The 57,041-nt window shown below is 61.7% G+C and carries 48 protein-coding genes and 2 tRNA genes (1 of these 50 running past the window's edge); 17 read left to right on the forward strand and 33 right to left on the reverse strand.

Translation table 11 applies throughout. The annotated features are described in order from the left end of the window. Nucleotides 1-226: 226 nt before the first annotated feature. Together ACXYL9_RS00005 and ACXYL9_RS00010 are read right to left on the reverse strand one after the other, a co-directional pair. Nucleotides 227-1,312: a molybdopterin-dependent oxidoreductase gene (locus ACXYL9_RS00005; RefSeq protein ID WP_459037538.1), complete on the reverse strand. Its 1,086-nt coding sequence runs from the start codon at nt 1,310-1,312 to the stop codon at nt 227-229. Nucleotides 1,313-2,078: 766 nt separating this feature from the next. After that, complete coding sequence (locus ACXYL9_RS00010) at nt 2,079-4,058, reverse strand: TonB-dependent receptor plug domain-containing protein (protein WP_459037539.1); 1,980 nt, start codon at nt 4,056-4,058, stop codon at nt 2,079-2,081. A 158-nt stretch (nt 4,059-4,216) separates the two neighbouring features. Here ACXYL9_RS00010 and ACXYL9_RS00015 point away from each other — a divergent pair, with 158 nt between their 5' ends. The 4 genes from ACXYL9_RS00015 to ACXYL9_RS00030 all read left to right on the forward strand — a co-directional run bounded on the left by ACXYL9_RS00015 (nt 4,217) and on the right by ACXYL9_RS00030 (nt 10,569). Then, nucleotides 4,217-5,725 (forward strand): flavin-containing monooxygenase, encoded by a 1,509-nt coding sequence (locus ACXYL9_RS00015; RefSeq protein ID WP_459037540.1) that lies wholly within the window; start codon nt 4,217-4,219, stop codon nt 5,723-5,725. A gap of 32 nt (nt 5,726-5,757) precedes the next feature. Continuing rightward, a complete protein-coding gene (locus ACXYL9_RS00020; protein ID WP_459037541.1) occupies nt 5,758-6,525 on the forward strand; it encodes a competence/damage-inducible protein A in 768 nt (255 codons plus the stop codon). A 354-nt stretch (nt 6,526-6,879) separates the two neighbouring features. Continuing rightward, nucleotides 6,880-9,480 carry a DUF2339 domain-containing protein gene (locus ACXYL9_RS00025; protein WP_459037542.1) on the forward strand — a complete coding sequence of 867 codons (2,601 nt, stop codon included), beginning with the start codon at nt 6,880-6,882 and terminating at the stop codon, nt 9,478-9,480. Between the two features lie 105 nt (nt 9,481-9,585). Continuing rightward, entirely contained in the window at nt 9,586-10,569 is a 984-nt protein-coding gene (locus tag ACXYL9_RS00030) for a polysaccharide deacetylase family protein (protein WP_459037543.1), read from the forward strand. Nucleotides 10,570-10,664: 95 nt separating this feature from the next. Here ACXYL9_RS00030 and rplA read toward each other — a convergent pair whose 3' ends face one another. Further along, nucleotides 10,665-11,360, reverse strand: a complete 696-nt coding sequence (gene rplA, locus ACXYL9_RS00035; RefSeq protein ID WP_459037544.1) for a 50S ribosomal protein L1 — start codon at nt 11,358-11,360, stop codon at nt 10,665-10,667. A 4-nt stretch (nt 11,361-11,364) separates the two neighbouring features. Beyond that, nucleotides 11,365-11,796, reverse strand: a complete 432-nt coding sequence (gene rplK, locus ACXYL9_RS00040; protein WP_459037545.1) for a 50S ribosomal protein L11 — start codon at nt 11,794-11,796, stop codon at nt 11,365-11,367. 266 nt (nt 11,797-12,062) lie between these two features. Between rplK and ACXYL9_RS00045 the strand changes: the two genes are divergently transcribed. Continuing rightward, on the forward strand, nt 12,063-12,788 hold the full coding sequence (locus ACXYL9_RS00045; protein ID WP_459037546.1) for a CPBP family intramembrane glutamic endopeptidase: 726 nt from the start codon (nt 12,063-12,065) through the stop codon (nt 12,786-12,788). 18 nt (nt 12,789-12,806) lie between these two features. On the opposite strand, the gene ACXYL9_RS00050 is transcribed toward ACXYL9_RS00045, so the two are convergent. From ACXYL9_RS00050 to secE, 3 genes are all read right to left on the reverse strand, one after another. Further along, nucleotides 12,807-14,609: a methyl-accepting chemotaxis protein gene (locus tag ACXYL9_RS00050; RefSeq protein ID WP_459037547.1), complete on the reverse strand. Its 1,803-nt coding sequence runs from the start codon at nt 14,607-14,609 to the stop codon at nt 12,807-12,809. A gap of 201 nt (nt 14,610-14,810) precedes the next feature. Next, on the reverse strand, nt 14,811-15,347 hold the full coding sequence (gene nusG / locus ACXYL9_RS00055; protein ID WP_459037548.1) for a transcription termination/antitermination protein NusG: 537 nt from the start codon (nt 15,345-15,347) through the stop codon (nt 14,811-14,813). Nucleotides 15,348-15,372: 25 nt separating this feature from the next. Next, nucleotides 15,373-15,582, reverse strand: a complete 210-nt coding sequence (gene secE / locus ACXYL9_RS00060; protein ID WP_459037549.1) for a preprotein translocase subunit SecE — start codon at nt 15,580-15,582, stop codon at nt 15,373-15,375. Between the two features lie 234 nt (nt 15,583-15,816). Between secE and ACXYL9_RS00065 the strand changes: the two genes are divergently transcribed. After that, nucleotides 15,817-17,355 (forward strand): alanine/glycine:cation symporter family protein, encoded by a 1,539-nt coding sequence (locus ACXYL9_RS00065; protein WP_459037550.1) that lies wholly within the window; start codon nt 15,817-15,819, stop codon nt 17,353-17,355. A gap of 426 nt (nt 17,356-17,781) precedes the next feature. On the opposite strand, the gene ACXYL9_RS00070 is transcribed toward ACXYL9_RS00065, so the two are convergent. Beyond that, nucleotides 17,782-17,857, reverse strand: a tRNA-Trp gene (locus tag ACXYL9_RS00070). Between the two features lie 119 nt (nt 17,858-17,976). On the opposite strand from ACXYL9_RS00070, the gene aat reads away from it, so the two are divergent. Next, on the forward strand, nt 17,977-18,687 hold the full coding sequence (gene aat, locus ACXYL9_RS00075; protein ID WP_459037551.1) for a leucyl/phenylalanyl-tRNA--protein transferase: 711 nt from the start codon (nt 17,977-17,979) through the stop codon (nt 18,685-18,687). Here aat and ACXYL9_RS00080 read toward each other — a convergent pair. The 4 genes from ACXYL9_RS00080 to ACXYL9_RS00095 form a co-directional block, all read right to left on the reverse strand. Beyond that, nucleotides 18,591-19,160: a DUF2155 domain-containing protein gene (locus ACXYL9_RS00080; protein ID WP_459037552.1), complete on the reverse strand. Its 570-nt coding sequence runs from the start codon at nt 19,158-19,160 to the stop codon at nt 18,591-18,593. The two genes, aat and ACXYL9_RS00080, sit on opposite strands and share 97 nt — an antisense overlap. Next, on the reverse strand, nt 19,142-19,537 hold the full coding sequence (locus ACXYL9_RS00085) for an NADH:ubiquinone oxidoreductase subunit NDUFA12 (RefSeq protein WP_459037553.1): 396 nt from the start codon (nt 19,535-19,537) through the stop codon (nt 19,142-19,144). Before ACXYL9_RS00085 ends, ACXYL9_RS00080 begins: the two co-directional genes overlap by 19 nt. Nucleotides 19,538-19,601: 64 nt before the next feature. Continuing rightward, nucleotides 19,602-20,099: a DUF192 domain-containing protein gene (locus tag ACXYL9_RS00090; RefSeq protein ID WP_459039825.1), complete on the reverse strand. Its 498-nt coding sequence runs from the start codon at nt 20,097-20,099 to the stop codon at nt 19,602-19,604. Beyond that, nucleotides 20,090-20,650: a regulatory protein RecX gene (locus ACXYL9_RS00095; protein ID WP_459037554.1), complete on the reverse strand. Its 561-nt coding sequence runs from the start codon at nt 20,648-20,650 to the stop codon at nt 20,090-20,092. The genes ACXYL9_RS00090 and ACXYL9_RS00095 overlap by 10 nt, the downstream gene beginning before the upstream one ends. Nucleotides 20,651-20,781: 131 nt before the next feature. Between ACXYL9_RS00095 and ACXYL9_RS00100 the strand changes: the two genes are divergently transcribed. The 4 genes from ACXYL9_RS00100 to ACXYL9_RS00115 all read left to right on the forward strand — a co-directional run bounded on the left by ACXYL9_RS00100 (nt 20,782) and on the right by ACXYL9_RS00115 (nt 24,994). Beyond that, nucleotides 20,782-22,515, forward strand: coding sequence for a fatty acyl-AMP ligase (locus ACXYL9_RS00100; protein WP_459037555.1), 1,734 nt, complete (start codon nt 20,782-20,784; stop codon nt 22,513-22,515). A 159-nt stretch (nt 22,516-22,674) separates the two neighbouring features. Next, nucleotides 22,675-23,889 carry a toxic anion resistance protein gene (locus tag ACXYL9_RS00105; protein WP_459037556.1) on the forward strand — a complete coding sequence of 405 codons (1,215 nt, stop codon included), beginning with the start codon at nt 22,675-22,677 and terminating at the stop codon, nt 23,887-23,889. Then, on the forward strand, nt 23,889-24,692 hold the full coding sequence (locus ACXYL9_RS00110) for a hypothetical protein (protein WP_459037557.1): 804 nt from the start codon (nt 23,889-23,891) through the stop codon (nt 24,690-24,692). The genes ACXYL9_RS00105 and ACXYL9_RS00110 overlap by 1 nt, the downstream gene beginning before the upstream one ends. After that, entirely contained in the window at nt 24,692-24,994 is a 303-nt protein-coding gene (locus ACXYL9_RS00115; protein WP_459037558.1) for a polyhydroxyalkanoic acid system family protein, read from the forward strand. The genes ACXYL9_RS00110 and ACXYL9_RS00115 overlap by 1 nt, the downstream gene beginning before the upstream one ends. 26 nt (nt 24,995-25,020) lie before the next feature. Here ACXYL9_RS00115 and ACXYL9_RS00120 read toward each other — a convergent pair whose 3' ends face one another. The 4 genes from ACXYL9_RS00120 to ACXYL9_RS00135 form a co-directional block, all read right to left on the reverse strand. Continuing rightward, complete coding sequence (locus ACXYL9_RS00120; protein WP_459037559.1) at nt 25,021-25,743, reverse strand: energy transducer TonB family protein; 723 nt, start codon at nt 25,741-25,743, stop codon at nt 25,021-25,023. 185 nt (nt 25,744-25,928) lie between these two features. Continuing rightward, complete coding sequence (locus ACXYL9_RS00125) at nt 25,929-29,417, reverse strand: TonB-dependent receptor (RefSeq protein WP_459037560.1); 3,489 nt, start codon at nt 29,415-29,417, stop codon at nt 25,929-25,931. Between the two features lie 246 nt (nt 29,418-29,663). Then, nucleotides 29,664-30,593: an isopenicillin N synthase family dioxygenase gene (locus tag ACXYL9_RS00130; protein ID WP_459037561.1), complete on the reverse strand. Its 930-nt coding sequence runs from the start codon at nt 30,591-30,593 to the stop codon at nt 29,664-29,666. Between the two features lie 9 nt (nt 30,594-30,602). Further along, complete coding sequence (locus ACXYL9_RS00135) at nt 30,603-31,949, reverse strand: NupC/NupG family nucleoside CNT transporter (protein WP_459037562.1); 1,347 nt, start codon at nt 31,947-31,949, stop codon at nt 30,603-30,605. 138 nt (nt 31,950-32,087) lie between these two features. On the opposite strand from ACXYL9_RS00135, the gene ACXYL9_RS00140 reads away from it, so the two are divergent. The 3 genes from ACXYL9_RS00140 to ACXYL9_RS00150 all read left to right on the forward strand — a co-directional run bounded on the left by ACXYL9_RS00140 (nt 32,088) and on the right by ACXYL9_RS00150 (nt 34,635). Then, nucleotides 32,088-32,801 carry a queuosine precursor transporter gene (locus ACXYL9_RS00140; protein ID WP_459037563.1) on the forward strand — a complete coding sequence of 238 codons (714 nt, stop codon included), beginning with the start codon at nt 32,088-32,090 and terminating at the stop codon, nt 32,799-32,801. A 66-nt stretch (nt 32,802-32,867) separates the two neighbouring features. After that, nucleotides 32,868-33,530 (forward strand): helix-turn-helix domain-containing protein, encoded by a 663-nt coding sequence (locus ACXYL9_RS00145; RefSeq protein WP_459037564.1) that lies wholly within the window; start codon nt 32,868-32,870, stop codon nt 33,528-33,530. A gap of 148 nt (nt 33,531-33,678) precedes the next feature. Then, a complete protein-coding gene (locus ACXYL9_RS00150; RefSeq protein WP_459037565.1) occupies nt 33,679-34,635 on the forward strand; it encodes a GGDEF domain-containing protein in 957 nt (318 codons plus the stop codon). A 6-nt stretch (nt 34,636-34,641) separates the two neighbouring features. Here the strand turns inward: ACXYL9_RS00150 and ACXYL9_RS00155 are convergent, their stop codons facing one another. The 12 genes from ACXYL9_RS00155 to ACXYL9_RS00210 all read right to left on the reverse strand — a co-directional run bounded on the left by ACXYL9_RS00155 (nt 34,642) and on the right by ACXYL9_RS00210 (nt 48,406). Next, nucleotides 34,642-37,869 carry an amidohydrolase family protein gene (locus tag ACXYL9_RS00155; RefSeq protein ID WP_459037566.1) on the reverse strand — a complete coding sequence of 1,076 codons (3,228 nt, stop codon included), beginning with the start codon at nt 37,867-37,869 and terminating at the stop codon, nt 34,642-34,644. A gap of 119 nt (nt 37,870-37,988) precedes the next feature. Then, complete coding sequence (locus ACXYL9_RS00160) at nt 37,989-39,401, reverse strand: methyl-accepting chemotaxis protein (RefSeq protein WP_459037567.1); 1,413 nt, start codon at nt 39,399-39,401, stop codon at nt 37,989-37,991. Continuing rightward, a complete protein-coding gene (locus ACXYL9_RS00165) occupies nt 39,398-40,936 on the reverse strand; it encodes a putative bifunctional diguanylate cyclase/phosphodiesterase (RefSeq protein WP_459037568.1) in 1,539 nt (512 codons plus the stop codon). The genes ACXYL9_RS00160 and ACXYL9_RS00165 overlap by 4 nt, the downstream gene beginning before the upstream one ends. A gap of 63 nt (nt 40,937-40,999) precedes the next feature. Next, on the reverse strand, nt 41,000-41,881 hold the full coding sequence (locus ACXYL9_RS00170) for a CheR family methyltransferase (protein WP_459037569.1): 882 nt from the start codon (nt 41,879-41,881) through the stop codon (nt 41,000-41,002). Beyond that, on the reverse strand, nt 41,878-42,957 hold the full coding sequence (cheB, locus tag ACXYL9_RS00175) for a chemotaxis-specific protein-glutamate methyltransferase CheB (RefSeq protein ID WP_459037570.1): 1,080 nt from the start codon (nt 42,955-42,957) through the stop codon (nt 41,878-41,880). Before cheB ends, ACXYL9_RS00170 begins: the two co-directional genes overlap by 4 nt. A gap of 11 nt (nt 42,958-42,968) precedes the next feature. Beyond that, on the reverse strand, nt 42,969-43,334 hold the full coding sequence (locus ACXYL9_RS00180; RefSeq protein ID WP_459037571.1) for a response regulator: 366 nt from the start codon (nt 43,332-43,334) through the stop codon (nt 42,969-42,971). Between the two features lie 54 nt (nt 43,335-43,388). Next, nucleotides 43,389-43,838, reverse strand: a complete 450-nt coding sequence (locus ACXYL9_RS00185) for a chemotaxis protein CheW (protein WP_459037572.1) — start codon at nt 43,836-43,838, stop codon at nt 43,389-43,391. Then, a complete protein-coding gene (locus ACXYL9_RS00190; RefSeq protein WP_459037573.1) occupies nt 43,838-45,928 on the reverse strand; it encodes a chemotaxis protein CheA in 2,091 nt (696 codons plus the stop codon). The genes ACXYL9_RS00185 and ACXYL9_RS00190 overlap by 1 nt, the downstream gene beginning before the upstream one ends. A gap of 124 nt (nt 45,929-46,052) precedes the next feature. Next, a tRNA-Lys gene (locus tag ACXYL9_RS00195) sits at nt 46,053-46,128 on the reverse strand. Between the two features lie 43 nt (nt 46,129-46,171). After that, nucleotides 46,172-46,672 carry a 2-amino-4-hydroxy-6-hydroxymethyldihydropteridine diphosphokinase gene (gene folK, locus ACXYL9_RS00200; protein ID WP_459039826.1) on the reverse strand — a complete coding sequence of 167 codons (501 nt, stop codon included), beginning with the start codon at nt 46,670-46,672 and terminating at the stop codon, nt 46,172-46,174. Continuing rightward, nucleotides 46,657-47,520: an N-carbamoylputrescine amidase gene (gene aguB, locus ACXYL9_RS00205; RefSeq protein ID WP_459037574.1), complete on the reverse strand. Its 864-nt coding sequence runs from the start codon at nt 47,518-47,520 to the stop codon at nt 46,657-46,659. The genes folK and aguB overlap by 16 nt, the downstream gene beginning before the upstream one ends. A gap of 28 nt (nt 47,521-47,548) precedes the next feature. Continuing rightward, entirely contained in the window at nt 47,549-48,406 is an 858-nt protein-coding gene (locus ACXYL9_RS00210; protein WP_459037575.1) for a class I SAM-dependent methyltransferase, read from the reverse strand. A 99-nt stretch (nt 48,407-48,505) separates the two neighbouring features. Between ACXYL9_RS00210 and msrA the strand changes: the two genes are divergently transcribed. Continuing rightward, entirely contained in the window at nt 48,506-49,048 is a 543-nt protein-coding gene (gene msrA / locus ACXYL9_RS00215; protein ID WP_459037576.1) for a peptide-methionine (S)-S-oxide reductase MsrA, read from the forward strand. Here msrA and ACXYL9_RS00220 read toward each other — a convergent pair. Then, nucleotides 49,045-50,283: an RsmB/NOP family class I SAM-dependent RNA methyltransferase gene (locus ACXYL9_RS00220; RefSeq protein WP_459037577.1), complete on the reverse strand. Its 1,239-nt coding sequence runs from the start codon at nt 50,281-50,283 to the stop codon at nt 49,045-49,047. The genes msrA and ACXYL9_RS00220 overlap by 4 nt on opposite strands. A gap of 55 nt (nt 50,284-50,338) precedes the next feature. Here ACXYL9_RS00220 and ACXYL9_RS00225 point away from each other — a divergent pair, with 55 nt between their 5' ends. Continuing rightward, nucleotides 50,339-50,509: a DUF1674 domain-containing protein gene (locus tag ACXYL9_RS00225; RefSeq protein WP_459037578.1), complete on the forward strand. Its 171-nt coding sequence runs from the start codon at nt 50,339-50,341 to the stop codon at nt 50,507-50,509. Here ACXYL9_RS00225 and ACXYL9_RS00230 read toward each other — a convergent pair whose 3' ends face one another. From ACXYL9_RS00230 to ACXYL9_RS00245, 4 genes are read right to left on the reverse strand one after another with little or no spacing between them, the layout of a single operon-like run. Then, entirely contained in the window at nt 50,510-51,898 is a 1,389-nt protein-coding gene (locus ACXYL9_RS00230; RefSeq protein ID WP_459037579.1) for a cytochrome P450, read from the reverse strand. A 55-nt stretch (nt 51,899-51,953) separates the two neighbouring features. Beyond that, complete coding sequence (gene hemH, locus ACXYL9_RS00235) at nt 51,954-52,982, reverse strand: ferrochelatase (RefSeq protein ID WP_459037580.1); 1,029 nt, start codon at nt 52,980-52,982, stop codon at nt 51,954-51,956. Between the two features lie 41 nt (nt 52,983-53,023). Beyond that, nucleotides 53,024-55,318: a molybdopterin cofactor-binding domain-containing protein gene (locus ACXYL9_RS00240; RefSeq protein ID WP_459037581.1), complete on the reverse strand. Its 2,295-nt coding sequence runs from the start codon at nt 55,316-55,318 to the stop codon at nt 53,024-53,026. Beyond that, nucleotides 55,318-56,304 carry an Mrp/NBP35 family ATP-binding protein gene (locus ACXYL9_RS00245; RefSeq protein ID WP_459037582.1) on the reverse strand — a complete coding sequence of 329 codons (987 nt, stop codon included), beginning with the start codon at nt 56,302-56,304 and terminating at the stop codon, nt 55,318-55,320. The genes ACXYL9_RS00240 and ACXYL9_RS00245 overlap by 1 nt, the downstream gene beginning before the upstream one ends. A gap of 118 nt (nt 56,305-56,422) precedes the next feature. On the opposite strand from ACXYL9_RS00245, the gene hflK reads away from it, so the two are divergent. Further along, on the forward strand, nt 56,423-57,041 hold the 5' portion of the coding sequence (gene hflK / locus ACXYL9_RS00250) for a protease modulator HflK (protein WP_459037583.1). The gene runs 497 nt beyond the window's last position; the window shows 619 of its 1,116 coding nt (coding positions 1-619); it begins with the start codon at nt 56,423-56,425; its stop codon lies beyond the right edge, outside the window.

Here is a 57,041-nt window from a genome sequence, read left to right on the forward strand (position 1 = left end):
CGAGCCACCAGGCCCGCGATTGCAGTCAGCCAACGCTTGGGAAGCGCATATTGCAGGAGGACTTTCACGCTATCCAATTTGCTATCCTCGAATGATGCTTCAGCCGTTGAGATTTACTGAGATAGGAGATCTTCGGTGATGGCCCAACGCTGGGCGCGAAAGCGCCGTTCATCCAAGGAGCGGCAACTGACATAAACGGTTGTGGACGCTTGTCGTGACAGACGGACTAGCCCACCTCGACCGTGACTCGGTGCCAAGCGGTAGCCAGATACCCCGCAAAATTCCACACGTCAGCCACATGCTCTGGCTGCGCTTGTCCTGCGCCGTCGACGGCTTTCACGACGAGTTCGTGCCTACCGCTGGGCAATTCGGCATCGAGTGACCATAACGTCCATGCGGCGTGCGCCTCGGGATCCGATCGAAGCGTGGCTTGGCGCCAAGTACTCCCGCCGTCGGTTGAAACATCGACCCGTGCCACCGACCGACCGTAAGCCACAGCATAGCCCTCGATCCTAAGCAGGCCCTCTTTTACGCTCTCTCCTTGTTCCGGAATGCAGATCGCCGAGGTGATTGGCATCGCCTCGATCGTCACCCCCTTTGCCCAATCGGCGTCGTCTCGGGCCACTGATGCTGGGAAGAGCTTGTAGTCTCTTGCCTGAATCGGCGCATTTGACGGAGTGTCGCGCACTTCGATCTTTTCGATCCATTTGGCGCTGCGGACGCCAGCTTGATCCGGGACGATGATACGCATTGGTGCGCCGTGTTCGGGCGTCAAAGGCTCACCGTTCAGAGCCCAGGCGATCAGCACGTCGCCCGCAAGTGCTCTCTCGATCGTGATAGAGACACCGTAGGCTGCAACCTCTCCGTCCACCTCGACCTGGTCTGCACAGGTGAAGGCGACGAAGCGCGCGCGAGACCTGTCGACTTTTGCTTCATTCAGAACGTCCGAAAGAGCGACCCCTGTCCATTCGGCATTGCCGATCGCGCCGACAGACCAGGGATCTCCTGAAGTCTCCTTTTCCGATTGCATATCAGCCCGCCGATTGCCGGCGCATTGCAACACGGCCTTCACCTTCCGCTCAGGAAAATCACGACGCAGGTCGGCAATGCAAAACGATAGTGAGGTATCGACAAGGCCCGCTAGCTCGACCCTGTGATCTACGTCGAGGTCAGGTATGTCGCCGTGATTACGAATGTAGAAAATATCCTGCGGCGTTCGAGACTGAGCGACTAGCGCCGAGGATCTTGGCTCTGCGTTTATGGGGTCTTGTCCGTGGACGATGAAGTCGCCACTCGGCTGCCAGTTCGACACAAGATCTCTCCTGTTCCTTACTCAAAGCGCGCCAGTTATTTGCGCCTCCATAATCCGCTCAACGGAAGGTTATGAACATCGTTCCGGCACCCCGTCGGGGCCACCCAGCCGCAACAGCCACTGCTCGGCCCACCAAGGCTCATCTTCTCTAACCCCGTGTGCCGGGTATCTGGCTCATGGCACTCTCCGGCCCCCAGATAAGGAGGCGTCACAGCGCATTGAACTGACCGTCATGCGCGGTCGCCGGAAAACTTACTAGTCTGCCGATGAAGTCCCTGAGCCAACGCGCGAGATTCTGAAAAACAGCCTTCCTGCATGCCGCCATCGCACTTCCATGCGATCAGCTGCGCTACACCGTAAGTTCTTCCGCTCTCGATAGCTAGATCAGCAGCTGGCCCGACGAGGTGTCTTCAAAGAATGGTCTGCGCGCCTCACGCACCATCACAACAGTCCCCGCCTTGAGCTCCGGAGATTATATGCCCGCACCCATTACATCAGGCGCGTAGACCGGTTCGCCTACAGTGCAAACGACGTTGAATATCGAGCAGTCTCTGTAAAGATTGTTCTTGCTGACTGTATCGAGCGCATAACAATCAGTCCTGCGCCGCCTCGATGCTCGCTTCAGAATTAGTTCTGAACCAGTCCGCCCGGGTCAGATTGCCAAACTCGAAGAACGAGTTCTGCAAGTACTGGCTTGCAAATAAAAATGAAGAACGGTTCGTAGCTCACTGCTCCGTCTCCGCCACGCTGCCCGCAGCGAACTCAATCAGAAACCGAAGCGAACCCCGCCCCAGAATGTGCGCGGAGCGCCGAGGTCGAGGACGCTGTCGGCGTTGCGGGTGACGATCGTTTCGTCGAGCAGGTTCTCACCGCGCAGGACCAGGCTGAATTGATCGAAGATCGGGAACTGCGCAAAAGCCCCGATCGTCGTTGCGGGCGGCAGCGCCTCGCTTTCCTGGTCACTTTCGAATTGCACTCCGACATGGCGCAAGGAAAGCGAGAGCAACCCGCCCTCGGCAAATTCCCAAGCCAAGGTGGCAGCAGCGGCCCATCGCGGTGTCTGGGGCGGACGATTTCCATCGAGCGCGGCAGATGGTCCGCTGCCATCAACACTTGCGTCGATATAAGCCAGTGTCCCGTCGATTCGCAGCGCTCCCCGCTCCACTCGTGCGCCTAATTCAACGCCTCGCGCATCAGTGGCGGGCAAGTTTTGCCGTTGGCGCAAATTCGGTGTCAGGGTGACATTAGCGATGGCGTTTTCGACCCGGTTGTCGAACGCCGTAAGCGAAAATGCCATGCCTTCTGCCGGCGTCCAGTCCAATCCCGCCTCGAACCCCTCGAGCCGCTCGACTTCCAGCCCGGGATTGGCTTCGGTGACCACGGGGAATACGACGAAGGGACGATAAAGCTCGTTGAGCGTGGGCAGGCGCAGCCCGCTATAGGCCGCTGCGCGCAGGGCCAATGTATCGCTGGCGCGAAGCAATCCGCCGGCGCGCCAGGTGACGGTCCAGTCCTTCTGGCCGGCATAGGTTTCGTCCAGCAGGATCGCGCCAGCCGGGTCCACTTCTTTGTAGAACCCTGCGGTGATCGTGGTGCGATCGGCTCGTAATCCACCGGTCAGCACCAGCGGGCCGAGAACCCAATCATTCTCGACGAAAAAGCCGAGATCACTGGTCACCCCGCCGGCGCGGCGACGCGAGCGTAGTTCACCGGTAAACGCGCTGTAGGGTTGTTCCTGCAGTTCTCCTTCCGACCGGCGATAGTCGATGCCGATCCGTAACAGGCGGTCATCGCCGACAGGTGGGCGCAGTTCGAGCTTGCCGCCCATGCCCGTGGATGGCGTGTTGCTCTGATCGAGAACCTTGACGAAACGGGTCGAACTGATGACGACATTGGTGAAGTTGCGTGCCTGTACGTATCCGAGCGCGTCGAACTCCCAGTCGCCACGCCCGACCAGCCGCAAACTGGCATCCTGACCACTGGCAGAACTGTCGGCTCCGTCGAAACGCAGCGTGCGTCGATCATCAAAGGCCAGCAGGCGCGCCTGCAATTCGAGGGTTTCATTGACCGGTGCAACCGCACGGAAGTGGCCGGATACGCTTTCGAAACCTGCCCGCGCGGTGGCGGGTACGCGCTCAGCCTCGGGCGTCGTGAAAAATCCTCGCGAGCGGTCCCAGCGGCCAGCAGCGACGACATGGCCCTGGCCCAGTTTGATCGCTGTGCCAGCGGCCATTTCCGTGCCGCCGCGGTGATCGACCAAGGCCGAGGCGGTGAGCGGTCCGAGATCGTCGAGACCCGCACTTGTCAGAGCGATTGTGCCAGCTAGCGCCCCCGCACCGAACGGGCCCGAACCACCACCGCGAGTCACGCGAATGCGGCCGACATATTCCGGAACCAGCGTGGCAAAGGGAACATAGCCGAAGAACGGGTCCTGCATCGGCACCCCGTCGAGCGTCACCAGCGCGCGACTGGTGGCGTTCCCGCCCAAACCACGCAGCGTTACCCCTTGCGCCGAGGGATTGCTCGACCGGCTGTCGGAGCGGCGAAACTGCTGAAAGCCCGCGATACTCGCCAGCGCGTCCTCGATCCGCCCCGACGGCGTGGTGACAATCTGCTGCCGCCTGATCTCTCGTTCGGAATATGCCGGAGCTGCTGGAGTGTCGGGCAAACCAGTCCCGATCACGACGATCTCCTCGCCACTGGGCTCCTCGGGTTGATCCTGCCCGATGGCGGGTACTGCAAGCATCAGGGCAACAAGCGGGAGCGATCGGATAGTGGACATCCTTCGCGCCCTAACGGCTTCATCGCGCCGCGTCAGCACGTTCCTTGGTCTTGGCCCGCACGGACTCGCCAAACCCCTGCATCTGTGCTTATCTGCAATCGGTTGCAGGAGAGGACCCAATTATGAGCAATGCTGACACCGATCTCGACGTGCTAATCGTCGGCGCGGGTATTTCGGGCATCGGCATGGCGGCGCATATGGAATTGCACTGCCCGGATCACCGCTACGGTATCGTCGAAATGCGCGACAATCTGGGTGGGACCTGGGACCTGTTCCGCTATCCCGGCATTCGCTCGGACAGTGATATGCACACGCTGGGGTTCAATTTCGAACCGTGGACCCATGAAAAGTCGATTGCCGACGCGCCGGCTATTCTCGATTATCTCCAGAAGATCGTCGACGAGCGCAGCATCCGTCAACACATCCGCTTTGGCCATCGCGTTCTCTCGGCCGACTTCGACCGATCCACCGCACGCTGGACGGTGACAGTCGAGCTGAAGGACGGAGAAAAGAAGCGGCTGACTGCTAACTTCCTTTATCTCGGCTCCGGCTATTACGACTACGACCAGCCCTATGATCCCGGCTTTGCCTTCGATGAGTTCAAAGGGCAGGTGGTTCATCCGCAATTTTGGCCCGAAGACCTCGCCTATGCCGGCAAAAAGGTGGTGGTGATCGGCTCGGGCGCGACTGCGGTCACCATTGTGCCCGCGATGGCCGAGAGGGCCGAGCACGTTACCATGCTGCAGCGCACCCCGACCTGGATGTTCTCCCGCCCCGCCAAGGACGGGATCGCAAATTTCCTGCGCAAGATCCTGCCCGAGAAGCTGGCCTACCGGATCACCCGCTGGAAGAATATCAAGATGCAGGACATTGGCTTTAAGCGCGCCCGCACCAAGCCGGAGAAGGTCAAGAAATACCTTCATGGCCGGATTGAAAAGATCATGGGCGAAGACTTCGACCGGAAGGATTTCACGCCGCCCTACAACCCCTGGGACCAGCGGCTTTGCCTGGTCCCCGATGACGATTTGTTCGAGGCCATCAAATCGGGTCAGGCCAGCGTCAAGACTGCCAAGATATCGCGCTTTGTCGGCCAGGGCGTCGAACTCGATACTGGAGAGGTTCTCGAAGCCGACATCATTATCACCGCTACCGGGCTCAAGCTGGCAGTCGCGGGCAAGATCGACGTTTCGGTTGAGGGTCAGCCTGTCGAGTTCGCCGAGCGGTATTATTACAAGGGCTGCATGTTCTCGAACCTGCCCAACCTCGCAGTGGTGTTCGGCTATCTCAACGCCAGTTGGACTCTGCGAGCGGACATCAATTCCGATTTCGTGTGCCGCGTGTTGAACGAGATGAAAGCCAAGGGCGCGCAGATTGCCGAGCCGGTTTTGACCAAAGCTGACGAAGCGGCGCTGGAAGAAGACGATATTTTCGACTTCTCCAGCGGCTACATCCAGCGCGCAAAGCACATCATGCCGAAGAACGCGATCGCCTATCCCTGGCGGCTCAACCAGGAATATGTGCTTGACCGCAAGCGAATGGCACGAGACCCGGTTGACGACGGTCTGCTGGTCTTCCGTCGCGCAGGCACCAATGTCCGCGATGCCGACGAGGTTCTCGAAGCGGCGGAGTAGCAACCGCGCCGGCTTTGGCTTAGTCAGCCATCATGAGCTCAACGAATCCTGACCGCGTCTACACCGCCGGACTGGTAGTAATCGGCGACGAGATCCTGTCCGGCCGCACGCATGACAAGAATATCGCGCAAGTCGCCAGCTGGCTGCAGGTGCAGGGCATCCGCCTGGCCGAAGTTCGGGTGGTCCCCGATGTAGCCGACAAGATCGTGGATGCCGTCAGTACGCTCAGGGCCGAGAACGACTATCTCTTCACCACTGGCGGGATCGGCCCGACACATGACGACATCACGGTCGATGCCGTCGCGCAAGCCCTGGGCGTCGACGTGGTCGTGCATCCCGCTGCCCGGGCGATCCTGGAAAAATACTATACCGACAAGGGCGGCCTGACCGATGCCCGGCTGCGCATGGCGCGCGTGCCCGAAGGCGCCGAACTGATCCCGAACCGGATGTCGGGCGCGCCAGGCATCAGGATCGGCAACGTCCATTTGATGGCCGGTGTCCCGCACATCACTGCCGGGATGCTCGACGCGCTGACCGGCACGCTCGAAGGCGGCATGCCGCTCAAGAGCGAGACGATCGGTTGCTGGACTGCCGAAAGCGAAGTTGCCGAAATCCTGCGCAAGGCAGAGCAAGCGCACGAGAAATGCCAGATTGGCAGCTATCCGTTTTTCCGCGAGGGCAAAGTCGGTGCGAATTTTGTAGTCCGCTCGACCGATGCGGAAGAGCTTGCAAATTGCGTCCACACTCTGTGCGACGCTTTGGCAGAAGATGGCCACGGCTTCACGCCGGGCGGGATCTGAGCATCAGTGCCCGGGCGGAGCAATCTGGCCTCGCACCAGGTGACTTGAAGGGAATCGCCCGGGTTGGAATGGCTTTTCATCTTTGCACTTGTCGGCGTCGCCTTCCATTTCAGGTCGCGGCTGAAAGAAACTGAAGCGCGCCTCGCCGCCCTCGAAAATGCGCAAGAATACAACACAGATGGGTTGCCTTCGGAGGTTGGTGATGCGGAAGCATATCCCGAGCCTCCTCGTTTAGACGATCCGGTTTCGGCCGACGCCCCAGCGCCGAAAGTTGCCGACTCGCCGTGGTCGACCGCATATCGTCGTCTGTCCGAGTTTGGCTCGCAAACCGACGAGGCAGAATCCGGCCAAGCGATGCAATCGAAACGCCCGCGACTCTCGTTCGCCAAGATCGATTTCGAGGACATATTCGGTCGGCGGCTGGCGATCTGGGCCGGGGGAATAGCATTGGCGATATCGGGCGTGCTGGCAGTGCGCTATTCGATCGAGAGCGGCCTGATGACACCGGTCGTGCGTGTAGCTTTCGCGTTCCTGGGCGGTGCAACCCTGCTTGCCGCAGCGGAGATCGCCCATCGCAACCAGGCGCGTATTGCCGATGCGCGCGTGCCGCAGACGCTCGCCGGAGCCGGCCTCGCCACGCTTTACGCCGCATTCTATCTCGCCGGCACCCAATACGGCTTGATCGGTCAGACCTTCGCCTTTCTCGGGCTTGCTGCAATTACAGGCGCTGCGATCGCCTTGTCATACCGGTTCGGCGTGCCCAGCGCGATCCTCGGCCTAGTCGGCGGTTTCGCGGCTCCGGTCCTGGTTGGCGGGGATGAAGCGAACATTCCCCTGCTGGCATTGTATCTCGGCCTGGTAACCGGAGGGCTGTGCCTGACCGGGCGGACGCAAAAACGCGCATGGATGGGTGTCGCTGCACTGGTTGGCGGGCTCGGTTGGGGCGCCGTGCTACTCCTGGGCGACGGGTTCTCGACACTCGATGTTCTCGTTCTGGGCGCCTACTTCATCGCCCTTTCCAGCGTCCTGCCGAGATTGATCGAACACGACCGCCTAGCGCGTCCCTTGCGCGCTATTGCTGCCGGCATCGCCAGCCTGCAACTCGCAGTACTGGTTGCGCAAGCCGGCTACACGCCACTGGCCTGGGCCCTTTACCTGCTGATGGGAGCGACTCTGGCGTGGTTCGCGTGGCGGCGCGACGACATACGAATGGCATTGCCGGTGGCCGCTTCTATTGGGCTGTTCCTGCTGATGCTGTGGCCCAATCCGGTCCCGGTTCGCTTCGCCCTCGTCGCGGCCGGGATGGTGGCGATCTTCACTGGTGTGCCGTTGGCTCTGATGGCGAAAGAGCGCGACGGCCTGGCCGAACAAGCCATGACCGTGTCGGTGCCACCGGTACTTGCGGTTCTGGCCTATGCTGCGTTTGGCGACTTATGGCTCGACCGGGTCGAATGGCTGCTCGCCGTCGCGACACTCTCGCTCTGCGGACCGCCGATCCTTGGAGCCTGGCTCGTCGCGCGGCGCGAAGGGGGGGAACGGCTTTTTGCAGCCCTTATCGGCGTAGCGGGTGCACTGGTCTTTGCCGCCGGGCTGATGGTCACCCCTGGATGGTTCGCGCCCGTTAATGCCGCGCTGGTCATTGGTCTTTGGCTCGCATCCCGCCGCGACGATACGCCAATGGTTGTGCTGCTGTGGACAGGCGCAGGGGTGGCGCTGGTATCCCTGATTGTAACCCCCAATTTCTTCGATGAGGCGCAGCGGCTCGTGACCGGCAACGACGGTGTGCCATTGGCCAAGTCCCTTTTAAGGTGGGCTGCGGCCGGTGTCCCGCTGCTGGTACTTTGTTTTCGCGAAGGCGCGGTTCGACGGCGGCAGAGTGCCGAGGCCGCCGCGGCGTTGCTCGCTTACGGGCTGGCGGCGCAGCTGCTACCCACAGATGCGCTAGCTTGGGCGAGTGGGCTTGCCGCGATCGCCCTCTTCCAGCTCCGGCGCGAAAGGGTCGGCGCGATTGCTGCCTGGACGGCGATAGCGCTGGCTTGGGCTGCGGCTCCACTCGCCCTCTGGCTCGGCGCAGCTTTCGAAGCGCTGGTGGGGAATCCGATCCTGCTGTTCGAATTGCCTTCTCCCGTCGAAGCAACGCTTCACCTTTTGCCCGCAGTTGCGACTCTCGCCTTCGTCAGCTTCGAGCGTTTCGGCCAAGGTTGGCGATCACATGCATCACATTGGCTTGCGTTGCCCCTGGGGCTGGTCGTCCTGCACATCTTCTACCGGCAGATATTTGCCATAGATACCATGACGCAATTCATTGATCGGGGCATGGCCGAACGCACTGTTTGGCAAGCGCTCCTGCTTGGCGCGGCCTCGATCGTCGCCAGGGGGTCGGGGCGGTTTGCCGCCAATCCCCATGCTGCAGCCGCGCTCGCCTGTGCCAGCCTTGCCCATTTCGCGGTTTATTCTCTTTGGTGGCACAATCCGATGACCGCTGCGCAAGCCGTCGGATCGACGCCTGTCGCCAATCTGTTCTTCGCCGCCTTTTCTATCGCGCTCGCGGCCAGCCTGCTGTTGCGTGACTGCTTGTCTGAGCGCCTGCGTCCGCTTTGCGACGGCCTCGTCATGTTACTCGCCACGCTGGGCGCGCTCGCCCTGTTGCGGCAGGCCTTCGGCGGCAGCACGCCGCACGACGTGCCACTGGGCCAGACCGAAGACCTCTTGCGCTCGCTGATCGGCATCGTGATGGCACTGGCATTCCTCTGGATCGGCAGCAGGCTAGGGCAGCGCAGCTGGCGGGTCGGGTCATTGGTGGTGATGCTGATCGCCCTCATAAAGGTGTTCGCCTTCGATGCCGCTGGGCTATCCGGCCTTTTGCGAATTGCCTCCTTCGCGGCGCTGGGCGCGAGTCTGATTGGACTGGGCTGGTTCTATACCCGCCAACTCAAGGCCGCCGCGCCGGATTGAGCGCCCTCACTTGGCCTTAACCACTTGTCGGCTAAAGATTATGCGATATCTCGCTTTGAGGGGAGAGCAACACGTGCTGCGCGTTGTCGCGCAGATGGCGCCATCATGACCACCGTCTATCTCACTATAGATACAGAGTATTCGTCGGGGCTGGTGAACGACCTCAGCGTTGTGGACCGGGCAGAGAACTACGCTCGCTCGATCGCCGCCATTACTCCTGACGGTCCAGCCGGCATCAGCCACCAGCTCAAGATGTTCGAGGAACACGGGATCAAGGCGGTTTTTTTCGTCGATCCCATGCCGGCAATGGTGTGGGGTGTAGCCGCCATCGAAGACGTCGTCGGCCCGATCATGGAAGCCGGGCAGGACGTTCAGTTACATTGCCATACGGAATGGCTTGAGCTTGCCGGGCCCAACGCGGTCATCACCGATCATACCGGATCCAACCTCAAGGATTTTGCTTTCGAGGAGCAATGCACGATCCTCGAGTATGCGCGCGATACACTGGTCGCGGCTGGCGCGCCTGATCCTGTTGCCTTCAGGGCCGGAAATTACGGGGCGGATAATACTACCCTTCGCGCTTTGGCGGAAATCGGAATCAGATATGACAGCAGCCATTGTCCCGCCATGGAAGACGACGGCGCCTGCGGGATTGATCTGGGACCGGAGGACCGTTCTCCCGTATTGGTCGATGGCGTAGTGGAGGTTCCCGTCGGATCGATCGGCGCGATGGGTGGTGGCCTGCGACATGTGCAAATCACGGCCCTGTCCTTGCGGGAAATGTGCGCGGCGCTGCGCCATGCGCGCGATACCAAGGATCCTTATTTCACCCTGGTGAGCCACAGTTTCGAGCTGATCAATCGCCGCACGCTGGCGGCCAACAAGGTCGTGCGCAGGCGCTTTGCCGGCCTGTGCCGCGAACTTGCTTCGATGCGGGGCATCCGGACCGGCAATTATCGCGACGACCCACCTTCAATTGACGCTCCGGCCCAGTACGTCCTGCAGGAGCCATTGCCAGCCAGCCCGATCCGCACCGGACTGCGGGTGGCCGAACAGGTAGTATCCAACACGCTCTACGGCGCGCTGTAACAGCCTCAGCCGGACTGACAGCAAAGGGGCCGGTGGATCACTCCACCGGCCCCTTTCAATCTTAATGCGCCAGCTGCCTGGCAGCCGGCCGAGGCTTACGCGCCTTCGATGTCGCTGAAGTCGATCTTGAGGCCCGGACCCATCGAGGATGTCAGCGAGACCTTCTTGACGTATTTGCCCTTGGCGCCCGAGGGCCTGGCCTTCACGATCGCGTCGGTGAAAGCCTTGAAGTTGGCTTTCAGGTCTTCATCCTTGAACGACAGCTTGCCGATGCCGGAGTGGATGATGCCCATCTTCTCGACGCGGAATTCGACCTGGCCGCCCTTGGCGTCCTTTACGGCCTGCTCCACGTTCGGGGTGACGGTGCCCAGCTTCGGGTTCGGCATCAGGCCCTTGGGGCCCAGCACCTTACCGAGACGACCGACAACACCCATCATGTCCGGCGTGGCGATCACGCGGTCATAATCGAGATTGCCGTTCTGCATGTCTTCCATCAGGTCTTCGGCACCAACCTTGTCGGCGCCGGCGGCAAGTGCCTTGTCGGCATTGTCGCCCTTTGCGAAGACAGCGACCTTGACGTCCTTGCCAGTGCCGCTCGGAAGCGAAACCATGCCGCGGACCATCTGGTCGGCGTGGCGCGGATCGACGCCCAGGTTCATTGCCAATTCGACAGTCTCGTCGAACTTGGAAGCGAATTCGCGCAGCACTGCGAGGGCTTCGTCAAAGCTGTAGAACTTCGCGCTATCGACCTTCTCGGCGACGGCTTTCTGCTTTTTGGTCAGCGTTGCCATGTTCTTAGCCCTCCACCACGTCGAGGCCCATCGAACGGCACGAGCCTTCGATGATCTTCATGGCCTGGTCGATATCGTTTGCATTCAGGTCGGCCATCTTGGTCTCGGCAATTTCCTTGACCTGGCTCTGCTTGATGGTCCCGGCGGAAATCTTGCCAGGCTCGCTCGAACCCGACTTCATCTTGGCGGCCTTCTTGATCAGGTAGGTCGCGGTCGGCTGCTTGGTGATGAAGCTGAACGAGCGATCCGCGTAGACGGTGATAACCGTCGGGATCGGCGCGGTCTTCTCCATGCCGTCGGTTGCGGCATTGAACGCCTTGCAGAATTCCATGATGTTGACGCCGCGCTGACCCAATGCCGGGCCCAACGGGGGCGACGGGTTGGCAGTGCCAGCAGGCACCATCAACTTGATATAGCCGTCGATCTTCTTGGCCATGAGGCCACTCCTTTCACACTATCGGACAAGCTGCGGCGATTCCGCTGCACTGTCGTCATGTTAAGCGGTACATGCGGCCGGGCTTGCCGACCTCCCGCGCGAGGTTCCATGAGCTTTGAGCCCAAGGAGCGGCGCACATAGCGGTTCCCAGGCCAAATGCAAGCCGATTGCGGTTCACGCAGGTGCCGCCGACAGTTGCATTGAAGCTGTCGGTATCGACGGCGCGATGCTTGCAAGGTTGCATCCAGCGCCCCTAGCAAAGCACCATGAACGAAACACATTCTGTTCGGCCGCTGGGCTGGGGTCGTTTCCTGCTCCAGTTCGTGACCGTCCTGGTCGCCTATTTTGTTGCTTCCGTGCCTGCAGTGTTGCTGCTGGGCGCGACCGCATGGGGCTACCTCCTTTCGGTTATGGGCAGCATGGCGGCGGCACTGCTGGTGGCGTGGCTCTGGCTGCGGCGCGATCGCGCGGTCGCCCAGGCCTGGAATCTGGCAAGACCGGAGAGCTGGGCCCGCACGCTGGCAATCGCATCGGGCGCAACTCTCGTGATCGTGCTCATTTTTACTGCAAGCGGACCGATCATAGATGCGCTGGGTCTCGACCAGGTCGATGTCGAACTGATCATGCAGTTCATCACAGAGAGCCCGCTAATGCTGGTGCTGTGGATCGCGGGCGTGGCTTGGCTGGCCGCTGGACTGGGTGAGGAGTTGCTGTGGCGAGGCTTCCTGCTCGACCGGTTAATGCGCCTGCCCGGCATTGAGGGCCGGATCTGGATTGCCATCGTCTTGCAAGCGGTCCTGTTCGGCCTTCCGCACCTGTACCAGGGTTGGGGCGGGGTCCTCGTCACCGGCCTGATCGGCCTGCTGTTCGGCTGGCTTAGGATTGCCGCGAAATGGAACCTGTGGCCTTTGGTCATCGCCCATGCAGCGGTCGATACGATCATGATGGGGCTCGGCTATGCCGCCGCCCAAGACTGGATCACGATTGGCTGAGCTCCGCCTATCGAGCGGCTAGCTCGAACGGACCTTGGCGAGGAAGGCATTCACCTGGGCCCGCAATGTATCGGCCTGATTTTCCAGTTCGGTCGAAGATGCGAGAACCTGACTGGCGGCGGACCCTGTCGACAACGACAATTCGCGCACGTCCTCGATATTGCCCGTGACATTATTGGTCGCGCGCGCGGCCATATCGATGCTGCGGGCGAGATCCTGCCCGGCGATCGCCTGCTGATCGACCGCCGCCGCGATAGAGGTCGCAGTGGTTTCGAGCTCACTGACCTGGCTCGATATGCGTCGCAACGCATCGACGCTGGCACCCGTTGAATCCTGGATTGCGGCGATCTTCCCGGCGACCTTTTCTGTAGCCTGGCTCGTCTGCGCGGCAAGTTCCTTGACCTCGGAAGCAACGACCGCGAACCCGCGCCCCGCTTCGCCGCCGCGAGCAGCTTCGATCGAGGCATTGAGAGCCAGCAGGTTGGTTCGCTTGGCGATCGATTGGATCATGTCGACGATCTGACCGATCTCGGTGGCCGATTCGGACAGGTTCGAAATCGTCGTGTCCGCTTCACAGGCGGCCGAGTTTGCTTCGCGCGCCAGTTCGGCAGACGATGCTGCCTGGCGGCTGATCTCGCCAATCGACATCGCGAATTCGTCGCTTGCCGCAGCGGCGGCATTGGCGCCGGCATTGGCCTCGGTCATCGAACGCATGGCTTCGCCGGTCTGGCGAGTCGTATCCTCGGCCGCAGAGGCCATGTTTCCGGCGGTGGATTTGAGTTGGCTGGACGCCGCCGCGACGCTGCCAACCACATCGCCGACAGTCCGCTCGAAATCATTTGCGACCTGGTTGAGGACACGGACCTGCTCTTCTCGCACGCGTTCCTGCTGCTCGAGCTCGGCCGTAGCCCTTTCGGCGCGCTCGGCGGCCCATTCCTCGAGCTTGGCGAGGCCCTGCTTGAAGTAGGCGAGTGAACGCAACATCTTGCCGATTTCGTCCTTGCGTTCGATACCTGAAATCTCGAACTCGCGGTCGCCTTTGGCCAGCCGGCTCATGCCGCCCGTGATCTCGGTTACCTTGCGCGCAAAATCATGGGTGAAATACCGCATGCCCCAATTGAGCACCGCGAGCGCGACAATCGCTGCCACGGCAAAGATCGTCAGCAGGTTTGTGAAAAGAGCATAATTCGACTGCTTGAGCGTGTCGGCGGCGGTGCCTAACTCGCTTTCCAGTGCATGGGAGCGTGTATAAAGTGCATCGCCAAGGGCCGAGAGTTCGAAGGCAATGGCAGAAGACCGCTCACCACGTCCATTCTCGACCAAGCTGTTGCGCATTTCATCAAATTTGGAATCATATGCATCCAATTGCGCGGCGATAGCGTTCACACCGCCTATCTGCTGCGGCAGGTGTTCGCCCACGAGTTGGCGGATGCGTGCCAACTGTTCGGCTGCCTTGGCGCGACTCTGTTGCTGGCGCTCGAGCGTACTTTCCTCACCTGCGAAGATGTACCGCACCGCGTTGTAGCGGAACTCACCGGCACTGGCGCGAAGACTTGCTGAAGCCTTGAGCGCTTCGCGGACCTCATCGTGGGTCCGGTCCTGTTCATACACAAGCGCCAATCCGAAACCGAGCATCGCCAGAAGGGCAATCGCAATTGCGCCGAAGGTAGCGAATACCGTTCGCACCTTGGCAGCCAACGGCAAGTCCTGGAACCAGTGCAGCAATCGGTTCCGACGGCCCTGCGCCATGCCCGTTGCATCGTCCTCCACCTGGCGGACTTCAGCCTGCAACTGCTGGGCAAGTTCATCGATTGCACTCATGCGAGACCCCCGGGTTCAGCGACGCTCAAAGCAAGGCCCGTCCGGTCTTGCTGCGCTCGCTCTTCCTCTTGGGTACCGCTTTATTTCCAATCTCTAAATTTTACCTAAACGGCAAATTTACCAATTTTTTCGCAGCCCATTAAAAAGGCCCGCCGGTGTTGCCGGCGGGCCTTGGAAATGCAATGAAATGAAGGGGGTCGCCTATTTGACCAGTTCAACCTGCTCGAAATCGAGTTCGACCGGTGTCGCGCGCCCAAAGATCGAAACGCTGACCTTGACCTTGGCCTTGTCGAAATCGAGTTCCTCGACCACGCCGTTGAAACTGGCGAAGGGCCCGTCGAGCACCTTGACTTGGTCGCCGATCTCGTAATCGACGTGAATGTCCTTCTTGGGCGCTGCCTTGGCTTCTTCGACGCCGCCGAAATAGCGCGCGGCCTCTTTCTCGCTGATCGGCTGCGGCTTGTTGTTGTTGCCGAGAAACCCGGTCACCTTGGGCGTGTTCTTGACCAGGTGATAGATGTCGTCGGTCATCTGCAGCTTGGCGAGCACGTAGCCGGGCATGAACTTGCGTTCGGTCTGCACTTTCTTGCCGCGCTTGATCTCGGTCACAGTCTCGGTCGGAACCTCGACTTCCTCGACGCCGTCGGACAGGCCGAGGCGCTCGGCCTCTGCAATTATTGCGTCACGAACCTTGTTCTCGAAGCCCGAATAAGCGTGGATGATGTACCAGCGTGCCATCAGAAATCCCGTTTTCTGGAGAAGATCAAGCGAGCGTCAACAGCCAGTTGACGATGCCGCCGAATGCCGAATCGATCCCGAAGAAGAACAGCGACAGGATCAAGACCATGATGCCGACGAAAATCGCCGTGCGAATCGTTTCCTGCCGGGTCGGCCAGACCACCTTGGAGGTCTCGCTGCGCACCTGGCGCACGAATTCGCCGGGCGATGTTTTCTTCTTGGTTTCTTCGGCCATTGCCGCTCTCGTCTGCCATGGATCACTCGCGCCTTTCGGGTAGGGCTCATCGCCGTCCCGAGCGAGGCAGGGGAAGGGCAAATGAGGCTCCGATGTCGGAAGGCCCGACCGCATCTAGAGACGCCTCCGCCCAAAAGCAAGACGGTTGCGCGGCAAACCCAGAAAGCCGTTGCAGCGGGCAGGGTGTGGCCCTAGCTTGCGCCGCTTCTGTGGGACGCAAGAGGGGAGCCATAAGTGGCCGCACCAGCAACGGGGTCGACCAGTCTGATCGACCAGGTAACCAATATTTCCGATTTCATCTGGGGCGGGACATGGAACGGCGAACCGCTGTCATGGCTGTCGATTGGCGGCCAGCCGATTCCGCCCATGACCCTAATCCTGCTGGGCATCGGCATGTGGATCATGATCGGTCTGCGCTTTTACCCCATCATCAAGCTGGGCAGCGCGTTCAAGGGACTGTTTGCCGGTCGCAAGAGTGAGGGCGCGGGCGAGATTTCGCCCTTTGCCGCGCTTTCGACCGCCCTTTCCGGACAGGTCGGCACAGGCAATCTTGCCGGTGTCGCCACCGCGATCGCATTGGGCGGACCTGGGGCGATCTTCTGGATGTGGATCACCGCACTGGTCGGCATGGCGCTCGCCTTTGCCGAAGGCTCACTGGCGATCCGTTACCGGGAAAAAACCTCCGACGGTGTCTATCGCGGCGGCCCGATGACCTACATCATGATGGGCCTCGGCAAGAAATGGACCTGGCTGGCGATCCTGTTCTGCCTCGGCACGCTGTTCTCGGCGCTCGTCACCGGCAACTCGATCCAAGCCAACGCCATCGCTGATGGCATGAACGAACTTTTCGGCATCGAAGAATGGGTCGGCGGCCTCGTGACCGCGATCCTTGTTTTCATTGTCATCATCGGCGGGATCAAGTCGATCGGCAGCGTGGCGGAAAAAATCATTCCGTTCATGGCTGCCGCCTATATCGTCATGGCGGTACTGGCGCTGATTCTGAACTTCTCGGACCTGCCGGCAACTTTCGTGCTGATCTTCGACGGGGCGTTCAATCCTCAGGCGGCAACCGGCGGCTTTGCCGGGGCGGCGATCATGCTGGCAATCCGCGCCGGTGTGGCGCGTGGCCTGTTTTCCAACGAAGCAGGCCAGGGTTCGACCCCGATCGCACACGCGGTGGCGCAGACCAACGACCCCGAACAGCAGGGCCGGATGGCAATGCTGGGCACCTTCATCGACACGATCGTTATCTGCACCATGACGGCGTTGGTAATGTTGACTGTAAAGGGCGATTTCACGGCCGGCGGCGAAGTGGTCCGCCATGCGTGGAATTCGGACCTGCAAGGATTTGCCATGACCAGCGGCGCCTTTGCCGCAGCATTTCCGTTCGAAATCTTCAGCGTCCCGCTCGGCACGTTGATCGCGTCAATCGCGCTGATCCTGTTCGTGTTCACCACCTTGCTCACCTGGAGCTATTACGGCGAGCGCGCGATCACCTTCATTTACGACCGCGTACCGGGTTCGACCCGCGCCGGCGAAAAGGTGCTGCACATGATCTGGCGCGTGCTGTGGTGTGTGGTGATCTATCTCGGATCGACGCTCGACCTGACGCTGGTATGGCGTCTCGGCGACATCTCCAACGCGGCGATGGCGTTGCCCAACCTGCTGGCGCTGGCCCTGCTTTCGGGCGTGGTGTTCAAACTGGCCCATGGTCAACGGGATGCAGGACCAACGCATACCGAAGATACGCCCGAGGAACCGAACGAATATTGATGACGGTTTCTCAATAATTGCGCCTTAATGCGCAGTTTCCATCAACCGGATGGCACCAAGAATGAAGGGGCGGGATGTCGATATGACACCCCGCCCCTTTTTCCTATCGAGACACCTTCTTGGTGGCTTAGGCGTGCCCGAACAGACGCGATAAAAAGTTTGGCTGGGTCAACGGCTGAATCGGCCCATGCTTCATCATACGCACCGATGCATCAGCATAGGGGCGCGGCTGGACCCAGGCGTCAGGCCGACTGCTGCGAAAAGTCGAAGTAGCCATGGCGTTTCTCCGTGCTTGCGGTTTCAATCAGTTCACCGCTGATAATGCACGGGTCATGGACTGGTTCCCGGTCATGACATTTGCAGCGGCCGATAGTTGCACCTTGGCAACCATCGGGCAGGCTATGCCATCATCCAAGTTGAAGAAAATGGCAGGGGTGACAGGATTCGAACCCGTGGCCCTCGGTTTTGGAGACCGATGCTCTACCAACTGAGCTACACCCCTGCAGCGCAGCGGGCCTCTAGGACAAAGCGGGGCATCGGGGCAAGCCTAAACAAGCATCGGCTGCGGCAACGCGTTTCGAGATGGCTCTCCGTTGGGGGCACTGGCATAAGGGGCGAGCCATGCATGCGCCCCGCCCCGCCAATATCCCGGTAGACCTGTTGTTGTTGGCCTATCGCAACGGCATCTTCCCGATGGCCGACAGCCGGGACGACCAGGAAGTGTTCTGGGTCGAGCCGCGCGAGCGGGCGATCATACCGATCGGCGGGTTCGCCTGCTCGCGCTCGCTGGCGCGGACAATCAGGCGCGATGTCTTTACCGTGACCTGCAACGCCGATTTCCGCGGCGTGGTGCAAAGCTGTGCGGCTCCTCGCGAGGACCATCCCGACAGCTGGATCAGCCGCCGGATCGAGGCCAGCTACAGCGCATTGCACGATGCTGGCCACGCGCACTCGATCGAATGCTGGCAGGATGGCGCGCTCGTTGGCGGGGTCTACGGCGTTGCGTTCGACAAGGTGTTCTGCGGCGAAAGCATGTTCAGCCGCCGGCGTGATGCTTCCAAAGTCGCGCTCGCCTGGCTCATGGCGCTGCTCGAACGCGCGGGCTGTGTCCTATTTGATTGCCAGTTCATGACACCGCACCTCGCCTCGCTAGGCGCAATTGAACTCCCGCAGGCCGATTACCTTGAGAAGCTCGCAGAGGCTGCCGGCCCGCAGCCCCTAACATTACCAGAAGCCTACGCCTCGTTGTCGTCGGAGGCTGTCGAAGACGAAACGGGCGGCGCATTTTCGCCGGGGTATGTCATCGCGCAATCCTTGACCCAAACATCATAGACTGGGTGCTCAACCACGTTGAGGCTGGGCGAACGCTTGAACAGCCACCCGGAAAAGATGCGGGCCCACTCGCCCTCATTGTCGCCCTTCCCTGCAACCAGTACCTGGACGAAGGCGCCGGTTTCAGGCGCCATTTCCCATGGCGGACGGCGCTCGCAGGCTGATAGGCGGACGATGATATCGCCAACACGGCGCGATTCGCCCGGCTTCAGTTCGAGATCCTGGGAGATGTTGTTGCGTTTGTTGAGCAGGCCAAGGGTGGCAACGCGCGCCGCCATCGGAGTCGCGCCTTCGATCTCGGCAGTCGATGGGGTTTCAGAAGGCGCGTCTTTCAGCTCTTCGGGCACCTCGGTCTCGACCGCTTGCGGCTCGGGCGCTCCGCCGTCACAAGCCGACAGCCCGGCAAGGGCGCCCAGTACCAGCGCGGCGCGAAGGGTGCTCGCCCTGCGCATCGTCAGTCGCCAGGGGTCCATGCTTCGTAGTCGCCCACCGCGCGGGCACGCTTTCCGCCCCGTTCGAGCGCGCCCTGCGGGCGATATGCCTGCGCTGTGCCGGTGGCGTTGGGGGTATAGTCGACCTCCCAAATACGGGGCGGCGGCAGGAAGCTCTCGGGCACGTCTTCGAATGAACCGTGCAACCAGCCATGCCATTCGGCAGGCACGCGACTGGCGTCATTGGGGCCGTCGTAGATGACCCAGCGCCGCTCGCGTTCGGCGTCTTTGCGCTTCGAACGGTAATACTTGTTGCCCTGCGCGTCGGTGCCGACGTGTTCCCCGCGGCGAGCGGTGAACAGGTGGGTGCCGATGGTTGCGCCATCCCACCAGGTGAAGATCTTGCCTAGAATGCTCATTGCGCTGCGCGGACTAGCGGATTGAACGGTGCTGGCCAAGCGTCAACTTGATGCCTCGCAGCACTCACCATTCGACCCTCGCGCCCGGCTCGATGCCCAGTTCGGCGGCGCGACCGCCGGCGATTTCGAGCACGCCGATGACATTGCCTTGGGAGCGCACGCTATCGAGTGAATAGGGCACGGTCTGCGCCGCGATATTGGTTATCCGTCCGTCGGGGCCGATGAATATGATATCCAGAGGCAGTGGCGTGTTCTTCATCCAGAAACTGGCGGGCGACGGCCTCTCGCTACGCGGAAATATCATCGCCTCGTCCGGACCCAGCTCGGTACGGAACATCAGCCCGCGGGCTTGCGATTCCGGCGTATCCGCCAATTCGGCGCGGAAGCGGTGGGCCGTCCCGTTGGCCGTCACCGTGACAGGGATGATCTGAAGTCCCGAAACCGGATGCGTCGTAGCCTCGGCAACCTGCTCGGGCGGGACGAGCGTTTCGGCGCCCGATTGCGGGGAACAGGCGAGCAGGCCGCCTGCCATTGCCGCCACCAGGAAATCTCTCAATCGCATATATCGCGTACCCACTCTTCGGCCTCGTCCTCGCTGGCAGCATCGAGCACCGCCCGTGCAATATCGAAGCCATGCCCCGCCCGAACCATCGCCGCAAGATGCTTCTCGCGCAGCGCCGGGTCGACCGGCTGGTCAGCGAATGGGCCGAAGCGCCGCTTGCGCGCGAGATGCAATGCGGCCTGACGCAACTCGCTTTGATCAGCGGCCACCTGGCTGCGGGTTTCCTCGTTTATGCCGGCCTGGCCGAGCGCTTGCGCAATTCGCCGCGGACCATAACCGCGCCGAAGCAGATCGCCGCTCCGAGCGCGGGCATACGCTGTGTCATCGATATAGCCGAGCTCGGTGTAGCGCGCGACGAGAACGGCGAGGTCTGGTTCATCCTCGCCCTCCCATCCACGCTCGCGCAGTTTCCGCTTGAGATACTGTTCCAGCTTGCCGGCGCTCGTTGCAAACCGGGCTACATAGGATAATGCCAGATCCCGCAAACCGGTCTCGTCGAGCGGTTTTGGCACACGCTTGCGCCGCTTATTGGCTGGGGAAGGCTCGCGCATCGGTCATATTCGTGCCACAGTCTCAATCAAATGGGAAAACTTTGTGACGGTGCAGCGACAGTTCATGACATCGCATACAAGTATGGGGGCACGCCTAAACGCGTGAATAATAACGGGTTTCGCCAAACATTATGACAGAAACACAATTGACTCCCACGCCTAATGATTGCCCTTTGCCGCGCCGGCGATCCGACTTTGCGACCTTTTGCGAAGCGATCGACTATGCCGCGCGCAGCCAGAAGGGAATGAATTTTCACGATATGCGTGGGCAGCTCGAGCTGGTCTATCCCTATTCCCAGATGCGCGACGATGCGCTGGTCATGGCGCGCCGCCTGATTGGCGCTGGCGTTGCCAAGGGCGACCGCATTGCCCTGGTCGCAGAAACCGTGCCCGAGTTTACCGCCCTGTTCTGCGCCTGCGTCTACGTCGGTGCATGGCCTGTGCCCCTGCCCCTGCCGACCACCTTCGGTGGCAAGGACGGCTATATCGAACAACTGGGCGTGCAACTGGCGAGCAGCGATCCCAAGATGCTGCTCTACCCGCCCGAGATTTCCGAAATGGCGCAGGCTGCGGTTCAGAAGCAAGGTTGCGAAGGCTATGACTGGGCCAGCTTCGCCACCCGCGATGCTCCCGAGTGCGAATTCCCCGAAGTCGGACCGGACGATATCTGTTACCTGCAGTATTCGAGCGGCTCGACCCGTTTCCCGACCGGGGTAGCCGTTACCCACAGCGCGCTGCTCCACAACCTGTCGGGCCACGCGATCACCATGAATATCGGAGAAGGAGATCGCGGCGTGAGCTGGCTGCCGTGGTATCATGACATGGGGCTTGTCGGCTGCTTTCTCTCGATGGTCGGCAACCAGGTCAGTTCCGACTATCTCAAGACCGAACATTTCGCTCGTCGTCCGCTGGCATGGCTCGACATGATCAGCGCCAATGAAGGTGCAACGCTCAGTTATTCGCCGACCTTCGGCTATGACATTTGCGCCCGGCGTATCTCCAGCCAAAGCAATGTCGCCGAACGGTTCGACCTGTCGCGCTGGCGGCTGGCTGGCAATGGTGCGGACATGATCCGTCCGGACGTAATGCAAAGCTTTGTCAACGCATTTGCCCCAGCCGGTTTCAAGGCCAACGCCTTCACCCCGTCCTATGGGCTGGCCGAGGCCACGCTAGCCGTTACCGTCATGCCGCCAGGCGAAGGCATCCGGGTCGAACTGGTCAAGGAAGAACGGTTGTCGGGCTCGCGCCGCGACCTGTCGCGGCCTGCCCGCTACCGCGCAATCGTCAATTGCGGCAAGCCGCTGCCAGACATGGATGTCGAAATCCGTGGCGAGAATGGCGACGTCCGCGGCGACCACCAGATCGGCAAGGTATGGTGCCGTGGGCCGAGTGTCATGCATTCCTATTTCCGCGACGAGGAGGCGACTGATGCCTGCCTCGTCGACGGTTGGCTCGACACCGGCGACATGGGTTACATGGCCGATGGCTATCTGTTCGTGGTCGGCCGGGCCAAGGACATGATCATCATAAATGGCAAGAACCACTGGCCGCAGGATATCGAGTGGGCTGTCGAACAGCTCGCCGGATTCAATCATGGCGACATTGCCGCCTTCGCGCTGGAAACCGAGAACGGCGAAGAGGCCCCGGCCGTGCTGGTTCATTGCCGCGTATCGGATCCTGAAGAACGCGCGCGCCTGCACACCGCGATCAAGGAGAAGGTCCAGGCCGTTACCGGCACGACCTGCATCGTGGAACTGGTGCCGCCGCGCACCCTGCCGCGCACCAGTTCGGGCAAGTTGAGCAGGGCCAAGGCCAAGAAGCTCTACCTGTCCGGCGAGATCCAGCCACTGGCTTTGGCCGCCTGAATTTTCGCGACATTATGCAATATTGGACCTGCGGTTCGCGGGGGGTATGCTGCTGCCCGACGAACGGCATGAGCGCGCCTTGAAATGCGTGTTTTATGCGCCTAATACAGTGATGGGCGCTGCATCGCGGCGCATTGTGAGGGAGTGTCAGGTCCGACCATGGCCAGTAACGAGACGAAAACCGCGACTGAAACCGATTTTGAACTGACCCCGCCCGCCCCGGTGCCTGAAGTTGCACCGGAGAAGGCATCAGGGCTGGTCCCGGTCAGCGAAGAGCAGAAGTCGAAACTCGAGCAGAAGGTCGAGGGCTTCGTCACCGACCTCGTCTCGATCGATGCCAATTCGCCTGAGTTCGGCAAGAAGGTCGATCAGATCACCAATATGGGCCGCAAGGAAATCATGGCGGCGGCGCAACATTCCAACCGCTTCCTCGACCGCCCGGTTCGCGCGATGGACCAGGACGAAGGCGTGGGCGCAAACCTCGCCGAATTGCGAACCGTGGTCGAGGAACTCGATCCGTCGCGCCGCGGCAATCTGACCGGTCCGCGCAAGCTGCTTGGCATCATTCCCTTCGGCAGCAAGATAAAGAGCTACTTCCGCAGCTACCAGAGCGCGCAGACCCACATCCAGCAGATCCTGAGCAAGCTGTCGAACGGCAAAGACGAGCTGTTGATGGACAATGCCGCGATCGATGTCGAACGGCAAAAGTTGTGGGAATCAATGGGCAATCTCGAGCAGATGATCCATATCTCCCGCAAGCTGGACGAGCGGCTGGAAGAGAAAGCCAATGAGCTCGACGCAACCGACCCGGCCAAGGCCAAGGCGATCCGCGAAACCGCATTGTTCTATGTTCGCCAGCGCACGCAGGATCTGCTGACGCAGATGGCGGTCAGCGTGCAGGGTTATCTCGCGCTCGACTTGGTCAAGAAGAACAATGTCGAGCTGGTCAAGGGTGTCGACCGTGCCAGCACCACCACCGTGGGTGCCCTGCGCACGGCAGTGACCGTCAGCGAAGCCATGACCAACCAGCGGCTGGTTCTGCAGCAGATTACCGCCCTCAACGAGACTACGGCCGGCATCATCGATTCCACCAGCACCATGCTGCGTGAACAGACCGGCAAGATCCACGAGCAGGCCGCCAGCAGCACGATCCCGCTCGAGACCCTGCAGCGCGCTTTCCAGAACATCTATGACACGATGGACGAAGTCGACGAATTCAAGATCCGTGCTCTGTCGAGCATGAAGGAAACGGTTACCGTCCTGACCCATGAGGTCGAACGGTCGAAAGGCTACATTGCGCGCGCCGAGGGTCAGGCCCAAGCGCAGTCCAAGCTTGCCTCGTCCGAGCCTTCGCTGCTCGAGCTGGAGGGCTGATGAGCGACGAATACAAGAAATACGCCCGCCGCAGCGACCGGATAATGGACGATGCGCGGCGCGTGCGCGACGATAACCGCCGCGGTGGCCGGCACCGGCGGGAGGGTTCGATCGGCCGCGGTTCGAAAGAGCTCAAGCTGAAGCACTGGAAGAAGAAGGGCGTTCGCATGGCGCTCGCCCTGGTGGCGATCTGGATTGCCGCCTCGGTGCTGGGCGTCATTATCGACGGGCTCGGCTTCGAAGGGGTGATGCTGACTGGTCTGGCGACCGCAATCGGTATTTATGTGTTTGGCAAATACCCGAAGATGAAAGTGCCGCAGCGATCCGAGCTAACCAAGGGTGATGTGCGCCAGATGGTCGCGCGGACCGAATTGTGGCTCGAGCACCAGCGGCGCCATCTCCCTCGTGAAGCAGTGCGCGTGGTGGAACAATTGGGCAGCCAGCTCGATGCGCTCGGACAACAGCTCGAGAAAGTGCCCGCGGAACATGAAACCGCGCGGGACATTCGCAAGCTGGTCGGCGAAACCCTGCCCGAAATGATCGATGCCTACCTCAAGATCCCCGAGCATTTGCGGCATGAGAGGCGCAGCGGAGCAACGCCAGACGAGCAGCTGACGCAGAGCCTCGAGAAGATCTCCAAGGAAATCGATTCGATCACCCGGCAGCTGGCCCAGGGCTCGCTCGACGACCTGGCGATCACCCATCGCTACCTTGACTACAAATATGGCGAAGGGGTCGAGGCTGATCAGCCCGACCACGGCGTTCCACTCCCCGATTTCGACACGCAAAAAACGGCTGGCTAATGAAAGTTCCTATTCCGCACGATCTTCCCAAGGAAGAGGTCCGCCGCAGGCTGCATGAACGCAGCCATGAAATGGCTGATCACATACCTGGCCCGATGGCCGAAGTGGTGACTGACTGGACCAGCGAAGACCGCATGAACATGACGATTCGCGCGATGGGCCAGAACCTGTCCGGATCGGTCGAGATCGAGGATACGCGGCTGATGGTCGAAGTGACGTTGCCGCCAATGTTGGCCTTCATGGAGCCGGTCATCGCCAATGCGATGAAGGACCAGGGCCAGAAAATGCTGGCCAAGGACTAACCGGTCATGGGCCGGCCTCGCCCTGCTTAGTTGAAGAAACGCTGGCGATAGGTGAAGGTCGACGCCACCGCGTCGCCATTCACATCACGAGCGGGCTCGAACCGCACCTGCTCATAGGCAAGCTCGCAAACCTTGGCGTCGGTCTGCGGAAACGGGCTGGCGCGTACCACCTGGCAACTGGTCACCCGGCCTTCTGCCGATACGCCTAGCCGGACATCGACCGACTTGCCGATGCGCTCCTTTCGTCCGCCCGGGGGAACCGGGAACGACGATGCGTCGGTGATGGTCGATACCAGTACCGGGCGCGTTACAGGGATGCCACCACGGCCTGCTCCGCCACGTCCGGCTCCGGTCCCCAGCCCCGTACCGTCAGCGCCCGTTCCGTCCCCGGCCTCGGCCGCGCCCGAGCGCGTCTCTGTCCCGGTCGAGGTCGCGCGCGGCTGCGGACGATCCTGGCGGACTGGAATTTTCGGTGATGGCGCAGCAGTTGGCTTGGGCACCGCGTCCTGGCCTGGATCGCCCTGTTCGCCTTCTTCTTCCAGCGGCGGATCTTCTGGCGGCTCCTCCGGCGGGGTCGTGACCGTCACGGTCACCGCTGACAGGACGGTTTCCTCCATCTCGCTGGTGAAGTCTGGCGCCAACGCTTTCATCAAGCCGTAGAGCACCGCGACATGCAACAACGCGATCAGCACGATCGTCGCTATATTGGGCTTACGCCTGGTATTGGTGAAATTGCTGCCTGCAGCCAACCGGGCCTCCGTCACTCTACTTGAGGCGTCGCACCTGCGCCGCGACCATTGCCGCTTACAATGCTGGCTGGGCAAGGACAATATTCGGCCCGGACCATTGAGCCGATTTCAAATGTTCAGAAAGAAGCGGCGACTTCCCGAAGGAAGCCGCCGCTCTAGTTTGTCATGTCCGACCCGAAGTTGGATCAGAACTCGTAGCGAACGCCGACCTGGATCTTCCAGGCCGAGCTCGAAATGGCCACGAACTGGTCGTCATCCGGGTTGAAACCCGAGACCACATAGCGACCCTGCGAATCAACCGGTCGGAGAGAAGCCGGATTGTTGGGGTTTGCCGGATTCGGATCAAAGCCACCGTTGTCAATCAAATCGGTGAATTCCGATTGGAACCGAACCCGATTGGCGCTCTTGTCGATGAAGTTCAGGAAATTGTCGAAGTCGGCAAACAGCTCGATCCGGTCATTAACCAGACCAGTCAGGCTGCCGAGGAACGGCAGTTCTTGGCTGAATCGAAGGTCTAAATCGTAAGACCATGGATTACGACAGGTGTTCCGAGGAATGGTTTGGCCCCGATAGTCATCAATACAATCGAATTGCGAAATATAGGCATCCAGCCCGGCCGCCGCTTCAGCAGCAGTTTGCGTGCGAATGAAGTTGCCGTTGCGGAAAAAACCTGAGTCGGCGAACACCACGTTTGGATCGCTGGGTCCCGTCGGTATGTAGAGTAGCGCATTGTCAGTGCCCGACGAACTATCGTTGAAGACGCCCCCACCGTCGAAGGTCAGGCTGTAAGGCCGTCCCGAACGGGCCCGGAAATAGATGCCGAGCGAGGTCTTGTAGTCAGCGAAGAATTCCTCGCGGAAATAGACCGAGGCGGTGATGTTGTGGCGGGTTTCGTAGTTCGAAGTCGACACCGCCGGGTTCTGCCGGTCGAAAGCCGAGGTCACGTCGTAGGACGAGGTGGCCGTCGACGAACCGACGTTCCGGTTGTTGTCCGAATCAGTGTAGGCGTAGCCGAAGCGCAGGCCCACGCTGCCGCCATCGGTCAGCAGACCGCTGCGGAAGTTCTTCGACAGCAGAAACGAGGCGATGTGACTTTCGTAGCTCGGTCCATTGGTCAGCTGGATCTCGTCATCGCGACGGGTGTTGAAGCACGCCGGGGTGACGCCCTGCCAGACCGGTGGGGTGCCGCCCGAACCGACCAGCTGCGCGTTACAGCCGAACACGGTTGGGTCGATCGCTGCATAGATCGGGCGGCCATCAACTGTGTAACCCCCAAGGCCCCGGCGGATATCCGGCGTCTGCGACAGGTCGACGAAGTTGAGCGTGTCGTTGAACCGCGAGTAGATGTAGTCGAGGTTCAGGCGCCAGTTGCTGAAGAAGCCCGTCTCCGTGCCGAAATCGGTCGCGAGACCGAGGTTGGCACGCGTCACGGTTGGAACCTTGAAGTTCGGATCGGTCGACTGCGTGTCGGACAGGCCAGCTGCAGCCTGGGCTGAACCAAGTGCGGCGACACAGGTCGGGAAGCCGGTGAAGCTGCCGCCGGTGACGACGCTGGTCGGGACAGTCGCACAATCGAAGCTTTCACCGGTACCGGTCGAGAAACCGTTGTTGGAGAACGCGTTCGAGAAGTAGACCACCGGGTCGCCGCCCGAGAACATGCCAACGCCGCCCGTTACGCGGGTGTTCGAGAACAACCCGTCATTTTCGAGGTCGTAGGTGGCTGCAAAGCGCGGCAGCAGGACAGGGTCGAGCTTGCCGAAGCTGTTGGCGTTCGTGAAGCCATAGCGCCTCTGGAATTCGGGGTTATGACGCGGTGCGTCACCCGAATAGATCTGCGCCCGCAGGCCAGCGGTTATGCTGAGCTGGTCGGTCGCCTGCCATTCGTCCTGGGCGTAGAACGACCAGATCGTGCGGCCGAAAGTGGCCGCTGCTTCATTGATGTCGCCAGTCGGCGTGGCGTTGATAGTTGCCCCGCCCGCTACGCCGTTGACCAGGTCATCGGCGCTGGCGAAGGCGCTGGAGAAGAACCCGGGAGCGATCACGCCGTTCTGGAAATCGGTCAGATTGCGGAAGAAGATCGTGCCCGTCGCGTTGATAGCGAACAGGTTATAGACTTCCAGGTCGTTGACCTCGGTCCCGATCTTGAACTGGTGATCGCCACCGTCGATGTTCATCTGGAACTTGGCCTGGTTGACGGTGGTGTCGAGAGCGTTGGCCGAGCGGAAGATGCCGGGCCCCGTACTCAGGATACCGTTGCCTCCCGGGCCGGTAACGCCGACCGCGAGACGCGGGGTCGGGTTGGCCGATTGCGCTTCGCCGAAACCGACCGGACCTTGGACGTCGCCCACTTCCGAACGGCTCATCCGCAGTTCGGTGCTGACCTTGTCGCTCCATTCGGAGTACAGGCGAACCGAATAGTAGTCCGAGATCGTGCCTTCGTCCTCGAAGGAATTAAGGCCCGTGAGATTGTCCGAACCGGTGTCGCTTTCGACATTGGTTTCCTCGAGCCGCTGGTAGGTCGCCTCGAGCCGGTGGTCGTCGTTGATATAGGCGTCGATCCGGCCGAAATAGCGAACGCTCGATTCCGGCAGGGTGCGCGGATAGCCGCCGACATCCTGACCGTAGACCTGGTTGGCGATCTGCGCGAACTGGTCGAACTGCGCCTGCGTGACGAAATTGGCTTCGTTGGCGAACCCGCCGCCCGCGGGACCGAAATCATTGGCATCGCCGAGGTCGGTTTCTTCGTAGCCGACATAGAAAAACAGCCGATCGGGAATAATCGGTCCACCCAGCGTCGCGCCCCAGCGCTTCTCGCTGCCCGAAGACAGCGGCTGTTCGTTGCCGTCACCATCGATAATGGTGTCGGCCAGCAGGTCGTCGTTGAAGAAGGTGTAGAAGGCCGAGCCGTGGAACTTGTTGGCGCCCGACTTGGTGACAACGTTGACGAGGCAGCCGGTGAAGTCGGAATATTCGACATCGAACGGTGCGAATTCTACCGAGGTCTCGCGGATCACGTCATAGGGCAGCGGCAGCGAGTTGCGCGCGGCAAACGGCGTACCGTTGAGGCCGAAGACGTCCGCCTGGACGATACCGTCGACAGTGAAGGTGTTCGACCGGTCATTACCGCCGAGGCACGAGATACGGTCGACTTCATTGTCACGCTCGAGGCTGACACGCGGATCGAGGCGGATGATGTCGCGCACGTCGCGCGAAAGGCTCGGGAAGGCTTCGAGCGTGGCTTCGCCAAACGCGGTACCCGGACCGACTGCCAGTTGCTGGACGTTGACGCGCTCTGCGGTGACGACGATCAGGTTGTTGGCGGCCGAAGCGCTGGCGAGGGTGAACTTGTACGAGGTGTTACCCGAGATGTTGATGTACTGGTTCTCGATGGTCTGGCCCTGGAACCCATCAGCCGTCGCGGTGACGGTGTAGGGGCCGCCCGGGACCAGCGAGGTGGCGCGGAACGTGCCGTCAGCGCCGGCAGTCAGCGTGCGCGACTGACCGGTCCGCGTGTCGGTAACGATGACCGTCGCGCCGGGAACAGCAGTGCCGCTCTCGTCGGCAATGGTGCCCTCGATACCCGATGTGATCTGCTGGGCGGCCACCGGTGCCGGCATGGCAACAGCAGTAGTGAGGCCAGCGACGCTCGCGGCCAGTGCGTATTTAAGCTTCATGGATAACCCCTTTGAAGTCGCTTGAGGACGAATTTCCCTGATCCGACCTTTTCCCTAGCCGGTACATAGGTCGCCAAAGGGGGGACTGGTTACAGAAATATGACAGTTATGCCCAAGTGTTGCAGCGCAACAATATGACCCCGAAAAAACCCCCGTTTCATGCGGGTTTGAGCGGTGTGGCCAGTATGCAACAACCAGCCGCTTTTTCCCTCGGGCGGAGATTCACCGCATTAGAGCGTGGTTTCGTCAGGCTAGATTGATCTCGCGCAGGCGCTGAAGCAGGAATTCGTGCGAGGAAATCGGCGGCTGCGGCTTGTTGCCGGTAACCGATTCGGAGCACGATTCCAGCGGCTCGATCACGAAGTCGGGCCGGAAGTGCAGGAAGAATGGCATCGAATAGCGCGCCCGATAGGCGGCCTCGCCCTTCGGATTGACCACACGGTGGGTCGTCGAGCGCAGTTTGCCGTTGGTGAGACGTTCCAGCATGTCACCGATATTGACGACCAGCGCCCCTTCAGGCGGATCGATGGCGAGCCACTCCCCCTGGCGGGTGAGCAGTTCAAGTCCAGCCTCCTCGGCTCCCAGCAACAGGGTGATGGTATTGATGTCGCCATGGGCAGCGGCGCGGATCGCGCCTTCGGCTTCCTCACCTTGAAGTGGCGGATAGCGCAGCAGCCGCATCACCGAATTGCCGTCCTCGACAGTCTTGACGAAATAATCGCGCTCCAGCCCGAGATGGATGGCGATTGCTTCGAGCACGCGCAAACCTGCGGAATCGAAAGCGTCATAGAGCGTTTGGAACGTATCCTTGAAGCTGTCGACTTCGTCTGGCCAGACATTGGGCGCCATGTATTCGGCCAGCTCGTGCCCCTCGGGCAGCGTGCGCCCGACATGCCAGAACTCCTTCAGGTCGTGGACCCTGGCATCCTTGGCCTTCTCTGTACCAAACGGAGTGTAGCCGCGCGCACCACCGGAACCCTCGATCTTGTACTGTAGCTTGGTCTCGGCAGGCAGGTCGAAGAAAGCCTTCGATTTAGCCTCGGCCTGGTCAATCAGCTCTTGCGGAATGCCATGGTCACGAATGACGGCAAAGCCAAATTCGGCAAAGGAACGACCAAGCTCGTCGGCGATGTTTTCGAGCGGCTGGTCAAGCGAGACGGATGCGATCTGGGTCATGGGCAACACTTAATATGGGAGGAACAAACCGGCGAGCGCCGCGCTCATCAAGTTGGCCAGGCTGCCAGCGGCAAGCGCGCGCAGACCGAGCTTGGCGATGACCGGGCGCTGGTTCGGGGCGAGCCCGCCAGTCACGGCCATCTGGATGGCGATCGAAGAGAAATTGGCAAAGCCGCATAGCGCAAAGGTGACAATGGCTCGGCTGCGCTGGGTCAACCCATCGGCAGCCATGGCACCAAGATCGATGAAGGCGACAAATTCGTTGAGGACGATCTTGGTGCCAAACAACCCGCCCGCGACCTGCGCCTGCTGCCAATCGGCGATCCCGATCAGATACATCACAGGCGCAAAGACAAAGCCGAGTAATTGCTGGAAGCTGATCTCGGGATAGCCGACCCAGCCGCCAACTTGCGCCAACAGGCCATTGGCCAGCGCGACGAGGGCCACAAACACCATCACCATCGCGCCGACCGCGACGGCCAGCTTGACGCCGGTCTGCGTACCTTGTGCGGCAGCCTCGATGACATTGGCGGGTCGGTGTCCCTCTTCGAAGGTCTCCGCCACTTCGACTTCGTGCGGCTTGCCGCTTTCGGTCAGCGCCGCAGGGCCTTCGGCGCTGATGCGCGCCTGCGGAAGCCTGATATCTTCCGGGTCGACGCCGGAAAGTTCAGCCGCATCACGGGCCAGATCACAGTCATCGTCGGGCATGATGATCTTGGCCATGAGGATGCCACCAGGTGCCGACATGAAGGCCGCTGCCAGCAGGAACGGCACGGCCTCGGCACCGATGAAGCTGGCGTAGGCCGCCAGAATCGTACCAGCGACCCCGGCCATGCCAACGCTCATCAAGGTGAACAGGCGGCTGGGTGTCAGCGCCGCGAGATAGGGGCGCACTACCAGCGGGCTTTCGGACTGGCCGACGAAGATGTTGGCCGCGCTGCCCAAGGCCTCGACCTTGCTGATCCCGGTGATCCAGCCGATCGCGCCGCCGACCCAGCGCACCAGGCGCTGCATGATGCCCCAGTGGTAGAGGATCGAGACAATGGCGGCGAAAAAGACGATGACCGGCAGGGCTGCGATGACGAATGTGTTGACGAAGGGGTTGGTATCCATCGGGCCGAAGATTGCAGCGATCCCGACTTTCGAATAATCGAGCAGCGCGATCACGCCGTTGGAAAGGAACTGGATCGCATCCACGCCCCAGGGCGTGCGCAGGACAATCAGCGCCATCAGAGCCTGCAGCGCAAAGGCCGCCCCGACCACGCGCAACCGAATCCGCGTCTTGCCGGTCGACAGTAGAAAAGCGATGGCAAGGATGGCTGCGATCCCGGCCAGGCTCAGGACGAAGGGCGGCATACGGTATCTTTCGTAACTAGCGCGTGCTGCCACCCTTTAGCGGACAGGCACTGTCGGTCAAACTTGAGCTGAAGCGGGGCTGGGGGAAGATGCGTCGTGAAACTTCCCAAGTCCGGGCCGCTTGCCTATGGCTCGGCCATGACTGACGCACCCGCAACAGAAGATTCCACGCCAGCGCCCGCAATGCCACTGGGCATGTTCGTCTACATCGTCCTGTATGGCGGGATGACGGTGCTGGCCGGTTTCCTGGCTTTTAAGCAGGTCGGTCTGTGGCCGACCAATTTGGCGGTGGAAGCGGGAATTTTTGCCTTCCTGTTGCTGGTCGTCATCTCCAGCACCATCGCGCAACTCTACGGCAAGGCGGTCGCCAACAGGCTGGTGTGGTGGGGCTTTATGCCGCTGTTGTTCTCGGCCTGCCTGATGAACCTCGTTCTCGCCCTCCCGGCGTCGCCCGACATGATCGCCGCGCGCGGAGAGGGACTGGAAGCATTCCAGTTGGTGCACAGCCAACTCTGGCGGGTGATGGCGGCAGGGCCGGCTGCCTATCTCGTCTCGCTGTTGCTCAACATCTGGATCTTCGACCGATTGCGTGGCGGAAACGACACCTCGACATTCAGCCTTATGGTGCGCGGCGCGATCGCTTCGGCGCTCAGCCAGGCTGTCGATTCGGTGATTTTCGTGACCCTCGCATTCTATGGCGAGTTCCCGATTACCAATCTCCTGATCGGCCAGGTGCTGGCCAAGGTAACGCTCAGCTTCGTGCTGGTGCCGTTCCTGATCACTGCCGGCGTGGCCGGAGCACGCTGGCTCGACCGCCGTGATGCAATCAGCGCAACAATCCCGCCGCGTTAAGTGCGTTTTCTAAAGCAGGCTTAACTGCCCAGGGCCGAGCATCCCTTCTTTTGAAGGAGCTTACCTATGGCAGTTACCGGCCTGCTTGACCCGGTGCAGCAAGACGACAAGGGACGCACTGGAGCCCGCCGAACCATCCGCATCGCCGCCGAAGGCGTTCGCGGAAATGGCGAGGAAACACTTGTCCGCCTGCACAACATCTCGACCGGCGGGATGCTGCTGGAAAGCGATAGCGCGATCGAGGTTGGCGAGGAGATCGTGCTCGACCTGCCCGAGGCCGGGCCGACCGCCGCGCAGATCGTGTGGCAGAGTGCCTCGCTCCATGGCTGCCGCTTCGTGGAACCGCTTGGACCGGGCGCGCTAAGCGCGGCCCAACTGCGCAGCGCGATCGCGCCGGCGGAGGCAGAAGCAGACGTACCGCACGCGCCGCGCGGATCACTCGGCAAACGCCTGGCACGCCTGCGTCAGGAGCGGGGCATGACCTTGGCACAAGTTGCCGAAGCCCTTGAGGTTAGCAAACCGACCGTTTGGGCCTGGGAACATGATCGCTCGCACCCGGTGGCCGGAAGGGTCGCCGCACTAGCCAAAACGCTTGGCGTGGCGGAGAGCGAGTTGACCACTGGTCAGGATCTGAGCAGGGCCGATCATGCGATCGCCGCCGCGCGCGAGGCGATAGCCGAGGCCTATGGCTGCGCACCAAATCGCGTCCGGATAATGCTCGATCTTTAGTCAAAGTCTTTCCAATCATCAGTATTATAGTTAATAAAACAAATGCCGATTCTAAAATAAACTAAGTTATATAATTCGGCTAACAAGTTTTGTTTTGACTATCTCGCCAAGATTATGTTCGGGCGAGCTGAATTGGGGGCAAGTTAAGATGGCGCTGGACTTTTCAGCAGGGGATTTTGCGCGCGTTTTCGATCTGGCGACTAGCGACACGCTCGATATCGTCGTAATCGAATGCGATGCCGAGGGTTTCATTCTCAAGGCGTCGCATGGCTTGTCGGGCCTCGGCTGCCCGATTCCGGCATTTCTTGTTCCGCCACGCCTGGAAGATCTCGTCGCACCGCCGGATGTCCCACGGATCCGGGCCGAGTTCGCGCTGGCTGCGGGTGGACAGGAGGATCGCGGATGGGTCGAATTTCGCCTGCAACAGCCGGGTCTCAAAGGACGCTGGTTTGCCCTGCGGCTGTCACCCGTCGGCGGGCAGGACGGCTCGCCGGCTCCTGCATGTCGGGTGCTGGGTGTCATGCGCGATGTGCATGAACGGCGCATGCTGGAGGACAGGCTGTTCGCGGCCCGGCTGACTGATCCACTGACCGCGCTGACCAACCGCGTGGCCTTCGATTGCATGCTAGAGCACGCGGTCGAGAACCGGCAATCGGGATGGCTTGCGTTGTTCTCGATTGGCCAGATGCGCGCGATAAATCACCATCTCGGTCATCAGGCCGGAGACGCCGTGCTCAAAGGGTTCGGCGATGTCCTGCGTACCGTGATGCGAACTGGCGACACGCTTTCGCGTGTTGCCGATGCAACCTTCGCGGTGCTGATCCTCGACGCAACCCATGCAGATGCGTGCCGGCTGGTTGAACGGGCACAACAGTTGTTTGCGGGTGACCTGGAATGCAGGACCACGACGCTATCGCTTTTTGCCAACACCGGCCTAGCCGAGATCGGCAACAATATGCGCGATACCTTGCGTCGGGCGGAGCTGGACATAGTGCGGAGCAAGGCCGGGGCGAACGCAAGCCGCCGGTGCGGCCAAGGTGCCTCGCAACGAACACCCCGCCTGCCTACCCGCGCGGCCCCAGCATCGGCGCGCCGCGCGGGTTAGCAGGTATTACTCCCACCAATAGGGCTTGCGCGTAGCCGATCCGGTGATGACCTCGTTCATGGTCGGCGCGTCATACAATCGCCCGCCGATCATGACCTTGGAGATCTTGTCCGAATTGCGAATGTCGAGGCTGGGATCAGCGTCGAGGACGATCAGATCGGCCAGTTTGCCAGGCTCCAGGCTGCCGATATCGCGATCCATGCCGAGCGATTGCGCCGAAACGATCGTGCCTGCGCGCAACGCCTCGACCGGTGTCATCCCGCCGCGAACAAAGCTCCACAGTTCCCAATGCGCGGCGATGCCGGCCTGCTGGCCATGGGCACCGATGCTGACCTTGACCCCGCGATCGGCGAGTTTCTTCGCCTCGCGCGCGGCATCGTCGTCGACAAAGGCCCATTGGGGCGCCTTGGTCCGCCTCGCATTATCCGCGAGCAGCATCTTGGGCGGGGTGTGGACCAGCAGCGGGTTGTCATAGACGTCGGTCGCCTGCCGCCAGTAGGGGTCGCCCGCAAGGCCGCCATAGGTGACTACCAACGTCGGTGTGTAGTTGGATTGGCTCTGGCCGAAGAACTGCAGCACGTCCTCGTAAAAGGTCTCGCCTGGCACGTTGTGCTCGACAGTCGAATTGCCGTCGGCGACCAGGTTCATGTCCATTCCGAACAGCGAGCCGCCTTCGGCCACAACCAGCATATTTTCGGCCGCCGCCGCGCGCACGACCATCTGGCGCTGCTCGCGTCGCGGCTGGTTGTAATTCTTTACCGAAATGCCGCCCTGCGCCTTGATCCGTCGGACATGCGCCAGTGCGTCTTCATAGCTGTCGATCCGCGCATATACGCCTGCCGCCTTGGCCCCGTAGATGATTTCGCCGGTGGAGAATATCCGCGGAGCAAGCAGCATCCCGGCCCGCTGGCGTTCGGCTGCGGAGAAGATGGTGCTGGCGCTGGAGGACGGATCGTGGATCGTCGTCGTGCCGAGCGCGAGTTGCTGGATCTGGACCCAGTTCTGCTCGGGCACGAGGTCTCCTACGCCCTGCGGCCCGTGCGCGTGAGCATCGATCAGGCCGGGCATGATGGTCTTGCCCCGGGCATCGATCACCTTTGCACCTGAAGGCACGGCTACTTCACCGACTGCGCCAACCGCGGTGATGCGGTTGCCTTCGATCACGATCACGCCATTGTCGATCGCACCGGCCTCTTCGCCTTTCATGGTCAGGATTTTCGCACCCGTGAGAGCGACGGTTCCACTCGGCTTGGCCGCGCGCTGCGTCATTGCCAGCGAGATCCCGTCAGCCGGCGGAGTATAGCTGGCGTCCGTATCCGGCGCATTGGCGAAGAAACTGCGGCTCGACGCGCGATAGAGCCTATGGCCCATCGTCCAAGTCAGCGTATCGTCGTCGGCCCAGCCAATGTAGTCCGCTCCTTCGGCGCTGACCTTCGTGACCGGCAACGCACCGCCCTTTTCACCGACATTGACCGCCTGCCCGCCCGGCATGAGAGGCATGGCAAAGACCTCGTAATTTTGCCGGAAGGCAACCAGCCGTCCGCCGGGTGAAACGCGGAAATCATTGACCAGTTCGCCCTTGGCATGGGTGCGCTTGGCTTCGCCGTCCAGGTCCGTCGAAACCAGCGCGAGACCGTCGCCGCTTCCTTCGAGCATGAAAATGCGGTCACTGGCCGCACCGAATTGCGGTGCCGCGCCGCCACGCGAGACCAGCTCTGGCGTCCCGCCGCTGGCTGCCACGCGATAGATGCCCGGCTCCTGCGAATAGTCCGGCGAAGTCAGGTAGCCGCCGCTGCGCTTTTCGAACGCGATCATGCGACCGTCGGGCGAGAAGGCAGGGTTGGCGTAGTGCCCCGGCATACGCGTGACCTTACGCAGATTGCCGCCATTGGCATCGGTCATGACGATTTCGCCAAGACCGGCATCGGTCCAGCGCACGAAGACAATACTGCGCCCGTCGCGGCTGAAAGTCGGCCAGGCTTCGATTGCCTCGCCGGATGTCAGTCGGCGCGGCGTGCCACCACCCACGGTTTTGACCCACAACCGACCGAGTGTCTCGAACACCACGCGTCGCCCGTCAGGCGAGACGGTGGCATGTTTGGGAATGCTGGTGGTGAAGCTCTCGGGCGCGACCTCGATCACCGGGTGTGGCGCATCGGCGACTCCGCGGGTGTCGTTGACTGCAAAGGGGATCACGCTGGCGCCGGTGCCGTCGCGGTTGACCCGGTTCAGCTTGCCGCCCGACCAGAACACGATCGACCGGCTGTCCGGCGTCCAGTCCATATTGGGATAGACCCCGGTGACCGCCCAAGTTTCCTGCACATCGCGGTCGAGGCCATCAAAGATCATGGTTTCTCGCCCGCTGGCAAATTCCTTCACCCACAGCTGTGAATCATCCTTGTCCCGGCGGACAAAGGCGATCGCACTGCCATCGGGCGAAGGGGTCGGGCGAACCGCGCCGCCATAACCATCGACCACGGTAGTTCGCTCGCCCGTCGCCAGCTCATATTTCTCGATCCGGAAGATGCCAGCGTTCGAATCCTGCGCATACTCGAAGATTGGCCCCGAGGTGTCGTTGCGGGTAAAATAGATCGCTTCCCCATCGGGGGCATATATCGGCTCGCCCAGTTCCTTCTGGTGCGCTTCGCTTGGCCGCTCGACCAGCTTGACCCCACCGCCGCCGCTGACGTGATAAAGCCAGACTTCCCCGGTCCCGAGCGAGCGTCCGGTGGTGAAGTGCTTCTTGGCGGCAATGAACTGCCCATCCGGCGACCAGCTGGGCTGGTGCAGCAAGCGGAAATCTTCCTTGGTCAGCTGCTTCTTGTCGCTCCCGTCGCGGCCCATCAGCCAGATGTTATCTCCGCCCGCCCGGTCGGATGTGAAGGCGATGCGGCTGCCGTCGGGCGAAAATCGTGGCTGCACTTCCCAGGCCAGCCCTTCCGCTATCCTCGTCGGCGTGCCGCCTTCTATTGGCATGGTGTAGATGTCGCCAAGCAATGAGAATGCGAGCGTGCGGCCATCGGGCGACACGTCGACATCCATCCATGTTCCTTCATCGGTGCGGATCGGCACCTGCTGGATATTGGCACCTGCGGGAGCATTGACGTCCCACTTTTCTTCCTGTGGCTTCGCTGCTTGCTCGGCATCGGCCTCGACGTCTCCCTCCTGGGCAAAGGCGTTGGCCGGCAACAGGACAAGGGCGCTCGAAACGAGCAGAGCGTGCAGGGCTTTCATGGGCAATCCTCAGTAGTTAGCGTACGCGATTTTGCGCGGACACTAGGCAGAGCGGCTGCCAAAGCCAATGCGGCAATCGACGAATGTCGGATTCCAGCCCCTCGGGACCTTACCAGGTGTCAGCCGGCAGTGGCGCGGATCTTGGCCATAAAGCCATCGACCTGGCTACGCAGAGTCGATGCTTGCCGATCCAGCTCGCCTGCCGATTCGAGTACTTGTGAGGCGGCCGAGCCCGTACGCAACGCATTGGCGCGGACTTCGCGCACATGCTGCCCCACTTTCTCGCTGTTGCGAGCGGCCCGGTCGATGCTCTGGGCGAGATCCCGCCCGGCCATCGATTGCTGGTCGACCGCCGATGCAATCGCGATTGCGGTGCTTTCGATCTGCTGGATTTCGGTGCTCACAGTACGTAGCGCGCCAACGCTGGCCCCTGTCGATTCCTGAATTGCACGGATTTGCCGTGCCACGTCTTCGGTGGCCCGGGTCGTCTGGCCCGCCAGTTCCTTCACTTCCGAAGCGACAACAGCAAAGCCGCGTCCTGCTTCGCCGCCACGTGCCGCCTCGATCGAGGCATTGAGCGCGAGCAGGTTGGTACGGCTGGCGATTGTCGAGATCAGTTCGACCACCTGGCCGATCTGGCTTGCCGCCTCGTCCAGCGCGGAAATCGTTACATCGGCCTCGTCCGCGGTATGCCGCGCCTTTCGGGCCATCTCGGCCGAGTCGGCAGCCTGGCGGCTGATTTCGCCGATCGACAAGGCAAACTCGTCGCTTGCAGAGGCTGCGGCAGATGCACCCGCAGCAGCTTCTTCCATCGCACCTGCGACCTCCTCCGAATCTTCATGCGACTGTTTGGCAGCCAGCGACATATCGGTCGCTGTCGTATGAAGTTGCGATGATGCAGAGGCGACGCCTGCGACGACATTACCGATGGTGCGGTCGAAATGCTCGGACAATGCAATCAGCTCGGCTTTCGCCCGCGCTTGCAACTGCGCGTTCTTCTCCTGGGCACGGCTGTCACGCATAGCCAGCTGCAACAGGTGTCTCGTCCCGCGTCGCAGGATTTCGAGCGAGCGGGCCATTTCGCCAAACTCGTCTTCTCGATCCTTGTCCTCGATCTCGAGATCGGTTCGCCCATTGGCGATCGAGCGCATTGAGTGCGCCATGCGCTGCGCGACCTGCAGTACGTCCCTGGCCAGATAGAGCCCCCCGGCAACGGCGATGGCCGCGAGCGCTATCGTGGTGCCTAGAATGATCCAGACCGCCTTCGCGATTGCGTGTTCCGCAGCGGCCGACGATCCAGCCTGTGCCACTGCCTCCAGTTGACCCAGCGCAACGAAATCGAGAATCCCGAGTAGTAAGATCGGAACCACGATGCAGCCGAAAATCTTGCGCTTGCCGCCGCGCCAGCCGAGATCAACCGGATCATCACCTGCGGCGCTGCTACCTTGGACCTCATCTGCGCCAAGCTTACGGCGAAGTTCCGCCTCTACTGTGTCGCGCATATCCGTCGTCAAGTCGCCAAGGGTCGTCATACCAGTACACTCCCGGCGATCTCAGGCGGATTGGCCAAGGCTTCGGACCTGAAGTTTTCCCGCAATTCGTCGATCTGTTCAGGCGGCATGGCCCGATAGTACAACCACCCTTGAATCTGGTCGGCGCCGGCGGCCCGCACGAGATCGGCCTGTGCTTCGGTCTCGACCCCTTCCGCGGTCACACCCATTGCCATCGCCCGGGCGAGCGAGATGCTGGAAATCATCATCGCCCGACTGCCATCGTCCTGTTGGGCATCGACCACCAGCGAGCGATCCAGTTTCAGCTTTTCGAAGCGGAACTGCCGCAGAAAACCGATAGAGGCATAGCCGGTACCGAAATCGTCGAGCGAGATGCTGACACCAAAATGGCGGATAACGTCGAGACTGCGTCCGACCACCACCGGATCGAGAACTAGGCAGGTCTCGGTAACTTCCAGCTCGAGCCGTTCGGCCGGGAAACCGGTTTCTTCCAGCACCTGCCCGACCTGGAAGGGAAATTCCGGATTGCGCAATTGCGCTGCCGAGATGTTTACCGACAATGTCAGGTCTGCCCATCGACGGGCATCGGTGCAGGCACGGCGCAGCGCCCACAGGCCGATCGGATTGATCAGGCCGGTTTCCTCGGCAATAGGGATGAAGACGTTGGGACCGATCGCCGCTCCGTCAGGTCGTTCCCAACGAATCAGCGCTTCCACTGCAACGATCTGGCCGTTGCCTGCATCGACCAGCGGTTGATAATTGAGCCGGAATTCCTCGTTGGCGAGCGCCGTGCGGAGGTCGGTATCGAGATCACGGCGCGCTTCGCGGTTGCGGTCAAACTCTTCCGTAAACCAAGTGCAGCGCATCTTGCCCCCGCGCTTGGACGCGAACATCGCGACATCGGCGCGGCGTAGCAATTCAGAGCTTTCCAAGCCGTCCTTACCATCGCTCCGGGCCAGCCCGACACTCGCGCCAACCGAAATCTGGCGTTCGCCCAAAAGCAGCGGAGCCTGGAACTGTTCGACCACCATGCGCGAAAGACCTTCCAGCACATTGCCGGCAATCGGACCGATTACGACAAGAGCGAATTCATCTCCGGTAAGGCGATAGAGACTTGCTTCGTCGCGAACGATACGGCCGATCCTTTCCGCAACCTGCTTGATCAGCGCATCGCCAATGGCGTGGCCATAGTGATCGTTTACATGCTTGAAGCCGTCGAGATCGATGAGCGCAACCGCGATTTCTTCGTCACCGTTGGCCTTGTTCGCAATATCGGCGTGGATTGCGCGGCGGTTGGGAAGCCGTGTCAGTCCGTCAATTCGCGTGGCCAATTCGATCTGCCTCATCCCCGCAAGACCGAGCCGCACGAGTCCCCAACTCGCGCTTGCAAACAGTACGGTGGCAAGTCCCGCGAGAACGGGCCAGGAAAGGACGTCGTAAGCGGCGAGTGTCAAGGCAGCACCGCCGATCGCCAGTACCAGCAGGCAATTGGCAGCAATGGGCGCAAAAACTATTTGCGCCGCAGACCAGTTCTGGGGGTTGAAACCCTTGAGCACGACTGAAAACCCCCGAATGCGATCCTACCGTATTAACCCCTAGATTAGGGGCCAAAGGTCTAACTATCGGTTAAGCATAGACCGCGTTGATGGGGTCGCTTCGACATAACCGGATTCCGGCGCCGTTGGAGCCGGCTGAAAGATCCCGGGCAAGCCACTTGCGGGCTTGAACACCTGCGTCTGCCCCACAGCCGTTTCACCAACTCCCAACACCAGATATGCATCCTGCGCCATCACCTCGTGGAGCCGCTCAAATACCTGTTGGCGGACGATCGGATCAAAATAGAGCAAGACATTGCGGCAGAGCACCAGATCGAACGAGGTGCCGACCGGAAGCGGGTCGAGCAGGTTGTGCTGGCGAAAGCTGACCATCCGCTGCAACGAATGATCGATCTGCCAGCCGCGTGCGTTCTGGGCGAAACAGCCCAACATCTGGGTTACAGTCAGACCCCGCTGAACTTCGAATTGCGAGAATATCCCGGCGCGCGCTGTGTCGATGATCCGTGGCGAAATATCGGTCCCGAGCAGTTCCAGTTTCCAGCCGTCCCACCGCTCGCGCTGCGATGCCAGTAACATCGCAATGGAATAGAGCTCCTGTCCGCTCGAGCAGCCGGCAGACCAGATCCGCAACGTCCTTTGGCCTCGGCGTTGTTCGTGCAGGCGCGGCAGGATCTCGCGTTCCAGCAGGTCGAACAGGCTTTTGTCCCGGAAGAAGTAGGTCTCGTTGTTGAGCAGTGCCTCGACCACCTCGTCCGCCAACTTGTCTCCGCCTGGCTCTGTCAGCAGACATACGAGTTGGTCGACGTTGGATATGTTCTGGCGACGGAAAACTCCCGATAACGCACCGGATATGCGCCACATCCTGCCCGCTCCGAGCTGCTGGCCCGTGCGCGCACGCAGGAGTTCTGCGACGATCTGCAGAGAGGCCGGATTTTCTTCGCTCATTTAGCCCTGACGCTTTCGTCTATGAGTATGGCCAGTTCTTCCGGCGCGCCGACAGCTGCCGCGAGCCCTGCCTCGATAATGCCGCGTGGCATTCCGAACACGGCGCAACTGTCTTCACCCTGCGCCAGCAGCGTGCCCCCTGCATCAAACAGGGTACGGGCGCCCAGTGATCCATCGCGACCCATCCCCGACAGGATGATTCCCATGCCGCGCGCGCCGTAAATACTGGCAACCGATTCTAGCATCGGGTCCACTGATGGTCGGCAACCGCTAGGCACATCGTAATCAGCGATCTCGGCGACGACGCGGTTATCCTCGCGGCGCAGCAAAAGGTGACCGTCCCCCGGAGCGACCAGCACCTGGCCAGGCTCAACAGCCATTCCATCGACCGCAACTTGCGACTTCCTGCCGGCCATTGACGCGAGTTGACGGGCAAAAATCGACATAAATGATTTGGGCAGGTGCTGGGTCACGAGGATCGGCAGGTCCAGCGCAGGCGACAGCTTGTCGAGCAGGCGTCCCAGAGCATGGATACCACCGGTGGATGCCCCGATCGCAAGAATAGCGGGTGCGTGCCCTGATCTTGCCGATATCGGGGTCTTTCGTGGCTTTAGCGATGGGCGATCCCTGCCTGCAATTGCCACGATCTTGCTCACCAGTTCTGCCCGATAGGCGTCGGTAAAAGCACCCGAACGCGGCTTGGCGAGCGTATCGGCGGCGCCCATGGCCAGGGCGGCAACCGTTGCTTCGGCGCCATTTGTGGTGAGCGTTGAAACAACGCAAACCTTTGCCCCGCGCGCTTTGGCGAGAATTTGCGGCAAGGCTTTCAGCCCGCCCATACCAGGCATTTCGAGATCAAGGAGGATGACGTGGACCTGGCGGCTGTCGAGCAATTCCAATGCCACCTCGGCGCTGCCTGCGGTGGCCACTACCTCCATATCGGGGCGGGCTTCGATAGTGCGGACAAGCGCGGAACGGGCGGTCAGCGAATCATCGACCACCATGACCCTTATGCGGCCAAGACGACCGGCACCCGGGGCAGAAAAACCTTGGTTTTCAGGAAGGGCAGAACCCATCACGGGCTCCTTCAGGCGCAGCCCACCAGCTGAAGCTTGATCTGCAACGTCTCGTGATCGAACGGCTTCATGACATATTCGTCGGCACCGGCATCGATCGCCTCGCGAATATGCGCAACGTCGTTCTCGGTCGTGCAGAAGACCACCTTGGGTTCGCCACCACCGGGGCGCGCGCGCAGTTGTTTGATGAATTCGATGCCGCTCATCACCGGCATGTTCCAGTCGAGAAGGATGACATCGGGCATGGCCTCGTTGCACTTGTCGAGCGCTTCCTGCCCGTGTTCGGCCTCTTCAACTCCGAAACCGAGGGTTTCGAGAATGTGGCGGGATACCTTCCGGATGACCCGCGAGTCATCGACGATCAGACAGGACTTCATCAATAAATTCCTTTGCAACCGCGAGTGTCCTAACGCGCCATGGTTTCCAATCGATTAAGCTGCCTCGCGGCCGGGCCCGGCCAACAGCGCGGGCAGATCCAGCATCAGCGCCGGGCCGAACGCGGTTTCGATCACCCCTGTCGCCACCGATCTCCAAGTGGCTCCCAATCCCTTGGGAGCAGGTGCCAAGTCGCTTTTCGCCATCGTGACGTCGAGGATCGCATCGACCCGCAGGGCGTAAAGATAGTCATCACACAGGGCGACGATGCACCGCGTTTCCTCTTCTCCGTCCTGTTGGTGATAGCTGGACTCGAGACCGATAGCGCGCTGGCAGTTGACTACGGTCAGGGCCCGTGAACGCTGTGCCCCGACCCCTTCGATCCAATGAGGCGCGCGCGGAGCGGGCGTCACCTTTTCGAGCTCGCTAACAGATGCGACATCTTTGGCCGGCAGCGCGACATGGCGCCCAGCGACAATAGCGACCAGCAGAAGGTCCCCTTCCATCAACGCGTCTCCTCGTGGCATGCATCACCCCATTTGGCGATCACTGCATCGGCATCGAGCAGAGGCGTAGGCCGCTCGTTCACCACAACATAGCCGCGGGTCAGCGGCTCGCTGGCGTCGTCCTTGATCGCATCCTTGAGCGGCGCGACGTCTATGATAGCGCGCACCGCGTAGAACGCCTCGCGTCCGTCCGACCGCAGGCGCAACAGGCGCAACCTCTCCCGGTCCGGCTCGCTGGTTCCCAGTCCACCCAGCACCCGCATACTGCCGTCGATCACCGCCCTGCTGGCTTCGGCGTGGCGCTCGATGGTCGCGCTATCGATTGTCTCGATGCGTTCGACACGGTCCATTTCGACCGCGCGCTGCTGGCCGTCATGATCGATGAACAGCATCACCCGGACAGCCTCGGCACAGTCTGCATCGCTCGCCTGCTCGACATCGACCGTTACTGCGCGCGAACGCCCGTCGGTGACGATCTCGTGATCGACCGCGATACTGTTGATGTCGAGTGCCAGCACCGGGGTGCCGTCGGACAGAAGCGTCGCGCCGGTATAGAGGCGCGTATTCGTTACCGCCGGGGCAATTGGCTTGATTACTGCCTCGTCGTGATCGAGCACCTTGTCGACCGCGATGGCGCTGATCTCGGTTGGCGAGTGGCGGATGACAATGAAGGTCCGCCGGGTCACTGGCAGGTCGTTTTCCTGCCCCAGGACGTCCGACAACGCGATACACGGTATGCGATTCCCGCGAAAATTGATGAACAGGCCGTCCCCGATCTCGGTGTATCCCAGGTCGGGATCGCCGCCGTAGATAACCTCCTCGACGCCCGATCGGGGCAAGGCGAAACGCTGACCGACACTCTTGACCGTCAGGGTTGCGATAATGCTGAGCGTGAGCGGCAGCCGCATAAATATCGTCGTGCCTTCGCCGACAATGCTGCTGACGCCGATCGTGCCACCGATACGCTCGATGTTCGAACGTACGACATCCATCCCCACGCCGCGCCCGGAGAGCGAAGTGACTTCGGCAGCAGTCGATAACCCTGCTGCAAAAACCAGATTGTGCTTTTCCGCCATATCCATTTCGGCGGCGTCCTGTTCGGTAACGATCCCTGCCTCTATCGCCTTTTCAATCAGTCTGTCGGCATCGATCCCGCGCCCGTCATCGCTGACCACGAGGAAAATCTGGTTGCCGGCCTGCCGGGCGGAAACCGACACCACGCCAATCTCGCGCTTGCCGGCCTTACGCCGCTCGGCCGGGCATTCCAGCCCGTGGCCGATAGCGTTGCGAATAATGTGCGTCAGCGGATCGCGAATCGATTCGATCATCTCGCGGTCAAGCTCCACGTCCTGGCCTTCAAGGTCGACCATGACCTGCTTGCCCAGTTCCTGGCCGAGATCACGAACCTGCCGTGGCAAAGCGGAAAAGAGAAACTCGATCCGCTGCATCCGCATGCGCGTTGCCGCGTCACGGACATCGTCGAGGATCGAGGTCATACGTTCGAACGGTCCATCGACGCGCGGATCACTCCCAACTTCACGCAGCACCCGTGCCAGATCGTTGCGCGCCAATACGAGGTCGGACACGCCGCTCATCATCCGATCGAGCAGGTCGACCGGCAGGCGGATCGAGCGCTGGACGGCAACATGCCTGTTTCTCACCTCGCTCGGCGCGCCGCTCGATGGCTTTGCCAGCGCGGCCGCCTCGGCGCTGTCCGGATCGTGCGCCAGCGCGTTGATCAAGGCCTGGTCACCTTCCTGCGCTATTTCCTCACCCGCCTCGACCGCATCGGTCAGGGCACTGATCCGATCAATGATGGCGAGTACTGCGCTAACCAGCGTCTCATCGGCAATGCGTCGACCGGAACGGACCTCGCCGAGTGCGTCCTCGGCCGCATGGCTGAGGGCCTCGAGACGAGGAAAGTCGAAAAACCCGCAATTGCCTTTGACGGTGTGAACGAACCGGAAGATTACATCGAGACGCTCGCGGTCCTCTGGCTCGCTCTCCCATGCGACCAGCTCGCTGCCCAACGCCTCCAGCATTTCGCGGGTCTCGGCCACGAATTCCGCCAGCAGATCGTCCATGTGCATATCCCTGCCACCCCTCGTCGAACGAAGCTTATGGCAAGCGATGGTTAACAGCCGGTAAGGGCCGTGCCGATGCAGGGGCCGATCGCCCCATGCGGTCAGCGCGATATGCTTGAAGAAGAAAAGGTGGTGAGCCCTGCTGGGTTCGAACCAGCGACCTACTGATTAAAAGTCAGTTGCTCTACCGACTGAGCTAAGGGCCCACCTGATGTGCCGCCAGCCGTGGGCGATGCAGCACAGGGCGCGTCAACTAGGGGCGGGGCGCGGGTGGGTCAAGCGGGCTTTTAAACGTCTGAGTGTTAGTCCGCTCCGCGGGTCGACCCAGTCAGGGGCGATAGCGCTTGCCGGGTCAAGAACGAATCCACGTTCACGAAATGACGGATGGGGGATGACGAGACCATCTGCGGCAAAGAAGCCCTCGCTCCACAGCACGATATCCAGATCGAGCGTCCGGTCTGCCCATCGTTGCGCCCGGCGACGGCCAAAGCTTCGTTCCATGTGCTGCAATGCCGTCAGCAGGGTGCCAGGATCAAATTCGGTCTCCAGCACGGCAGCGGCATTGGCAAAACGGCGCTGCGCCGGTCCAAGAGGCGCGGTGTCGAACACCGCAGAGCGGTCGGAAACCGTACCAAGCGCTGCCAGTTCTTCCATCGCCGCCAGCACCACCGCACGCGGCGGGCCATAGCGATGATGCCGCCGGTTGGAGCCCAGCGCGATAAGATAGGTGCTGCTCAGATGTCCTCGCAGAGCCGGCCGTATAGCAGCGGCCTACGGTCGCGAAAGAAGCCCATGCCGGCGCGGTGCGTGGCAGCCTGGTCGAGATCGAGAGTCGTCAAAAGGACGCCTGCCTCTTTGCGCCCGAATTGCTCCAGCATGTCTCCCCACTCGTTGGTGATGAAGCTGTGCCCGTAGAAATCCGCCTGCCCTTCGGTCCCTATCCGGTTGGCGGCGACGACGGGCATACAGTTGCACACGCTGTGTCCCTGCATGGCGCGTTGCCACATGCGACTGGTATCGAACTCGGCATCATAGGGCTCGGAGCCGATGGCGGTCGGGTAGAACAGCAGCTCTGCCCCCATCAGCGCCATCACTCGCGCCGCTTCGGGATACCATTGGTCCCAACACACGCCGACGCCTACGCGTGCAGTGCCTGTCCGGGTGGGCACGTCCCAGACCTTGAAGCCGTCATTGCCGGGACGGAAATAGTATTTTTCCTCGTAACCCGGGCCGTCGGGAATATGGCTCTTGCGATAGGTACCCTGTATCTCGCCATCCGGGCTGATCATCGCCAGCGTGTTGAAGTAGTGGTGGCCGTCACGTTCAAAGAAACTGGTCGGAATGGTCACTTTCAGCCTTGCCGCCAGCTTGCGCATGGCGATGACCGATGGATGCTCCAGTGTTGGGCGCGCGCGCGCGAACAGCGCCTCGTCTTCGACCTGGCAGAAATAGGGGCCGGCAAAGAGTTCGGGCGGCAGGACAATCTCCGCCCCGCCCGCAACGGCCTGTTCGACCAGTTCACTCACGGCGTCGATGTTGGCCTGCTCGTCATCACTGCCAAGCGGCAGCTGGAGGGCGGCGACGATAATTTCACGCATGGTATTACCCCTCGCGCCGCCCCTAGCGTCAGTCAGCCTTCCTGAACAGCAGTGTCATGCGATCGCTTTCCCCCTTGTCGGCGAGGTCTGCGCGGTCGGTGCGCTGGACCGGGGGCATTTCCCACACGCCTTCGGGATGATCGGCTGTGTCCATCGGATTGGCGTTGATTTCGCTCAGGCCAACGAGTTCGAACCCTTGCGTGCGCATCCAGTCGATCACGTCCTGCTGGCGCAGATAGCCCTTGCTGCCATTGGCATAAGACCACGGGGCCTCGGCCTTGGCACGGTGCTGGACGATCCCGAGCAAGCCGTCATCGGCAAGCAGTTCGCGCATGGCCGCAATTTCACTGTCGGCATTGTTCCAACGCCACATGTTGTGCAGCATCCGCACCAGCAGGATCCTGTCATAGCTGCCCTTCTCCGAGTCCGGCACAGCGTCGAGTGTCAGCCCGCCGAAATTGGCGGCTGGCTTGCCGACCTGTCCGGCCGTCTTGGCACCAAATCCCGCCGCGCCATCGCGAATGCCCTTTTGCGTCTGCTCGTTGAACGGGCCCGAAGCGGGGTCGAAATAGAGCCCGACCAGCCGGCCTTTATCGCCCAGGTAATTGCCCAGCATGCGCGAATACCAGCCGCCGCCGGGGGCGTATTCGCCGACCTTCATGTCGGGTTCGACTTCGAAGAACATTAGCGTCTCGACCGGGTGGCGATACTGGTCACGGGCCCGGTCCTCGGCGCGGTTGTCTGCCGCAGCAGCAGCCATCAATGCGTGGTGGACATGATGATCAGCCATCATCGCAGCAGGTTTTTCGCCATGATTGTCAGCCAGTGCAGGACTGGCAGCCATGACGGCCATGGTGGCAGTGGCGGCGAAAAGCGGTTTCATCATCGGGTTCGTTCCTTTGTATTGCTGGCCCAATAATGTGCGGACAGCGATGGAAATTGCCAGGCAGAGCGCCCATGTTCGAACAAAGCCACGGAGAATTCAATGAGCAAGACGAGCCAGGCCATAATCGCAGGCGGCTGTTTCTGGTGCACCGAAGCGGTGTTCAAGGACGTTATCGGGGTGAACGGAGTCGAAAGCGGCTATATCGGCGGCCATGTCGCCGACCCGACTTACAAACAGGTATGCAGCGGCGACACCGGCCATGCAGAGGCAATCCGTGTGACGTTCGACCCCGAGACCGTCAGCCTCACAGAAATCTACGACATGTTCCTGGGCACTCATGATCCGACCCAGTTGAACCGGCAGGGCAACGACGTCGGCGCGCAATATCGCAGCGCAATCTTCCCGCTCGACCAGGATCAGCGCGCAGAAGCCGAGGCAGCCATCGAGCGCTGGAACGCGGAAAATGACGGCAAAGCGGTGACGACCATCGAAGATCTGACCGAGTGGTACCCGGCCGAGGATTATCATCAGGATTACTGGGACGGAGAAGGCCAGCGCAATCCTTACTGCCTCGCGGTGATCCCGCCCAAGCTGATGAAGCTGCGCAAGAGCTTCGCCGACAAGGTTAAGGCGGACGACTAACTGGGCGCCCGCCAACGGGCGATGAAGAACCCGTCGAGCCCGCCTTGCTCGCCCAGCATCCCGGGATCGGTTCGCACCCAGCCTTCCAGAGTCGGTGTCAGCCCAGCCGGAAGTTCGTCAGCCGTGACCGGATATGGTTGCAACTCGACTTGTGCCGCTTGCTCCTCGCCCTCTTCGCGTTCGAGCGAGCAGACCGCGTAAACCAGCACTCCGCCAGGGTTGAGCCAGCCGCCCGCGCGCGCAATCAGCGCCGACTGCAACTCGCTCATTTCCGCGATCTGGCGCGGCCCGATCCGGTGTAACACATCGGGGTGGCGACGGCAGGTGCCGGTCGCAGTGCATGGGGCATCGAGCAGGATCGCGTCGAAGCGATGTTTCGGCTCCCACGTCAGTGCGTCCGCCCGAATGGTCGATGCGCTCAGCCCGGTACGCTTCAGATTGTCCTTGAGCAGGCCCAACCGGCGCTTGCTGATGTCGAGGGAGGTGACCGTCCAGCCAGCGGCCGCCAGTTGTAGGGTCTTGCCGCCCGGCGCGGCGCACAGGTCGAGCGCGTGGCGCCCCTTGCCTTCCCCGAGCAAACGAGCCGGCAGAGATGCGGCAATGTCCTGCACCCACCATGTGCCCTCGGCAAAGCCTCCGAGCGTCTCGATCGCTTCGCCGCGCGGCAGGCGCAGGTGTCCCGGCGCAAGACTGTCGCCAGCAAGCTGGTTGGCCCAATGCCGCGTTTCCTGGGCATCGCGCAGCGCGAGGTCGAGCGGCGGCGGCTCGGCGAGACCCGCCGAGATCGCCTCGGCCCGGTCGCCCCATCGCGCGCTAACCGCTTCCGGCAGGGTCGGATGCGCGGGCAGCGCAACTTCACCCTTGTCCAAGGTCGAGAAAACGCCGTGCGCCAACCGGCGCGGCCCGCCTGCCAACAAAGGCAGGCCGGTCGCGATTACTGCGTGCGGTGGCGTCTCCAGCCGGAGCCATTGCGCCAGCATCAATCGCAACACGCTGCGCACCTTGGCATCACCGGGCAGGACCTGCTTGGTGGCACTGTCGATCAGGGCGTCCAGATCGACCAGCCAGCGCAGCGTTTCATTGGCGATAGCGCGAGCCAGAGCCTTGTCGGCCGGCTTGCGCACCTGGCGCAGCGCCGGACCTTCTGCCTGTTCGAGCGTTTCGCCCCGACGCAATACCGCGTCGAGCATTTGCAAGGCCGCGCGGCGCGAGTGAATTCCGGGGGGTTGAGCCATGCAACGCCGTTAGGGCAGGTTGAAACAGAGCGCCAGTGCGCGCATCTTGGCGGGCATGAAGCGCGCCACAAAACGCCCCGCCGAATTCAGGAAGCCGGACCACTGGACCAATGAACCCGCGCCCGAGCCAATGCCAATCGAGGCCAGCGCGGGCGATCCCGACGGCCTGAGCCCAACCCGCTATGGCGATTGGGTAAAGGACGGCATAGCCATCGATTTCAGCTAATCAAAGCTTCTCGAGAGTAATTTTTAGCCCGTCCTTGGGCTGCGGGATCGGCCACGCCTGCCATTTGGGGTCATATCCCTCGGTGGCGGTTATGCGATAGCGGGTCAGCATGTGTGCCATCAGGATCTTGACCTGCATGTAGGCAAAATGGAGTCCGATGCACATGTGCGCTCCGCCGCCGAACGGCACCCACGCGTATTTGTGCCGCGCCTTCACCTTGTCAGGTGTGAAACGCATCGGGTCGAAGGAATAGGGAGAGTCCCAATATTCCTCCGAATGATGCGTGTAATGGATATTGATGCCGACGTGCTGGCCGGCGGGAATGTGATAGCCGCCGAACTCGAATCCTGTCAGCGCACGGCGCGGCATCGAGGGCACCGGCGGGGTCATCCGCAGGGCCTCCTTGAATGCCATCTCGGTCAATTCCAGCTCGCCTAGCTGCCCATAATCCAGCACGCGCCCTTCCCCCCCGGTAACCGCCGTCAATTCCTGCCGTAGCTGCTCCTGCCAGTCGGGATTTTGCGCCAGATGAAACACCATCGAAGTGGCGCTGGAAGTGATGGTGTCGTGTGCAGCCATCATTAGGAAGCTCATGTGATCGACCACTTCGTCGACCGGCATCTGTCGGCCGTCCTCGTATTCGGCTGTTGCGAACTGGCTGAACATGTCCTGCCCCCCGCCTTCAGCGCGGATGCGACGGGTCTCGCGGGTGAACCAGTCGACCAGGAAAGCGCGCCCATCGACCCCCTTCTTCATCCTGGTGAACGGCAGGGGCCGGCGCACCGGTGCGACCGAGGCCTGCACCATGTCGATAAAGGCGGTGTTGATGGCGTCGGCTTCGGGGCCGAACGGCAGCCCGAGAAAACTGTCGGCGGCCAGGTCGAGCGTGAGTTGCTTGATCGCCGGATAAAACTGCATCGGGCCTTCGCCCCATTCGTCCATGCGTAGGGCAATCCCGCGATTGAGCGCCCCGGCATAATGCCGCATCGGTTCCGGCTTGAAGGCAATGGACAACGCCCGCCGATCAGCTCGGTGGTGGTCGAAATCGAGCAGCATCAAGCCTCGCGGAAAGAGCTTGTCGAGCACCGGGCCCCAGCCCTGTTCGCTCGAAAATCGTTTCTCGCGGTCGAACAGGACCAACTCATTCGCTTCGGCCCCGATCAGCGCGACGTTCCAGCCGCCGAAACTGTGAACGCGGTAAACCTTGCCATATTGCGCCACCATGCGGCGGGTGAATGCGTGGGGGTCGCGCAACTGGGTGAAAGTGTGGCCGACAATGGGCAGGCCCTTCTCGCCCGGGATATGGGCGATCGCCTGCTTGGGCGGCACGCCTTCCGTCCAGTGAGTCGGCACGGGTCGGACGGGCTGATGCGGGGCGAGGGTCGCCATGAAAATTCCTCGAGTTTCGAAACGCTACTTACTTGCTTGTAAGTTATTCCGCGGTTCAAATCCAGCCGGCGAGTTCCTGTCGCACCAAAGCCTCGAGCATAGCCATCCCCGGCGTGCCATCGTTTAGGCAGGCAAGCGCGGCATAGTCCTCGCCGCCAGCACCCCTGAATTGCTCGCGGCCCTGTATCGCGATTTCCTCCAGCGTTTCGAGACAATCGGCAGAGAATCCCGGCATCGCCACCGCCATGCGTTTCGTCCCTGCTTTGGCCTCCGCCGCGATGGTGATGTCGGTGGCAGGCTCCAGCCATTTGGCCGGACCGAAGCGCGACTGGAATGTTGTCACCACCCGCAGACCGGGCCGCTTCGATGCCAGCCGCTCGCCAAGCAGGCGCGCGGTCTTGTGGCAGTGGCAATGGTAAGGATCGCCTAACTCGAGCGTGCGCTGCGGCATCCCGTGGAAGCTGAGCAACAGAACCTCCGGCACGAAATCGAGCCTATCCAGCTGGTCGGCAAGATCAGCCTCGAGCGCATCGATATAGGCGGGGTGGTCATGATAAGGTGGCAAACTGCGCAACGAAGGCTGCCAGCGCATCGACGCCAGCGCTTCTGCCGCCTTGTCGACCACCGTGGCCGTGGTTGCGCCCGAATATTGCGGATAGAGCGGGGCGAGCAGGATACGTTCGCACCCCGTCTTCATCATCGCTTCGAGCCGGTCGGCAATCGACGGATTTCCGTAACGCATGGCCCAGTCGACCCGCACCTCATCGCCCAGTTGCACGGCCAACGCCTCGGCCTGCCGCCGGGTGATAACCGCTAGGGGCGACCCTTCCTTCGTCCACACTTGCTGATAAGCATGCGCGCTCTTTCTGGGCCGTGTGTTGAGGATGATCCCGCGCAGGATCGGTTGCCAGGCGATTGCCGGGATTTCGACGACCCGACGGTCGGACAGGAATTCCTTCAGATAGCGCCGTACCGATTTCGTGTCGGGCGCATCGGGCGTCCCGAGATTGACCAGCAGGACGCCGACCTTGCCGCTGGCAACCGGCGCGTGATCACTCGGGAGGAGTTCCTCTTGCCATGTCATGGCTTGCGCCAACCGCAATCGGGGCCGCGCGTCAACATGTCCTAAAGCCCGCCCGCCAGCAGCGGCAGTCGGCGCAGGCGCAGGCCGGTCGATGCGAACAGCGCGTTGGCGATAGCCGGCGCGGCAACTGCCACCCCCAGCTCACCCGGGTCGAAGGATGGTTCGTCGCTGGGGAGAAACTCGATTTCCATATCAGGACAGTCCGCCAGCAACGGCAAGTGCATCTGGGCCAACCGCTCGTTCTCGGGCCGGCCTCGATCATAGGCATTGCTCGAACCGAGGGCGAGCGACAGTCCAAAAATCAATCCGCCCTCGATCTGCTGGCGTGCAATATCGAGGTTGACGATGCGTCCAATATCGACCGCCGCCACCAATCGCGTGACGCGGACGCCGCCCTCGCCCGGTCCAGCAGTGGCTATGCAGGCAATCCGTCCACCCGAAGCAGTCGAGCCGATGCGGTGGCAGGCGAGCCCTTGTCCACTGCCCTCCTCACCGCCGTTCCAGTTCGCGAGCCGCGCGGCACGCTGCAGGCATTCGACCATCCTCAGGTCGCTGCCGAGCATCTCGATGCGGTAGGACAGCGGCTCGCGCCGGCTGGCCTTCGCCGCCTCATCGACGAAGCTTTCCATCATGAAGGCAGTGTAGCCATGGGCCTGCCCGCGCATCTTGCCCGCAGGCAGATCGGTCCGGACCGGCACATGCTCGACAGCTGCCGAAGCGACATCGTAAATAGGCAGCGCGCCTTCGCCGACCATCGGATCCGCCTTGCCCGCGCTGTCCTCGATAGCATCCGAATTGCTGCGTTTGCCAAACAGCCGCGCACCGAATTCGCGGCCCCATGGCGGGGTCGCCAGCCGCGTCTTGAGAACCGCGATAGATCCGTCTTCAGCGAGCCGGGCTGAAAGCCGCGCCGCCACCGGTGCACGCGGGTACCCGGCGATAGTTTCCTGCCACCGCGACCAGACCAGCTGTACCGGACGCTTGGCTGCTCGTGCGATCAGCGCGGATTCGATGGCATGATCATGCTCCAGTCGGGCATCGAAGCTGCCCCCTGCGGGCATCGAATAGAGGATGACGTCCTCGGTCGCGATTCCGATTGCGTCAGCCGCCGCTGCACGGGCGCGCTCGGGTGCCTGGCTCGCCAACCACAATTCCAGCCGCCCTTCGCGCAGCCACGCCGTCGCACTAGCGGTCTCGAGCGGCTGGTGCTGGGCTGGCGCGACTTCGTAATCGAGTTCGAGGTCGGGCGTGCTTACTACCAATGCTCCTTCACCGCGAACGGCGATGACATGGCCCTTTTCCCCTTCGGTACCCTCGCTTTCGCCCAGCGCAGCCGCAAGGCGTTGCTCGATCTGCGGGCTGTGCACCCGGCTTGCGGTGGTGAAACGCGGCCGAGCCGCCTTGAGCACCTGCTCTGCGGCCCACCAATTGCTGGCCAGTGCTGCCAGCCAGCTCTCATTCTCGATCAGGCTGTCGAACCCCGGGGTTGCCTCCGCCGCCGCCCTGTCGAAGCCCGCCAGGCTGGACTGGTTGACCGGCCCGTGCCTGATGGCGGCAAAAACCATCCCCGGCAGGCGGACATCGCCGGCAAAGAGATGCGATCCATCGACCTTCGATGGCAAATCGAGCCTTGGGAAGGAAGTCGCCGGATCGTTCTGCCCCGCAACCGGCACTTCGAAAGCGCCATCGACGCGCAGCGGCGGTGGGTCGGGCGGGGTCAGCTCGGCAGCTTCCTGCGCCAGTTCGCCAAAGCGAAGCCGCTTGTCACCATGGGTGACGAAGCCGTTTTGCGCCTCGCATTCCTCCCATGAAATATCCCATCGATCCGCTGCCACTTGCGACAGCATTGTTCGCGCCGCAGCCGCCGCTTCTCGGCACGCCTTTCCGTAAGCGTCGAGCGACTGGCCCTCGGCGGTGGCGGTAAATCTCGTTTCCTCGGCATAGCGCTGCACAACAAGGTCGTCAGGACCGATCTCGACGAATCCGGGCAAGCGTGTGGGCATCCACAGCGGAGCCCATTTGGCAGCCAGGGGAACGTTGGCGTAGGCGCCGCTCACCGGCGCGGGCTGCACCGCCACCTGCCGCCAGTCAGCCCCCAGCTCGACTGCGACCAGCTGTGGCAACAGAGTGCTGACCCCCTGGCCCATCTCGAGCTGGGGCACGGCAACTGTCACGACGCCATCGGTGCCGATCTTGAGCCAGGCACCGAAGGCAGTCTCGTCGGGGCCGGGTTGCAGAGGTGAACCGAACCGGCGTGGCCACAGCGACCACGCTACGAGCAACCCGCCACCTAATGCTGCCCCGGCGAGCAGACCGCGCCGGCTCAGCATCGGCATCAGCCGCGCGCCTCACCAGTTGGGCCATCGCCATGCGCCAACCAATCCGCCACCTTCCGCGCAATAGCGGCAAAGGCGGCGCCGGAAGCATCGTCACCTGAAGCCGGGGGCGTCCCGGCATCGCTGGCAGTGCGGATATCCATGGCCAATGGGATACGCCCGAGGAAGGGTAATTCCAGCCTTTCAGCAATGCTTTCCACACCGCCTTGCCCGAACGGGTCGGAGAATTCGCCGCAATGGGGACACTGGTATCCGGCCATATTCTCGACCAGGCCGATCACGGGAACGCCAGCCGTTTCGAACAGTTGCCCGGCCCGGGCAGCATCGATCAGGGCGAGATCCTGCGGCGTAGAGACGATCACGGCGCCGTCAGGCTTGTGGTTCTGCACCATCGTCAGCTGCACATCCCCGGTCCCCGGCGGCAGGTCTATGAGGATAATTTCGACCGATCCCCAATCGGCTTCGATGAGCTGGGTCAGAGCGCCGGCCGCCATAGGGCCGCGCCACGCCAGCGCCTTGCCCGGCGCAACAAGGTGCCCCATCGACAGCATCGGGATGTCCATGAAGCCCATCACGGGTTGCAGGGTCTGTCCGACAGCCTCGGGTTTGGCCCACTTGCTTGCCAACAGGGTGGGTTGCGATGGACCGTATATATCGGCGTCGACAACGCCGACCGCATGTCCCATCCGCTTGAGTGCCACGGCCAGGTTTGCCGTCAGGGTAGATTTTCCAACCCCACCCTTGCCCGATCCGACCGCGATAAAGCGGCGCGCCACCTTGTCGGCCATGAAAGCTATGCGCGCCTCGTCGATATCGGCTTGCGCCAAAAGAACCGCCTTGGCCTCAGCCTCCATCGCAGAGCGCTCGCGAGCGGAAAGACCGCCGGCATCGAGGACGGCGGTGACCGTCCCTTCCTTCGCCTTCAAGCTGCGCACGCGGCTGACAATCTGTTCGGGCAGGGCTGCCCGCAATCCCGTCTCGTCCATCACGCAGGTGCCTCTAGCAGTAATTTTGCACGCGCCACCCCTGTTTTTCTCCCCATGCGGTACCTATACAGGCTGCATGGAAGGTTTTGACAGGTTCCGGCAACGGATCGGCTTGGCCATGGCGGGGAAAAGCCCGTGGGGTGGCAGTTCAGGTAACGAGGGCAATGGCTCCGGCGGCGGTGATTCCGGCGACGACGGCGGCGCGGACGACAAGTCCGGCGGCCCGCGCAACCCGTGGCTTCCGCCCGGGGCAGGCGGCAAGGACCGTTCTCGCCGATCGGCCAGCATCGAGGATATTTTCAAGAACCGCGGGCCCGAAGGTCCGCGCCGCGGTGGCGGCGGCCCGAATTTCACCCTGCCCCCGCGCCCGGGCGGCAAGAGCTGGTTCCCGCTTATCGCTGGTGGATTGGTGATTCTCGGCCTCGGCTCCACGATGGTCCATCAGATCGGACCCAAGGAACAGGCGGTGGTCAAGACCTTGGGCAATTTCACCCGCACGCTCGACCCCGGCCTGCAGTTTACGCTGCCGTTCCCGATCGAGACCGTCGATGTGGAGGATGTCCAGGGTGTGCGTGCCTTGCAAATTCCCGGCGGTGCACAGGCGCAAAAACTGATCCTGACCGGCGACCAGAACTTGGTCGACCTGAGCTATATCGTGCGCTGGAACATCAATGATTTGGCCAATTTCAAGTTCCGGCTGGTCGAACCGGTCGAAACGGTGAGCGAGGTGGCCGAAG

This window comes from Qipengyuania sp. CAU 1752, assembly GCF_054482615.1.

Excerpts from the sequence above, each read along its gene's own strand:
- ACXYL9_RS00105 (WP_459037556.1), top strand. The coding sequence starts at position 22,675 with ATGGCCAGTAACGAGACGAAAACCGCGACTGAAACCGATTTTGAACTG.
- ACXYL9_RS00095 (WP_459037554.1), bottom strand. The coding sequence starts at position 20,650 with ATGCGCGAGCCTTCCCCAGCCAATAAGCGGCGCAAGCGTGTGCCAAAA.
- ACXYL9_RS00155 (WP_459037566.1), bottom strand. The coding sequence starts at position 37,869 with ATGAAAGCCCTGCACGCTCTGCTCGTTTCGAGCGCCCTTGTCCTGTTG.
- aat (WP_459037551.1), top strand. The coding sequence starts at position 17,977 with ATGCATGCGCCCCGCCCCGCCAATATCCCGGTAGACCTGTTGTTGTTG.
- ACXYL9_RS00145 (WP_459037564.1), top strand. The coding sequence starts at position 32,868 with ATGGCAGTTACCGGCCTGCTTGACCCGGTGCAGCAAGACGACAAGGGA.
- ACXYL9_RS00085 (WP_459037553.1), bottom strand. The coding sequence starts at position 19,537 with ATGAGCATTCTAGGCAAGATCTTCACCTGGTGGGATGGCGCAACCATC.
- msrA (WP_459037576.1), top strand. The coding sequence starts at position 48,506 with ATGAGCAAGACGAGCCAGGCCATAATCGCAGGCGGCTGTTTCTGGTGC.
- ACXYL9_RS00025 (WP_459037542.1), top strand. The coding sequence starts at position 6,880 with ATGCAATCGAAACGCCCGCGACTCTCGTTCGCCAAGATCGATTTCGAG.
- ACXYL9_RS00180 (WP_459037571.1), bottom strand. The coding sequence starts at position 43,334 with ATGAAGTCCTGTCTGATCGTCGATGACTCGCGGGTCATCCGGAAGGTA.
- ACXYL9_RS00210 (WP_459037575.1), bottom strand. The coding sequence starts at position 48,406 with ATGATGAAACCGCTTTTCGCCGCCACTGCCACCATGGCCGTCATGGCT.
- ACXYL9_RS00230 (WP_459037579.1), bottom strand. The coding sequence starts at position 51,898 with ATGGCGACCCTCGCCCCGCATCAGCCCGTCCGACCCGTGCCGACTCAC.
- ACXYL9_RS00030 (WP_459037543.1), top strand. The coding sequence starts at position 9,586 with ATGACCACCGTCTATCTCACTATAGATACAGAGTATTCGTCGGGGCTG.
- ACXYL9_RS00110 (WP_459037557.1), top strand. The coding sequence starts at position 23,889 with ATGAGCGACGAATACAAGAAATACGCCCGCCGCAGCGACCGGATAATG.
- rplA (WP_459037544.1), bottom strand. The coding sequence starts at position 11,360 with ATGGCAACGCTGACCAAAAAGCAGAAAGCCGTCGCCGAGAAGGTCGAT.
- ACXYL9_RS00100 (WP_459037555.1), top strand. The coding sequence starts at position 20,782 with ATGACAGAAACACAATTGACTCCCACGCCTAATGATTGCCCTTTGCCG.
- ACXYL9_RS00090 (WP_459039825.1), bottom strand. The coding sequence starts at position 20,099 with ATGCGATTGAGAGATTTCCTGGTGGCGGCAATGGCAGGCGGCCTGCTC.
- ACXYL9_RS00240 (WP_459037581.1), bottom strand. The coding sequence starts at position 55,318 with ATGCCGATGCTGAGCCGGCGCGGTCTGCTCGCCGGGGCAGCATTAGGT.
- ACXYL9_RS00115 (WP_459037558.1), top strand. The coding sequence starts at position 24,692 with ATGAAAGTTCCTATTCCGCACGATCTTCCCAAGGAAGAGGTCCGCCGC.
- hemH (WP_459037580.1), bottom strand. The coding sequence starts at position 52,982 with ATGACATGGCAAGAGGAACTCCTCCCGAGTGATCACGCGCCGGTTGCC.
- ACXYL9_RS00130 (WP_459037561.1), bottom strand. The coding sequence starts at position 30,593 with ATGACCCAGATCGCATCCGTCTCGCTTGACCAGCCGCTCGAAAACATC.
- ACXYL9_RS00010 (WP_459037539.1), bottom strand. The coding sequence starts at position 4,058 with ATGCTTGCAGTACCCGCCATCGGGCAGGATCAACCCGAGGAGCCCAGT.
- ACXYL9_RS00245 (WP_459037582.1), bottom strand. The coding sequence starts at position 56,304 with ATGGACGAGACGGGATTGCGGGCAGCCCTGCCCGAACAGATTGTCAGC.
- ACXYL9_RS00015 (WP_459037540.1), top strand. The coding sequence starts at position 4,217 with ATGAGCAATGCTGACACCGATCTCGACGTGCTAATCGTCGGCGCGGGT.
- ACXYL9_RS00135 (WP_459037562.1), bottom strand. The coding sequence starts at position 31,949 with ATGCCGCCCTTCGTCCTGAGCCTGGCCGGGATCGCAGCCATCCTTGCC.
- aguB (WP_459037574.1), bottom strand. The coding sequence starts at position 47,520 with ATGCGTGAAATTATCGTCGCCGCCCTCCAGCTGCCGCTTGGCAGTGAT.
- nusG (WP_459037548.1), bottom strand. The coding sequence starts at position 15,347 with ATGGCACGCTGGTACATCATCCACGCTTATTCGGGCTTCGAGAACAAG.
- secE (WP_459037549.1), bottom strand. The coding sequence starts at position 15,582 with ATGGCCGAAGAAACCAAGAAGAAAACATCGCCCGGCGAATTCGTGCGC.
- ACXYL9_RS00150 (WP_459037565.1), top strand. The coding sequence starts at position 33,679 with ATGGCGCTGGACTTTTCAGCAGGGGATTTTGCGCGCGTTTTCGATCTG.
- ACXYL9_RS00140 (WP_459037563.1), top strand. The coding sequence starts at position 32,088 with ATGACTGACGCACCCGCAACAGAAGATTCCACGCCAGCGCCCGCAATG.
- cheB (WP_459037570.1), bottom strand. The coding sequence starts at position 42,957 with ATGGGTTCTGCCCTTCCTGAAAACCAAGGTTTTTCTGCCCCGGGTGCC.
- ACXYL9_RS00185 (WP_459037572.1), bottom strand. The coding sequence starts at position 43,838 with ATGGAAGGGGACCTTCTGCTGGTCGCTATTGTCGCTGGGCGCCATGTC.
- ACXYL9_RS00220 (WP_459037577.1), bottom strand. The coding sequence starts at position 50,283 with ATGGCTCAACCCCCCGGAATTCACTCGCGCCGCGCGGCCTTGCAAATG.
- ACXYL9_RS00080 (WP_459037552.1), bottom strand. The coding sequence starts at position 19,160 with ATGGACCCCTGGCGACTGACGATGCGCAGGGCGAGCACCCTTCGCGCC.
- ACXYL9_RS00170 (WP_459037569.1), bottom strand. The coding sequence starts at position 41,881 with ATGAGCGAAGAAAATCCGGCCTCTCTGCAGATCGTCGCAGAACTCCTG.
- rplK (WP_459037545.1), bottom strand. The coding sequence starts at position 11,796 with ATGGCCAAGAAGATCGACGGCTATATCAAGTTGATGGTGCCTGCTGGC.
- ACXYL9_RS00050 (WP_459037547.1), bottom strand. The coding sequence starts at position 14,609 with ATGAGTGCAATCGATGAACTTGCCCAGCAGTTGCAGGCTGAAGTCCGC.
- ACXYL9_RS00125 (WP_459037560.1), bottom strand. The coding sequence starts at position 29,417 with ATGAAGCTTAAATACGCACTGGCCGCGAGCGTCGCTGGCCTCACTACT.
- ACXYL9_RS00225 (WP_459037578.1), top strand. The coding sequence starts at position 50,339 with ATGAAGCGCGCCACAAAACGCCCCGCCGAATTCAGGAAGCCGGACCAC.
- ACXYL9_RS00190 (WP_459037573.1), bottom strand. The coding sequence starts at position 45,928 with ATGCACATGGACGATCTGCTGGCGGAATTCGTGGCCGAGACCCGCGAA.
- ACXYL9_RS00020 (WP_459037541.1), top strand. The coding sequence starts at position 5,758 with ATGAGCTCAACGAATCCTGACCGCGTCTACACCGCCGGACTGGTAGTA.
- ACXYL9_RS00045 (WP_459037546.1), top strand. The coding sequence starts at position 12,063 with ATGAACGAAACACATTCTGTTCGGCCGCTGGGCTGGGGTCGTTTCCTG.
- ACXYL9_RS00160 (WP_459037567.1), bottom strand. The coding sequence starts at position 39,401 with ATGACGACCCTTGGCGACTTGACGACGGATATGCGCGACACAGTAGAG.